Source organism: Desemzia incerta (assembly GCF_900115825.1).
In the GTDB taxonomy this organism is placed as follows: domain Bacteria; phylum Bacillota; class Bacilli; order Lactobacillales; family Carnobacteriaceae; genus Desemzia; species Desemzia incerta.
Map to the genome: position 1 here is coordinate 230,685 of NZ_FOXW01000003.1, position 57,671 is coordinate 288,355.

Below are 57,671 nucleotides of genomic sequence, written 5' to 3' on the forward strand. Positions count from 1 at the left end.
TTCTCAGCCTATTCGTTAGCGCCCAAAGATACGGCGCTCTTATAAACGTTCGAACGGTTTATTTATAGTTGACTTCCCGCTTCATTGAACTGCTCACTAAAGCGTTCAAAAAACAGATCAGTTTCTTTTTCTTCATTTTCCACTCCAAGTTCAGAAATATCAGGTAAATCGCCTAATTCTTTTAAGCCGAAATAATCCATGAAATATTCTGTCGTTCCATAAAGAATTGGTCTTCCAGGTGTTTCCACGCGGCCTTTTTCTTGCACCAATCCTCTTAACACCAATTTTTGGAGGGAGCCGCTGGATTGTACTCCGCGGATCTCATCGATTTCCATTCGAGTGATGGGTTGTTTATAAGCTACGATAGCCAGAGTCTCCAAAGCTGCTTGGGATAAATTAGTTGCATAAGGAGAGGCAGCATATTTTTTGATGACTGCTGAATAGTCCTTTTTGGTCGCCAATTCAAATCGATTCCCTACTTCAAGTAAGGTCAACCCACTGTCTCTAGATTTATACTTTTGCTGCAATTTCATCAATGCAGCATAAACTTCTTGAGTTGTGCTTTCTAACAAAGAAGCTGCTTCTTCTAAAGATAATCCCTCATCACCAGCGACAAAAAGTAACGCTTCAATAGTTGCTTCATCCATGTATACTCTCTCCTACTTTTTCTTCCATTACAGAAAAAAGAACAATTTCATCAAAGGCTTTTTCTTGCTTGATATCGATTTCTTTCTGCTTCATCAATTCTAACAAAGCTAAGAACGTTACGACAACTTCATTTCTATTGACTGTCTCAAATAATTCAGAAAATAATACCGGTGTCTGACGTGATGCAGACTGAATTTTGGTCATAATAGTCTGCATCTTGTCTTCCATCGTGATATCGTCTGACACGATCTTAGTCTGTACCGGTTCTTTCAATTTTTTCTTAGACAACATCTCTTGAAAGGCGAGGACCAAATCGATCACACTGACTTTTTCGGGTTCTAATTCAATGTCTTCTTGGTACTCTTCTAAATTACTAGGATCTTTCGTGAAATATTGACTTCTTTCTTCTTCTTTATTTTTCAATACACTAGCAGCTTGCTTGTATTGTTTGTATTCCAGTAATTGATCTATTAAAGCATCTCTAGGATCGATTCCCTCTTCATAAAACTCTTCTACTTCAGTGAGTTCTGGTTTAGGCAGCAGCATGTCGCTCTTAATAGCCATCAACGTGGCTGCCATGACTAAATAGTCTCCAGCAACGTCCAATTCAAGAATTTTCATGGTCTGAATATAGGCAAGGTATTGAGAAGTGATTTCTGCAATAGGAATATTGTAAACATCCACTTCCAAATGCTGAATCAAATGCAATAATAGATCCAGAGGTCCCTCAAAAACATCAATTTTTATATTGATTTCTGACATTGACGGCGTCCTCCTTACAACTGTTCTTTGTTGTTCTTTTCAATTTCCCATTTGGAGACGATTTGTCCAGTCTCCAATGTGCTGATGATTTTTTTATCAGGATATGTTTCTTCTAAAGCATTTAATATATCAAAACTGATTCCTTCATTACGATAGGAAGGATTAATAGCAATATGACGAAGCAACACCATTTCGCCACCAACTTCTACTCCAATTACCCCAATAAAATCATTTGTTTCTTCACTTGTCCATAAATAAAGATGGCGGTTTTCCTCTCGTTCATACCATTCCATTTCGTCATTCAATCGTTGAATGTCTTTTAGATCTGGCACAAATGAAAGAAGACCCATTGTGATTTTTTCGTAACTTTTTTTATAAACGACTAGCATAATTATCCTCCTGTAGACTTAAAATCGTTCGTTAAGCAAGATTTTGAGTCTAACATTCTTATGATCTTACTCAGCATTGATCGATTGATCTAAACGCAGCATATCTGCATAAGTCTCACGCTTAATAGCCAAGAAATCTTTTCCGTTTTCTACAAAAACAACAGGCGGACGCGGAATACGATTGTAATTGCTGGCCATAGCGTATCCATAAGCCCCTGTGCTGAAAATCGCTAGAATATCTTTTGATTCGGCTTTAGGTAATGGAAGATCCCAAATCAGCATATCTCCGGATTCGCAAGCTTTTCCAGCAATCGAATAAGTTTCTTCAGTTGCATCATTCGCTCTGTTAGCTAAAATACCTGTATATTTTGCATCGTATAGAGCCGGGCGAATGTTATCCGCCATTCCACCGTCTACCGCCAAATACTGTCTGACATCCGGTATTTTTTTCTGCGAACCAATTTGATACAACGTGACTCCAGCATCCCCAACTAAACTTCTGCCCGGCTCGATCCAAATCTCCGGCATTGATAGCTGCAGCTCTTTTATGCTGGATTCTACACTTTCAATAATGGCTGTTGTATGCTCTTCAATCGCCAACGGTTCATCTTCGGGGATGTAGCGAATACCAAATCCCCCACCCAAATTCAATACTTTCAATTCAAACCCAAAATCCTCTTGCCATTGTTTAGCTTGTTTTAACAGCGTTTCGATAGCCATTGTAAAACCTTCAGTTTCAAAGATTTGCGAACCGATATGACTATGCAACCCAAGCAACTCAATGTAAGGCATGCCGGCAATCGACTGCAAAGCTTTCTGGGCTTGACCACTGTTCAAATCAAAACCAAATTTTGAATCCACTTGTCCAGTTGAAATGTACTCATGAGTGTGTGCTTCTACACCTGGAGTTACACGAATCAACACGTTGATCATTTGTTCGCGCTCGCGAGATAAACGATCCAGCATCTCCAACTCGTAAAAATTATCCACTACAAAACAGCCGATTTGGTAATCTAAAGCAGCTTCTATTTCACTTTCCGATTTGTTGTTTCCATGAAAATGGATCCGTTGACTTGGAAAGCCTGCTTGAATGGCTGTATATAATTCTCCACCTGACACGACATCCAACGAAACATCTTCTTTAGCTAAGATCTGGTACAAAGCTAAACTAGAAAAAGCTTTGCTTGCATAGGCCACTTGAGCTTTTACATTTTTTTGTTTAAAGGTTTTCTTGAATTTATCTGCTTGTTCTTTTACTCGAGCTATATCATAAACGTAAACAGGAGTACCATACTTTTGAACTAAATCTACAGTATCCACTCCGCCGATTTCCAAATGATTTTTAGCATTGATCTTCATTGTTCCTGTCAACATACGTTCATTCATCGTCATTATACTCCCCACTCCATAATATACTTTAGATACTGTATCATAATAAATCATTTTTCACAACGGCATCCTCTATGTAACGCTTATCCTTCCATAATCCAGCAGAAAAATCAGCAAGGTGCCAGACCAGTTGGAGTTTGGTCTAACACCTTGCCCTTTGGGTTATTTTAATGAAGAATTACATTTGAGCTAAGATCATTTTGACAAATGATTTGAATGTTTCTTTTACTCTTGTAGTTGTTTCTACTACTTCTTCGTGGTTCAAGTTCGCTTGCATTCCTGCAGCTAAGTTGGTAATACAAGAAACACCAACAACTTTCATCCCCGCATGGTTCGCTACGATAACTTCCGGAACGGTAGACATTCCTACTGCATCAGCACCAAGAGTCCGCGCCATTCTCACTTCAGCTGGAGTTTCATATGTAGGACCAGAGAATCCCATATAAACGCCTTCTTTTAAGTCAAGACCGCTTTCTTTTGCCACTTTACGAACGATTTCTTGATAACTTTCATCGTATGCATGACTCATATCTGCAAAACGCGGACCCATATTTTCATCGTTCGGTCCATGTAATGGGTTAACGCCCGTAAAGTTGATTTGATCAGTGATCATCATCAAATCTCCTGGTGTGAATTCCGTATTTACACCGCCTGCAGCATTCGTTACCACTACTGAATGGATACCCAATTCTTTCATTACGCGTACTGGGAAAGTTACTTCTTCTAAAGAATAGCCTTCATAATAATGGAATCTGCCTTGCATAGCCAACACTTTTTGTCCACCTAGTGTACCGTACACCAATTGACCAGCATGTCCTACAACAGTAGACACAGGAAAATGAGGAATCGTTCCGTAAGGGATAGCGATCGGATTTTCTACTTCTTCTCCTAATTCTCCTAATCCTGAACCTAAGATCAACCCAATATCCACTTGTTGAACTCCTTGTTCTTTAATGAAAGCTGCTGCTTGAGTAATGCGTTCTTGTAATAGTTGTGTCATGTTGTCCTCCTGAAATAAGTTTTATTTTAATTGATCTAAAAAACTTTCTCCGAAACCGGTACTTGGAACATCAAAAATGTCTGCGATCGTTGTTCCGATATCTGCAAAGTGACCTTGTTTCAATTCGCCATTCTGTTTCATGGAAGGAGAATAAGCTAACAGCGGCACATATTCACGTGTATGATCTGTACCAGGAGCTGTAGGGTCATTCCCATGGTCTGCAGTAATCAACAGCAGATCGTCTTCTTTTAACTTGCCTAGAATTTCTTCAATTCGTTGGTCAAAATCTTCTATCGCTTCAGCGTATCCTTTTACATCACGACGATGGCCGTATAATGCATCAAAATCTACTAAGTTTAAGAAACTCAATCCATTGAAGTCTTTATCCATGACTTTCAATAGTTGGTCTACGCCATCCATATTGCTTTTTGTACGGACAGATTCAGTCAATCCTTGTCCATTATAGATGTCGTTGATTTTACCAATAGCAATAACGTCTTTTCCAGCCTCTTTCAAAGAGTCTAAAACTGTTTTTCCGAATGGATCAAGAGCGTAATCGTGACGATTAGCTGTTCGAGTAAAGTTGCCTGGTTCTCCTAAGTATGGACGAGCAATGATTCTTCCAATCATATAAGGGTCATCTAAAGTGATTTCTCTTACGTACTCGCAAATGCTGTATAATTCTTCTAATGGAATAATTTCTTCGTGAGCAGCAATCTGTAGTACGGGATCTGCTGATGTATAAACGATCAAATCTCCTGTTTTCATTTGATGTTCTCCATACTCATCGATAATACCTGTACCGCTGGCAGGTTTATTCCCTACGATCTTACGTCCAGTGTGTTGTTCGATTTTTTGGATCAAATCATCTGGAAATCCATCTGGAAAAACTCTAAACGGAGATTGGATATTCAACCCCATAATTTCCCAGTGACCTGTCATTGTATCTTTTCCTACCGAAACTTCTTCCAATTTCGTGTAGTATCCTAAATGATCAGATACGTTGTTTACACCTTTCAAAGAACGGATATTCCCTAATCCTAATTTTTCTAAGTGAGGAATAGTCAATCCTGCCTCTTCAGCAATATGACCTAGCGTATCGCTACCAACGTCGTTAAATTTTTCCGCATCTGGAGCCTCGCCAATACCCACTGAATCCATTACTATCAAATGTACTCGTTTATAGCCCAAAATTATTCCTCCTTATCATTTTTACTAACACTTTAATTATAGTAGAAAACAGCTAAAATATCGAGGGATTTATTTCCCCTAAGCTCTTGGATGGTAAGTTTTGTAAACCTTTGCCATTCGCTGTTTAGTAATATGCGTGTATATCTGAGTAGTCGAAATATCCGAGTGTCCCAACAACTCTTGCACCACCCTCAGATCAGCTCCATTTTCTAATAAATGAGTAGCAAATGAATGCCGCAAAGTATGCGGAGTTACTTCTTTTTCAATACCAGCTTTTTTGACTAAAGCCCCCAAGTTTTTCCATATCCCTTGGCGTGTCAGCTTTCTGCCATGGTGATTCAAAAATAGATATGGGCTTCTTTTACTTGGCTTTTCCAGTTTATTTCGGCTGTATTTCAAATAATTCTCAATCCATTTGATAGCTAAATCCCCAATTGGAATGATGCGCTCTTTATCACCTTTTCCAATCGTTTGAATCAAACCTAATGACAAATGCAAATCATCCATCTTCAATTCTGTCAACTCAGTGACCCGCAACCCAGTAGCGTACATGACTTCTAGTATTGCTCTGTCCCTTAATCCGAGTATTTCATTAGTATTCGGTGTTTCAATCAATTTCTCGACTTCCGTCATCGATAATACTTTAGGCAAGTGATGTGCTTTTTTAGGCGTATCGATATGCAGCATAGGATCTACGCTTGAACGTTGTTCTTGTTTTAAATATTGATGAAACTTCCTAAGACTTGAGACCATTCGAATAACTGTTGCAGATGATTTCTTCGTTTCTTTCAACTCTTGCATGAATGATAAAATGGTGTAACGATCGATTTTTTCCCAATCCCTCAGCTCATTTTTTTCCAAATAAACTAGGTACTGATTTAAATCTCTTTTGTAACTTTCAATGGTATTATCCGCCAGTCCGCGTTCAATTTGCAAGTAGCGAATATACTCTTCTAAATCTTCTTTCATTCAAAACCCGCTCCAATCTATGTCAAACGGCTCTTTAATGGTTCTTTTTCAATAGAGAAATTTACTTATTTTCTTGATTTGGTGATTCTACTAAACGTGTTTCTCCATCCACTTGAACCACTTTACGCTGTTTTAGCAAGTTTCCTAAAGCGCGTTTGAATTGACCTTTACTGATTCCAAAATATGTTTTAATTTCCTCAGGCGAACTTTTATCTGTATAAGGGAAGCTGCCGTTTTTAGAACGTTCTAAAATAGCCAGTAACATCGCTGCATCGTCTGGGATAGCTTCATGTGCTCTAGGTCTTAACGAAATATTTACTGTTCCTTCTTGTCCAATACCAATGACACGACCAGATATCTCTTCCCCTAATCTAGGTTCTATATCTCGTTGCGATGGATGGATAAACCCTAAATGCTGACCATCTGTTAATACATATGTTCCAACAATTTTCAAACGGTAAGCAATACCCTTGATGTCTTTGTTAACAAGATCTTCAGGTGCTTTTTTAGCAATATCTTCAAAGAATTCTTCACTTGCTAATTGTCCCCACATTCTATCCTTTTCGTCCACTCGAATAGTTACCATCAATTGGTCACCTTTTTTAGGCCACAATGATTTCTCAGTTGGCAATTCATCTAAAGAAACAACTATCTCTTTATCTGGCAATCCAATATCAACAAATACTCCTAAATCTCTGCGGACATCTATTACTTTGCTTAAAGCGTAATCACCTACTTGGATTCTTGGAATGTCTTGAGTCATTTTCAGAGATTTGTCTTGACCTATATAAGCGAACCCTTCTACTGCATCGCCAAGTTTATAATCGGTTGTGTCGCTCTTAGGCAATTCATAAGTTACCCCATTTTTTTGAATGAAATACGCTTTTTCATTGATATCTGTCACGATACCTGTAATAACAGTTCCTAGTGATTGATTCATTTTTCTGCACTCCTTTAAATACTTTTTAGTCATTACTTAGTTTACCATAATTTTATTATGTGAAATAGTCTTTTATACGAAGAAAACTCTCAGAAAATAATCTCTGAGAGTTTTCTTTCGATTGAATATACCATTAGATAGCAGCAGTTGCTCCGCGGTAAACAATGCCACGACGAGAGTCTACTGTGATCAATTCGTCATCTGCAATAGCGCTAGTAGCATTTTCTGCTCCAACGATTACAGGAATTCCCATAGCAATTCCGATAACTGCAGCATGACTAGTCATACCACCATCTTCAACAATGATAGCCGCAGCTTTTTCGATTGCAGGCAAGTAGTCTTTGTCAGTAGTTTTTGTTACTAAAACGCAACCTTCTACACTTTTCACGTTAGCTTCTTGAGCGTTTGTCGCTACTACAGCTTTTCCAATAACTGACTCGCTGCCGATACCTTGGCCGCTGATCAATTTTGAACCAATCATTTGAATTTTCATCAAGTTTGTTGTTCCGCGTTCTCCAACTGGAACACCAGCAGTAATGATGATCAAGTCGCCTTCTTTAGCATAGCCTTTTTCTTGAGCAATACCAGTAGCTAAATTGAACATGTCATCTGTTGATTCTGGTTTTTCTGCAACTGTAGGGTATACTCCCCACGATAAAGCTAGACCGCGCATAGTTCTTTCAGAGAAAGTAACAGCTACGATAGTTGATTTAGGACGGTATTTAGAGATCATTCTCGCTGTATGTCCAGATTCAGTTGCAGCCACAATTGTATCAATGTTCAAGTTACGAGCAGTGTGTCCAACAGATTGTCCAATAGCTTCTGTCATATCGCCTTGATCGTAAGCTCTTAATGTGAATGAATCTTGGTTTACTAAAGCTTCTTCAGTACGTGTAGCAATACGAGCCATTGTTTGAACAGCTTCTACTGGGTAATCACCAGCAGCTGTTTCACCTGATAACATGATTGCGTCTGTTCCGTCAAAGATAGCATTGGCAACGTCACTTGCTTCTGCACGTGTCGGACGAGGATTGCTTTGCATTGAATCCAACATTTGAGTAGCAGTGATAACCGGTTTACCTAATTTATTACATTTTTTGATTAAGTCTTTTTGAGCGATAGGAACTTCCTCTGTAGGAATTTCTACTCCAAGGTCTCCACGAGCAACCATTAAACCGTCTGAAACTTTTAAGATTTCGTCAATGTTGTCTACGCCTTCTTGGTTTTCGATTTTAGGAATGATTTGAACATGAGTCATGTTTTCTTCTTCTAAGATTTGAGTGATCTCTAAAACGTCAGAAGCACGACGAACAAAACTTGCAGCAATATAGTCAACATCATTTTGTAAACCAAAACGGATGTCAGCAGCATCTTTATCAGTGATTCCTGGAAGGTTAACAGATACTCCCGGAACGTTTACACCTTTTTTGTTTTTCAATGTTCCTGGGTTTTGAACAGTTGTTACGATTTCTTGGTTTTCCATGTCTAGATCAGTTACCAATAAATCAATCAAACCATCATCTAATAAAATGTGAGATCCAGGATGTACGTCATTGATCAATTCTGAGTAAGAAACAGAGAATTTCTCTTTTGTTCCTTCAACTTCATTCATCGCTACACGTACTACATCGCCTGAAGTAAATTGAATTTTACCATCTTTCATGTTATGAGTACGGATTTCTGGGCCTTTAGTATCTAATAAGATCGCAACCATTTTCCCAGTAATTTTTGAAGCTTCACGGATGTTTTGGATACGAGCACCATGCTCTTCGAAATCACCATGCGAGAAATTTAAACGAGCAACGTTCATTCCTGCGTCGATCATTTTTACTAAAGTTTCCACCGACTCACTTGCCGGTCCAATGGTACATACAATTTTTGTCTTTTTCATTCTTCAAAACTCCTAACATTTTGGTTTAACTTTTATATTTTATGCACACAATAATATAATCTCCTTCATCATCTTACCGTAGAAAATGAAGGAAATCCAATTTTTTGAAAAATCTTTAGTTAGAAATTTCTTGATTTAATTTGTATAAAGCTACATTTGGTCTATGTGATCCTTTTTCTAATGTATCAATGATATCAGAAGCAATGATTTCATTGTTCACTATTCCTAGGCACAATCCACCTTTACCTTCTTTCAAGTAATCAACTGCTCTTGCTCCAAATTGACTAGCTAAAACACGGTCTCTAGCAGTTGGTGATCCACCACGTTGTACGTGTCCTAAAACAGTAACGCGTGCGTGATAATCTCCGAATTTGTACAATTCTTCTGCAAATTTATTCCCGTTCATTACACCTTCAGCAAGAACGATAATCGTGTGTTTTTTACCTTTTTCACGGCCTTCAGTAATTTTAGTTGCTACTTCTGCCATATCGAATTCTTTTTCAGGAATGATGATTTGTTCTGCTCCACCAGAAACACCCGCCCATAAAGCGATGTCCCCTGCATTACGTCCCATAACTTCCACAATAAATGTACGGACGTGACTTGTAGCTGTGTCACGAATTTTATCTAATGAGTCTAATACAGTATTGATGGCTGTATCAAAACCGATACAAAAATCAGTTCCAGGAATATCATTATCGATTGTTCCAGGAAGTCCGATAGTTGGATAGCCGTGTTTTGTTAACGCTAAAGCTCCTCTGTAAGAGCCGTCTCCTCCGATAACTACTAATCCTTCGATTCCAAATTTCTTCAATTGTTCGATACCTTTCAATTGCCCCTCTTCAGTTGCAAATTCAGGATAACGTGCTGAATAAAGGAAAGTACCCCCTCTTGAAATCATATCTCCTACATCGTTATGGTGTAATTGACGTATATCTCCAGCTACCAATCCAGCATAACCGTAGTTGATACCAAAAACTTCCATTCCTTCGTAAAGAGCTTTTCGAACAACAGCTCTAATAGCCGCGTTCATTCCAGGAGCATCTCCCCCGCTTGTTAAAACAGCGATACGTTTCATATTCCACTTTCACCTCATAAAAAGTTATAGTTGTAAAAATATATACATAAAGATGATTATGAACAAACAATGTGATAATAAGTTATCCATAAATTAGTTCAACAATGACATTCTACCATTTTTAATATAAATTGTCTTATGAATTCTGCTTTTCTTTCAAGATATTTTTTAAATTTTAGAGAACTTTAATTTCAATCTATGATTATGTTCCCTTTTCCTAACAATTCTTCAACTGATTTCACCAAATCAGATGATTCATTGACCCAGAATGCTTCTTGGAGCCCTAGTTTTTTATTCGTTCTCATGTAGTACAAAATTACAGGAATAGAGCCTGAGTGTTCTGTAAAGAGTTCTTTCAGTCTATTTAACGTTTCACCGTCCTCATACTGTTGTTCAATTCGGACAAAACATTTTTTGACTTTCTTCTCTTCTTCTATCTCTGCTGCTTCTTTAAGGTGAGAGACTAAAATTTGCAAACCTTGACCTTGTCTGACTTCCGTCTTCCCCTCTACATAAAGAACTTTGTTTTGGACAACACATTGAATGTATTTGCGGTATACTGTCGGGAACAAAGTCAATGAAATATCTCCCGTAGTATCACTAACCGTCATAAAAGCCATTGGTTCGCCTTTTTTAGTAGTGATTTTTTTGACATCTTTTACCTGTCCGACCAATCGGATTTTTTGATTTTCAACAGCATCTTTAACATAAATGCCTTGCTTACTTTTTAAAATGTCTTCGTACTTTTCAGTAGGATGCCCTGATAAGTAGACCCCTAAGTAAGTATTTTCCGCCTCTAATTTTTCTTGAGGAGTCAAATCTGGTGCTTCTTCATATTTTGGCTGCAGTACATCAAATAAGCCGATGTTATTTCCGCTGAATTTCACACTTGTCAAAATACTCTCTAAGGAGTTCAACAACGTTCCTCTACTGTAACGGAATCCATCAAAAGCGCCAACGTAGATCAATGGCAGAATATAATCTTCTTTTACCCATTTGGTATCCATTCTTCTTAAAAAATCAATGAAGTCTTTATAGACGCCATTTGCTTTTCGATTTTGGATAATTTCAGCTACATAGTCTCTTCTCAATCCTTTTATAGAACTAAGACCAAATAAAATACCTGCATCTTTTTTCGTAAAACGTCCGTAACTGGCATTAATATCTGGATGATAGACATCGATTTTCTTTTTCTTAGCTTCTAGTAGATATTCTTTTACCTTATTTGAGTTATGCAAAGCTGAATTCAACAAGGCAATATAAAAGGCTTGCGGATAATGGACCTTGATGTAAGCCATTTGGTAGCCGATAAAAGAATAAGCAATGGAATGAGATCGGTTGAACCCGTAATTGGCAAAACGTTCGATATAGTCATAAACTTGTCTTGCATCCTGCTCTGGGTATCCTTTGTCTGCAGCACCAGCTGTAAAATGAACTCTTTCCGCATCAATCAATTCTTTTTTCTTTTTCCCAATGGCTCTTCTAAGAATATCTGCTTGTCCTAAAGAGTACCCCGCCATTTTAGACGCCACTTGCATGACTTGTTCTTGATACACCATGACACCATATGTGACGTTTAGGATATCTTTTAAGCTTTCATGTGGATATTCCATGGCCAATTCGCCTTTTTTCCGTTTGATGAACACATCGATCTGTTCCATGGGACCCGGTCGATATAAAGCATTGACGGCCGCAATGTCTTCTAAGGATTCTGGATGCAGCTTGCGCAAAACGTTCTTTATACCGTTGGATTCAAACTGAAAGATTCCTACTGTGTCTGCTTTTTGGAACAGTTCTAAGGTTTCTTTATCATCCATTGGAATGTCTTGCAATCGAATCTGCTTTCCGGTGTCGTACTCAACTGTTTTTAACGCATCTCCCAAAATCGTTAAATTCTTCAATCCCAAAAAGTCCATTTTCAACAGTCCGATTTCTTCAACATTTCCCATAGCATATTGGGTCAATGCAATAGAACTGCTCCCGGATTGAAGAGGAATGATGCTGCTCAGTTTTTGGTCACTGATCACGACTCCTGCTGCGTGGGTGGAAGCATGTCTTGGCAAACCTTCAATATTTTTGGCTGTTTTGAAAATCAACTGGTTTCGTTCCGACTGTTTGACCAATTGTTGCAATGCCGAAGATTTTTTGTACGCCTCTTCTAAAGTAATTCCTAATTGATTCGGAATCGCTTTTGACCACTCATTGGATTCGTCTTGTTTCAGCCCAAAAACGCGAGCTGTATCTCGTAAAGCCATTTTGGCAGCAAGCGTTCCAAAGGTAATAATCTGGGCAACGTGGTCTTTACCGTATTTCTCTTTTACGTATTGCAATACTTCTTCTCTTCGATTATCTGGGAAATCTAAATCGATATCCGGCATATTATATCTCTCTTCATTTAAGAAGCGTTCAAACAGCAAATTGTATTCAATAGGGTCCACGTCTGTTATTTCTAGAACGTAAGACACTAAAGAACCTGCTGCAGATCCTCGCCCAGCACCTGTAACGATTTTTGCGCGATGAGCATAAGCCATAACATCCCATACGATTAAAAAGTAATCTTCAAATCCCATTTTCTGGATTACAGTCAATTCATGCTCCAATCTCTTGAAGTATCTTGCATCCGCTTCTGGAACTCTTTTCTTTAGTCCGTCTAAACACAATTGTTTTAAAAAAGCTGAAGTTGTATCCGTTGTTTGGATAGGGTATTTAGGCAACAACCTTTGTTGTAAAGGAATTTCTATCTTGATACGATCCGCAATGTTTCTTGTCTGTTGAACAGCTTCCGCAAGTCCAGCAGTCACGAATTGCTGTTCTACTTGATCGGGTTCACCAAGATGACGGGTGCCAGTCAAGACCTTTTGGTGTTCCTCTAATTGTTCTCCTTTATCAATGGCTTTCAATACTTTTAAGCTGAAGGCATCTTCTTCGTTTAAATACTGTACATCAGTCAAAGCTGCTGTCTTTAGGTCATTTTCTTTGGCTGTCTGTAAAAGCGCATCTTTTATCGGCATCAACTCTTCGTGCAGCTGAATTCCAAGATAAAAGTGTTCTGGAGAGAATAACCTTTTGTAAGCAGCGATTATTTTTTCAGCTTCTTCTATTTTATCCGCTAATAAGTACTGCTCGATTTCACCCGTTATCCCAGGTGTCAAAGCAATCAAACCTTCTGAGTAAGGTGCTAGATCATTAGGAGAAAATAAAGTTTCAGGCTCTATCATCTTTTTAGTAGACAAAGCCACTAAGTGTTTGTATCCTTGGTTCGTTTCAGCCAGCAAAACTAAAGGAAATGAGTGTTCTGTCTCTATGATGCCTTGCATATCCAAGGTTAATCCTATGATTGGTTTCAATTGATGTTTCAAACATAGTTTGTAGAAGTCGACAGCACCATAAAGGACATTATGGTCAGTCAAAGCTAAGGATTGATACCCTCTTTTTTTAGCGGCTCCTACTAATCCTTCTACCGATAAAGTACTTTGAAGCAAGGAATAGGCACTTTTAACTTGTAATGGTACAAAAGACACTTTCCAGTCCTCCTTTTCATCAATTTGATGAAGGTATTTATTTTTTACTCTATCCTATTTCTTACCGTGTTCCAACTAAGAAAAGGATTCTCAGCACAATTTCATACTCTCTTATTATACTCTGAATAGGAGACAAACAGCAAATTCTGTCTCATTTATCGGCTTTTTCTTTCATTCTGAAAAAAAAGTGGTAAAATGAGTGTGATAGAAAGAAGGTGTTGGTACCATGAAGTATATTGCAACCTTATTTTGGGGATTCTGTTTAGGACAAGTCGTTAACTATATCGGTGGTTCGTTGACCGGCGGAAGTTTTTCTTTTACGACGGCTACAGTAATTGGTCTGCTAAGTGGCGTTCTAGTCATCTTGCTCTCTAATGCCGTTCCTAAACCAAGTCAAGACGGACATCAATCATAAACAACCGTATAAAGACAAAAAAGCCGGAATATCATCCGGCTTTTTTTTATTCTTCTTTAGTTGCTACTTCAATAGTCAACTGATCTGCAATCACCGTTAAAACGGCTTTTAGACCTGGGTAAATTTTCCCTTCAATAATTAGTCTTGCAATCGGGGTTTCGACTTCTTTTGTAAGATAACGTTGCAGCGGCCGAGCCCCATAAGCTGGATCATAGGCCTTATCCGCAATCCACGACTGAGCCTCTTCAGTGATCTCCAATCCAATTTCTTGTTGCTCTAATCGTTTTTCCAAGTCTTTGGTCATCTTCAAAACGATTTTCTTCACCACGTTAAAGTTTAAAGGAGCGAATAAAATTGTATCATCAATCCGGTTTAAGAATTCCGGTTTGAAATTGGCTCTCAATAAACCAAAAACTTGATCTTTTGTTTGTTGCGAAATCTCTCCATCTTCACTGGTTCCGTCAAGCAATAGATTTGATCCAATATTGCTGGTCATAATCAACACAGTATTCTTGAAATCTACGACGCGTCCCTTAGAATCAGTCAATCGACCATCATCTAACACTTGCAATAAAATATTGAACACATCGGGATGAGCTTTTTCTATTTCATCCAGTAAAATAATCGTATAAGGGCTTCTTCTGACCGCTTCTGTCAATTGACCGCCCTCATCATAACCTACATAACCAGGAGGTGCTCCTACTAATCTGGAGACAGTATGTTTTTCCATGTATTCACTCATATCAATCCGAACCATATGATCTTGGGAATCAAATAGATTTTCAGCCAACGTTTTGGCTAATTCTGTTTTCCCTACACCAGTTGGTCCTAAAAACATAAAAGAGCCTAAAGGTTTATTCGGATTTTGAATACCTGCACGCGCTCGGATCACTGCGTCTGTCACGCTATCGACTGCCTCGTCTTGTCCGATTACTCTAGCTTTCATGTTGTCAGCCAATTGCAGCAGTTTTTCTCTTTCTCCTTTGACCAATCGGTTCACTGGAATCCCAGTTTGTCTTCCAACGACCAAAGCAATTTCTTCTTCCGTAACGGACTCTTGCACTAATCGAACGACATCGGCATTAGCTTTTGTTTGACTCACTTCTAATTCAGCCAACTCTTTTTCTAAAGCTGGTATTTCTCCATGGCGCAAAACAGCCGCTCTTTCTAAATCATATTGATTCTCAGCTTCGTCTAATTCATGACGCAATCGATCAAGCTGTTCTCTTTTATCTCTCAACTGAGACACTTGATTTTTTTCGGAATCCCATTTCAATTGCAGTTGATGCGCTTCTTCTTTCAAATCTGCCAACTCTTCTTGAATCAGTTCCAAACGACGGCGGCTTCCTTCATCTTCTTCTTTTTTCAATGCGGCTTCTTCTATTTCCAGCTGCATCAAACGTCTTCTGACTTGGTCCAATTCTGTAGGCATGGAATTCATTTCTACACGGATGGTGGCACAAGCCTCATCCACCAAATCAATGGCTTTATCCGGTAAAAAACGATCCGTGATGTAGCGATTAGACAATGTAGCAGCAGCTACTAAGGCATTGTCATGGATATTTACACTATGGTAAATTTCAAAACGCTCTTTCAATCCTCTTAAAATACTGATCGTATCTTCAACGGTCGGCTCATTGACCAACACTTTTTGGAAACGACGTTCTAAAGCTTTGTCTGTTTCCATATATTTGCGGTATTCATCTAGAGTAGTAGCGCCGATACAGTGCAATTCTCCACGTGCCAACATCGGTTTCAAAAGGTTACCTGCATCCATGCTTCCTTCTGTTTTACCTGCTCCAACGATCGTATGGATTTCATCAATGAACAAAATGATTTGTCCATCGCTTTTCTTCACTTCTTTTAGCACTGCTTTTAATCGTTCTTCAAATTCTCCTCTATATTTCGCCCCAGCGATCAACGCTCCCATATCTAATGAAAAAATCGTCTTATCTTTCAGATTTTCAGGAACGTCTTTTCGCACGATTCGTTGAGCTAAACCTTCTACAATAGCTGTTTTACCTACTCCCGGCTCTCCGATCAATACTGGGTTATTCTTTGTTTTACGAGACAATATTCGAATGACATTTCGTATTTCTTCGTCTCTGCCGATAATAGGGTCTTGTTTCCCGCTCTTAACAGCTTCAACCAGATCTATTCCATATTTGCTTAACGCTTCATAATTCTCTTCTTGATTTTGTGATGTCACTCGCTCTCCTCCTCTTAATTCCATGATTTTCTCGCGCAATCTTTTTTCTGTTAGTCCTTGCGCCAGCAAGTACTTTGTCAAAACATGATTTTTCAGTTTCATCAATGCTAATAGAATGACTTCAGTTGAAACATACTCATCCTGAAAAGATTCACTGATTTTTCCTGCTTCTGTCAACAAACGATAAAGATTTTGGCTCATCGTTTGACCATAATGCACATTATTTCCTTCTACAATCGGCAATTTATCCAACTCTTGATCAATATTGAATTCAAATTGAGCTGTGTCTACGTCTACTTGTTCATAAACATTCTTAGCAAAATGGCTAGGCGTTAAAAATATTTTCCATAGGTGCACAATATCGATTTCTTGGTGTTGTCTCGTGACTGCAATTTGTTGAGCTTCACCTAAAGCTTGTTGCATCGTGCTGGTTAATTTATCCATTTCCATAAGCTCACCACTTTCTTTCCATCGAATTTACTGATTTTATTTTACTCTATTGGTCAAAAATGGTCAAATATTTTTCGACAAACAAATTGTTTTTCAGTTTTATCTTATCTCTATATACTGAAGATAGGATTCAATTTTCAGCTTAATCATATAGAAAGGGTGTTTACATGAAAGCAATCGTTATTAATCAATATGGAGGATCAGATCAACTTGTAGAAAAAGAACTGCCTACTCCAGAACTAGCAGACGATCAAGTCTTAGTCGAATTGAAAGCTACCTCAATCAATCCAATCGATTGGAAAATGAGAGCCGGTTATTTAAAAGAAATGCTGCCTTATGATTTTCCCATTATCTTAGGTTGGGATGCAGCAGGCATCATCAAGAAAGTAGGAACAAGTGTGACCTCTTTTTCTGTAGGAGACAAAGTATTGGCTCGCCCTGCTACCACACCTAGAGGAACTTATGCGGAATATACGGCTATCGAAGAAAACCTAGTTAGTAAAATGCCCGACAATATTTCTTTCGATGAAGCAGCGGCTATTCCTCTAACTGGCCAAACTGCCTGGGTGGCGCTGGTGGAAATCGGAAAAATCAAAGAAGGCGATCGCGTATTGATCCATGGAGGTTCTGGCGGTGTAGGTCATTTAGCGATCCAAATCGCTAAATACTTCGGAGCTTACGTAGCAGCAACTGCCAGCGGAAAAAATGAAGAACTTGCCAAATCTCTTGGTGCAGATCAGTTCATCAACTACCAAGAAGAAGATTTCGAACAAATTCTATCTGATTTTGATTTCGTGTTGGATACCCAAGGTGGAGAAATCCAAGAAAAAAGTTACAACATTCTCAAAAAAGGCGGCACATTAGTTTCCATCGTTGCTCCTCCAGATGAAGAAAAAGCAGCTGAAAAAGGCGTTTTAACTGGCTACTTCTTCTTGGAGCCGACCGGCGAACGTATGAAGGCGCTAGCAAAATTGATTGAAGAAGATCACTTAAAACCGATTGTTGGGAAAACTTTCCCTTTTACTCAAGAAGGCTTACGTGAGGCGCATGATGTAAGTGAAAACGAGTCTATACCAGGTAAAGTTGTCATTCATATAGATTAAATTTTCATCAAAAAAGAGGCCATAAGGTGGCGACCCCCAAAAGTTTAGATTTTACTCTAACTTTTGGGGGTCAGTGCCTAATCGGGCCTCTTTTTTGATCTAACCATTATTAACAGGATTTTATTTTTTTCTACTTAGTTTTTCTTTTATCTGATGCCTAATGCAATTCTAGCGTATCGAGACATTTTAGAGGTATCCCACGCTGGATACCAAACTAACTTCACTTCACTCGTTTGGACTTCTGGCACACTTTTGAGAGCTTTCATGATCTCTTCTGTAATAACATCTGCTAATGGACATCCCATTGTTGTCAGCGTCATTTTAACCACACAATGCCCCTCTTCCAGCAATTCTACACCGTAAACCAACCCTAAATTAACAATGTCGATCCCCAATTCTGGATCGATCACTTGCTCTAATGCAGCCATAATACGTTGACTGATTTCTGCTTGTTCTTGTTCCGTCCAAGAAGATACATTTTCAGACATAAGGCATGATCCTTTCCATTAACTATTTGTTTTATTTGATGTGCATCTTACAGATTTTTCTTAAAAAATTCAGCCATTTCTACAGATATTGCATAAGGGACTTTATGAATCCCGCCGATAGTCGTTTCAAATTGGATGTTTTGGGCGTAAGACTTATCCTGAACCGCTTGAATAAATTTTTTCGTTAATGAATAAGGGACTAACTCATCATTTGTTCCATGCCAGACATAGATAGGACGTCCGTTGATTTTTTCCGGATGCAGGTCTAACGAAATATTTTTCAACGGTTCCATCGCATCATTGACTTCCTGCTCTGTCAATTGAATATCTAACCCCTCTGCCCATGGAGCATTTAAAAGCCATTTCGAAAAAGCAATTGGTGAAGGAGTTCCCATTAATACACTTGCTGCTTTGATCCAAGGAAATTGTGTCAACATCGCATTTGTCGTAATGCCTCCCATAGAAAGTCCAGCTACCCCTATTTTTTCTGGGTCTGTTAGTCCTTTTTCAACATAATAGTCTTTCAAAATGGTGATCTCGCTCAAATTATGTAATACGACATCCCAAAATTCCATATTTCCAGGAGATGAGGCGCTGATTTTTCGTTCTCCATGTAAATAAGATTCCGGCAACAACGCGCGAAATCCTTGTTTAGCCAACTCGTAGCCATTGACCATGGAACTTTCTTTCGAACTTGTCCATCCGTGATAAAAAAATACGGTCGGCAACTTCTTGGAAAAATGTTCCTCTGAAACTATTTCTAATAAAGGCAAACCCTTAACGGTTACATTTTTAATGGAAATCAACTTGACACCTCTTAATAATTATTTTTTTCTCAGTGATTTTATGGTAGTGTATGTTTAACTACTTTTTTTATAGTTTAGCATAAAAACGTTGGAGGATACAGATACAGATGAATAGAAAGCTAATCGCTCTTGACTTAGATGGAACTACCTTAAATAACCAGTCTCAAATCTCTCAAAAAACGAGTGAAGTCTTGACTCGTTTGAAAAAAGAAGGACACATCGTCTCGATCGCTACCGGGAGACCTTACCGGAGCAGTCGCCAATATTACGCAGAATTACAATTGGATACTCCGATCGTAAACTTTAATGGTGCATTGTGCCATAAGCCTACCGAATTAGCATGGGAGTCTCAGTACCATAAGACCCTCAACAGAGAAATTGCTATCGATATGCTGTCTTTGCGTAAAGATATGGATATTCAACTTATAGCAGCTGAGCTTCGCGACTCTGTTTATGTTGATGATGATTTTGTTCCTTACGAAGATTTCTTCGCTACTGGTAAAAGCATGTCTTTCAAACTATCAGAAGATACATTGAAAGAAGAACCAACAGCTATCAGTGTATTCACAGGGAAAGAAAACCAACAAGCCATCACTGACAAAATCATCCACCGCTACGGGGATGCTGTGGAAGTGAGAACTTGGGGCGGACTGACACCTTGTTTAGAAGTTGTTGCTGCCGGAGTACAAAAAGCTATGGGTGTAGAACGTATTGCACAAGTCTACGGAGTGCAACAAAAAGATATTTTAGCTTTTGGGGACGAAAATAACGACTATGAAATGATTCAATACGCTGGTCATGGTGTAGTGATGAATAATGGGATCGATGAATTAAAGGCGATTGCTGATGATGTGACAGATTTTTCTAATCATGAAGATGGTCTGGCACTTTACTTGGAGAAATATTTCCGCTTAAACTAAAAAAGAATTGGATCTGATCAGATCCAATTCTTTTTTTTGATTTTATCTAAAATACACTACTTGCTCTTCGTTCTTTTTGCTGTTCGCTGTTTAAGAACTCGCCCATTACTTTATTCGTTTGCATAAAGTTGACGAATGCCGCTGCGTCCGCTTCTTTAACGGCTTGTTCTAAGCTATAGATCTCATAGCGCGAAACAACGATCATTAACACAGCACGGTTTGTTTTACTGTATCCGCCTGTAGCCGGCAAGACTGTAACGCCTCGGACTAGTTCTTTATGTATAGCTTCTACTAAGGTATCCGGATCTGTTGTTACGATCATTGCTGTTACTTTTTGATGGCTCGTATGAATAGTGTCTACAACTTTGGTAAAAGCATAAATGGATAGAATCGTATAGAAAGAATATTCCCACCCAAAAGTAGCTCCTGCTGTTATTGCAATGATTGCATTCATAACCATCATCAAGTTTCCAATAGTTCTGCCGGTCGTTTTAGCTAGAACCATTGCAATGATGTCCATCCCGCCAGTCGAAAAACCATATTTTAATGCGAAACCTACTCCAGCTCCACCAATTACCCCACCAAATAATGCACTCATGATTGGATCAGGAGTCAATTGAATTACTGGTAAGACAACCATTAAAATAGAGACTAAGAAAGAAGAAAGAAAACTTAATAAAGTAAATGTCTTTCCTATTTTAAACCAACCTAAAATAGCGATTGGGATATTTAATAGTAAAATAATCAATCCAGTTTCTAGCTGGATGTTCAAATATTCTGATGTGATACCCGCAAACAATTGCGCGAAACCATTCAAGCCAGATGCATAAACATTCGTCGGGATAAAGAAGAAGTTAAAAGATATCGCCCCTGTTATCGCTGAAAAAACTAATACGATCATAATTTTTAATGATTCCCACCATGCAACGGGAGATTTAAAATTTTTCACCACAACACCTCCGTAAGATAATTCTAAACTAGAATAGCAACAATCTAATGGGAAAGAAAGAAAAACATAATAACATTAAGAAAAGTCTCATTGTATCCGCTTTACAATAAGAGTCTATTAAGTAACGTTACTTTAGGCAACAAAAAAGCGAAGCAGACAATTGCCTACTTCGCTCAGCTGATTTATTGTACTGTTTTAACGGTTACCGTTTTACTACCTTCCAGGAGTTTGGCTACCGGACAACGCTTTTCTGCTGCTTGAACGATTCGATCCGCTTTTTCAAACGGTAAGCTCTCAATTTTAGCCAATGCCAATACTTCGAAAAAGAATCCGCCTTTTTCTTCCGGCACTAAATCAATGTGTACTTCTACTTGGCTTTTGTTCTTTAAGCCTCTGCCTTTTAATAACGCTTGAATCGTAGCATTTAAACAAGTGCTTAAAGATAATCCCAATAGTTCTTCAGGATTAGTGCCAAGATCTGGACTCAAAGGATCAGAAATAACCACTCTCAGTCCATCATTCTTTACAAAAGCTTCTCCTTGCAAGGCTTGATCATTCACTACTTCTGCGTGAAACAAACTTTTCGGATGAGCCATATAATCCCTGCCTTTTATCGTATTTTTACTCCGCTGAAGCTGGTTCCAATACTTTTTCGATTTCTTTGATGATCACTTTAGCAATCGTAGAACCAAATACCATCATTTCGTAAGCTGCTAAAACATCGCTTGTCGTGCGACTAAGCTGTTTTAGATAAACCTCACCATCGCCCGCTAAAATAACGCTGTAATAACCCGCTTTTACTTGATTCAACTCATTCAGCAATTCGAGAATCTCAGCTTTTTTAGTAAAATCTTTTACATAAGCTAACTTATGGTATGTAATCTGAAAATCAATTGATTTAGCATCTTTGCTATCGAACACTATCCCAAACGGCAATACTCTTGTTTTCGATAACCGAAAATTTCCATTAAATAAAATTTGACCATTTTTCAATTGGCTTTTCTTCAATGGAATATTTTTTTCTTTTAAGTAAACCTCAAAGTTTTCAATCGTTTCTGACAATTTTATTTCCCCCTACCTAACTTAAATGCCTTGCTCCATTTTATTATAACGTAAATAATCCAGAATATATAGAATAAATAAAAAAAGCCTGGCCATCTTAGTAGACGGATCAGACTTTTTTCTTTTCGAATTAACGGCGAGCTTCTTTGATACGAGCAGCTTTACCATGTAATTTACGAATGTAGTACAATTTAGCACGACGTACTTTACCTTGACGAATAACTTCAAGTTTAGCAACACGTGGAGAATGTACTGGGAACGTACGCTCAACACCCACACCGTAAGAAATTTTACGAACAGTATATGTTTCGCTGATTCCTGCACCGCGACGTTTGATAACTACGCCTTCGAATAACTGGATACGTTCTCTTTCCCCTTCAACAATACGTGCATGTACACGAACTGTATCTCCAGGACGGAAACTAGGAATATCACTACGTAATTGTTCGCTAGTAATTGCTTCAATTAATTGACTCATGAATTTTTTCTCCTTCCAACAAACATTCGTATATCTCCATTCGGATACAGCGGAATATCGTTAATAGCGGTGGTTTGCCCACTCACCAAATAACTTTATCATATTATAGAATGCCTGTAAAGTATTTTTTCTTTATTTGGTTATTTTATCGGGACTCAGCTGCGTTTGAATTCCTCAATCCAGTTTTTTTGTTGATCGGTCAATTCAACATGATCCAGCAAATCGGGTCTGCGTTCCAAGGTCCGTCTCAAAGATTCTTTCTCTCGCCACTCTTCAATAAGCTTGTGGTTCCCGCTCAATAGAACTTCGGGTACATCCATGTCTCTGTAAGAAGCAGGTCTTGTGTAATGTGGGTGTTCTAACAGACCTGTTGAGAAAGAATCTGTTACAGCTGATTCTTCATTCCCCAGCACTTCAGGCAACAACCTTACTGTAGCGTCAATTACCACCATAGCGCCCAGTTCTCCGCCTGTCAGCACATAATCACCTAGAGAGATCTCATCTGTCACAATCGATCGGATACGCTCATCATACCCTTCATAATGACCGCAAATAAAGACTAAGTGCTCCGCTTCAGCTAGTTCTTCGGCTTTCTTTTGATTGAAGGGTTCGCCAGCTGGATCGAGCAAGATCACTCTTTTTTTAGTGTCAGGATGTTTCTCTTGAAGATGATCAAATGCATCGAAGATTGGTTGAGCTTTTAACAACATTCCAGCTCCGCCGCCATAAGGATAATCGTCTACATGCTGATGTTTATTTCCCGAAAAATCGCGAAAGTTTAAAACGTCTATCGACAACAGATTTTTTTCGACAGCTTTGCCGATAATGGATTCTGACATTGGACCTTCAAACATACGAGGGAATAACGTAAGAACATCTATTTTCATAAATCTTCTAGCCCTTCCATAAGATGGACCGTCACTATTTTTTCTTCTAAGTCGACATTCAATACACAATCCGCAATATACGGAATCAACAGATCTTTTTGTTTCTGTCTTTGAATGACCCATACATCGTTTGCTCCAGGCTGTAAAACTTCTTTGATTTTACCGATTTCGCGGCCAGTATCGTCTATTACAGTCAATCCAATGATTTGGTGCAGATAAAATTCATCTTCCGGCAAATCTGTTAGTTGTTCTTCAGTTACTTTTAAGATACCATCTCTGTACCCTTCAACAGATTCGATCGTAGGATGGTTTTCAAACGTCAACAAATCAAAATTTTTGTGTTTTCGATGACTAGCGACTACCAGCTCAACGGCTTTTGTTTTTTCTTGTTCTAAAATCAATACTGAACCTTTTTTGTATCTTTGTTCTGGAAAATCAGTTACTGATATAACCCGGACTTCACCTTTAATGCCGTGTGTATTCACTATTTTTCCAACATTGTATAATTTTTCCATTCGATTCCCTCATTTAATTCGTTTTATCGTTCCCTCAGACTTATTTTACTAGGAATTATCTAGATGTCTACAGTAGATTTCTTTTTATCGTTAAAAAAAAGAAAAAACCATTTCTCTAAAGAAACGGCTTCGTCTTATGATGGATATTAATTGTCGACAATGGTCAATCTTACACGCTTAGGTCCTTGAACCTTTGCGCTGTATACAATCGTTCGAATAGCTTTCGCTACACGACCTTTTTTACCGATCACTCGCCCAATATCATCTTCATGAACGCTTAAATGGTATTCAATAAATTCATCGGTTTCATCAGTCTCCAACGTAACTTCTTCTGGATGGCTGACAAGCGGATGAACGATTGCAAGAATCAATTCACTAATGTCACTCATATTAAACATCCCTTTTATTTACTGTATTTAGAATCGTGGAATTTTTTCATAATACCTTCACGAGAAAGGATATTACGAACAGTATCAGAAGGTTGAGCACCATTGCTTAACCATTTAAGAACTGATTCTTCGTCGATTTTTACTTGAACAGGTTCAACAATTGGGTTGTAGTAACCAATTTCTTCGATGAAGCGACCATCACGTGGAGAACGTGAATCAGCAACTACTATACGATAAAAAGGTTTTCTTTTAGAACCCATACGTTTCAAACGGATTTTTACTGCCATACTTTAACACCTCCATTAACAATCTCACAAAAGATAGTTTATCAGTTATTTCCATGCTTGTAAAGTGTTTTTTCTTTACACTTCATTTTTTCTGCATTTTTTTCTATTTTTTCTTTTTGCGAACGTTTTTTTTCTTTTTCTTTTTGTTTTTTCTTGCCATTTGATTCATTGCCAGCTTGCCTAATTTCCCCTTTACGCCGTTTCCGAATAAATTATCCATCCCTTGGAAGTTGCCGTTAGACATTTTGTTCATCATTTTTTTCGACTCATTGAATTGTTTGATTAAACGATTCACTTCAACCAATGGACGGCCTGATCCTTTAGCAATTCTTTTTCGTCTGCTTTGAGAAATAATATCCGGATTTTCTCTTTCTTTAGGAGTCATAGAGAGAACAATGGCTTTCATTCGAGCCGTATCTTTTGGATCAATCTGTAGTTGATCTAATCCTGGCATATTGTTCATCCCTGGAATCATTTTAATGATGTCTTCTAGAGGCCCCATGTTGCTGACTTGATCCATTTGATCTATGAAATCATTAAAATCAAACGAATTGTCGCGTAGTTTTTCAGCCATTTCTTCGGCTTTTTTCTCGTCGATATCTTGCTGCGCTTTTTCAATCAGCGTCAACATATCCCCCATACCCAAAATACGGTTTGCCATACGATCTGGATGGAATGGTTCTAAAGCGTCAAGCTTTTCACCTTGACCAACAAATTTGATTGGTTTACCTGTAACGGAACGGATAGACAATGCAGCCCCACCACGTGTATCCCCATCTAATTTCGTTAGTACAACCCCTGTTACATCTAATTGCTCATTAAAGGACTTGGCAACATTGACTGCATCTTGTCCAGTCATCGCATCAACAACTAAGAAAATCTCAGAAGGTTCAGCAATTTTTTTGATATCAGACAATTCCGTCATCAAGTTTTCATCTACGTGCAAACGCCCAGCCGTATCGATCAATACTAGATCGCGACCCGTTCTTACGGCTTCTTCAATTCCTTTTTGAGCAATTTCTACCGGACTTACTTGGTCGCCTAATGTAAAAACAGGCATGTCCAATTGGTTTCCGATCGTTTGCAGCTGTTGGATAGCAGCAGGACGATAAATATCAGCTGCAACCAGCAATGGGCGCTTATTGTCGTTTTTACGGACATAGTTGGCGATCTTACCAGCAGTTGTTGTTTTACCTGCCCCTTGCAAACCAACCATCATGACTACTGTCGGCGGTTTGACAGAGTAATTGATCGTAGCAGTTTCGCCACCCATCAATTCTGTCAATTCATCGTTTACGATTTTGATGATTTGTTGTCCTGGAGACAAACTGTCTAATACTTCTGTTCCAATCGCACGTTCACTTACTTTATTTACAAACTCTTTAACAACTTTAAAGTTGACATCGGCCTCTAGTAGAGCTAAGCGGACTTCCCGCATCATTTCTCTAACATCAGCTTCAGAAACTTTACCTTTACGACGCAATTTCGTCATTGCATTTTGGAGTCTTTCTGTTAATCCTTCAAATGCCATATTTTTCCACCTATCCTACTCTTCATCATTTGTTTGTCTTAATTTTTCAAGTTCAGCTTTAAATGCAGTATCTTTTGGATAATGAGCAGTTACATATTCTTCCAACTGATCAATTATGGCATTGGTTTCGCTGAATTTTTTAAACAAGTTCAACTTTTCTTCGTACTCAATAAGAATTTTTTCTGTTCGCTTGATATTGTCATAGATAGCTTGGCGGCTCACGTTAAATTCATCCGCTATTTCACCGAGAGAAAAATCATCTCCGTAATACAATTGCATGTACTCTTGTTGTTTATCTGTCAGTAAAGCACCATAAAAATCAAATAATGCATTCATTTGATTTGTTTTTTCTAATTCCATTATCGGCTCTCTCCTAGTACTTACTGTAAAGTAATTTACTTTTACACACTACTTTAGATTACCTATTTTTGAGCTTTTAGTCAATAGAAGCCGGACTTTTTCTCCAAATCTAAAGTCCTTTTCACTCGTTTGGACAAAAATAAGGAAAAGACTTGAGGTCTTTTCCTTATCGTAGTGAATTATTTTTTCAAATATTCATCAATATTAGATTTGATGTTAGAAACTTTTGGCCCATAAATTACTTGAGCGCTGGTTCCTTTAATAACAACGCCAGCAGCTCCCGTTGATTTCAACAAGCTTTCATTAACTAACTCGCCGTCTTTTACTTTCACTCGCAAACGAGTTGCACAGTTGTCAACATCAACTAAGTTATCGGCTCCACCTAATCCTTCAACAATGTCTTTCGACAAACTGTCTTCATTAGATGATGCTTCTTCTTTTCCGCCTTGCTTTTTAGCTTGGTAATCTGCTTTTGTATATAACTTCGTTTCTACTACGTCATCTTCACGTCCTGGAGTTTTCAAATCAAACTTCAAGATGAAGAAACGGAACACAAAGTAATACACTAAAGCGTATACTACTCCGACAAGAACGACTGGTATCCAATTCGTGACAGATTGCCCAGGCAAGATTCCGTATAATACGAAGTCGATCAATCCACCAGAGAATGTCAATCCTACTCCAACATTTAAGAAATGCATGAATGCAAATGAAAATGCAGCTAAGACACAGTGTACTCCAAAGTATAATAATGGTGAAGCAAATAAGAATGAGAATTCAAGAGGTTCTGTAATCCCTGTGAACACTGAAGTCAAAGATGAAGACGTCATTAAACCTTTAACATCTTTTTTGCGTTCAGGTTTAGCTGTATGGTACATTGCCAAAGCAGCTGCTGGGAAACCAAAGATCATGAACGGGAACATTCCAGAGAAGAATTTAGCGGCTTCCGCGCCAACTGGCAGACCATTCGCTAATTGAGCAAATAGAATATTTTGTGCTCCCTCTACAGTTTGTCCTGCAATCTCTGCAGTACCGCCTAAAGCTGTTTGCCAGAATGGCAAGTAGAAGACATGGTGCAATCCTAGTGGAATCAATGCACGGTAGATGTATCCATATAAGAATGTCCCTACATATCCTAAATCAGCTACCAATGAACCCAACCATGCGATAAATTGAGCGGCAAATGGCCATAGGAATGCTAAAGCAACCCCTGCAACAATACCACCTAAAGCTGAAACGATCGGTACAAAACGCGTGCCTGCAAAGAATGACAAAGCATCTGGCAAGTCGATCTTATAGTAGCGATTATGTAAGAAAGCTACTATCGAACCAATAATAATCCCGCCAAAAACTCCTGTATTCATTGTGTTTTCAAACCCAAGGAAACTGCTCATCAATCCTGGGATAGATGATAATTCTTCCATATTGCCAAAGTTTGCTACTGTACTAGTCAGAGCAGCATACATCATAAAGTAAGCTACAACTCCAGAAATAGCAGCAACTTCTTTAGCTGCTTTAGCAAATCCAAGAGCAACGGCTACTGCAAATAATAGCGGCAAGTTGTCAAAAATGATTTGTCCACAATCTTTTAAGATCGTCAATACGCTATTTAGGACAGTTCCTTCTCCTAACAACCACTCTAAATCATATAAATTAATAAATGCGTCTCCGGTAAAAGAAGCTCCAATACCGAGAAGTAACCCAGCAATCGGTAACAATGCAATCGGCAGCATAAATGTTTTACCCATTTTTTGCAAGGTTTCGAAAATCTTGTCTTTCACAATCATTCCTCCTATAAATTTTTAACTGCAGCTTTACTGAAATCATCCGCACTACAGCGCATAGGATTTCAGGCCACGTTTCGAATCATAGCACATTTTGAAGTTAGGAACAATATTCAAGATTATTGGTTAAAAATAAAAAAGCTCAACAAAAATGACGCCTCCAACATTGGAAGCGTCTGCACTCTCTAAATAAAAAGATTTTTATAATGTATCTTTAATCAATTCGCTGAATAAGCCGAAAACAAACTCATTTGGGTTGAACTCTTCTAAATCGTCCATGTTTTCCCCGAGTCCAACATATTTTACTGGTATGCCTAATTCTTTACGAATTGCCAAAACGATTCCACCTTTGGCCGTTCCGTCTAATTTGGTCAATACAATTCCCGTAACATCTGTTGTTTCTTTAAATTGACGAGCTTGGATCATAGCGTTTTGACCTGTCGTTGCATCCAGAACCAAAAGCACTTCATGCGGTCCATCTGGAACTTCTCTGGAAATGATTCGTTTCATTTTTTCCAGTTCTTTCATCAAATTCACCTTATTTTGCAAACGGCCAGCAGTATCTACAATAAGGATATCGGCATTTTCATCTTTTGCACGTTTAACAGCGTCGAAAACAACTGATGCAGGATCTCCACCAGCTTTTCCAGAGACAACAGTCGCTCCTACACGCTCTCCCCAAACTTCCAATTGTTCGATAGCTCCAGCACGGAATGTATCTCCAGCTGCTAAAACAACTTTTTTGCCTTCATCAATGTATTGGTGAGCCATTTTAGCGATTGTAGTAGTTTTTCCGACTCCGTTTACTCCAACGAATAAAATAATCGTTAGTCCATCTTTGTTTAACTGGATTGAGCGGTCTCCACTTTCGCTTTCCTCGTAAATATCTACCATTTTTTCAATGATTACTTGCTGAACATCATTTTTGTTTTTAGCGTTTTTCAGTTTTACTTCTTGACGCAAGGCTTCCGTGATTTCCATTGTGACTTCGAAACCAACATCTGACTCAATCAAAACTTCTTCCAGATCTTCAAAAAAGTCTTCATCGACCGTCCGGAAATTCGCGAACAATTCGTTCATTCGACTAGAAAAAGTCTTTCGCGTTTTCTCTAGCCCTTTTTCATATTTTTCAGTTGTTTCAGTTTGCTCAACGGGTGTTTCTTTCTTTTCACCGGTAAAGGCTTGTTTAATGCGGTCAAATAACCCCATGTCTCCATCCCCTTTTTAACTTTGTTTAATGTACTTCATTTAAAATGAATCTCTCAACTGCTCGAGCAATACCGTGGTCGTCATTCGTATCCGTCACATACTGAGCGATTTCTTTCAACGCAGGCGTTGCATTACCCATAGCAATACCCATACCAGCGTATTCGATCATCGCATGGTCATTCGCTTCATCGCCAAAAGACATCACTTCATCGGCCGTAAATCCAAGCAAATCACACAACACTTCTATTCCACGTCCTTTATCGACTTCCTTATTCATCATTTCAATCAAGATAGGACGTGATTTTACGATCGTAAACTTTTCATAAAATTCTGTTGGAATGCGTTTGATCTCTTGCTCCAAAACATTCTCTTCATAACAAAATAAAATTTTGTTGAATCGAATATCATCTGGAAGTTCATCCAATGTTGTATGCACAAAAGGCAAAGCTGGTTTTGTTTTCTTATACCAAGACTCTCTTCCATTTGGAGCCGGCATTTCGTAAATATTGTCTAAGTCCAATAGGTTGCATGGCAAATTGATTGACTTGCTCAGCTCATACAACTCAATAGCTTGTTCTTTTGACAAAGACTTTTGAGACAAAATTTCTCCTGTATCAGCTTTTTGCACTAGACCGCCGTTGTAAGTGATGACATAGTCGCCAGCTTCTCTAAGATTCATTTCGTCTAAGATGGCCGCTACACTAAGCAGCGGACGTCCAGTACAAATCACTACTTTAACGCCTAGTTCCTTAGCTCTTTTTAATGCTTGTTTATTTTCCACTGAAATACTACCATCACTTTTCAGCAATGTACCATCTAAATCAATTGCAATTAATTTGATCATGTCTAGAATACTCTCCTTGTCTTCTTACTTACTTGTTAACAGGTACAGCTTCTAATTCTTCCAAACGAACAGAAACGATTTTTGACACTCCTGATTCTTGCATTGTTACCCCATACAAACCATCCGCTTCTTGCATCGTTCCCTTACGGTGAGTGATCACAATGAACTGTGTATCTTTTTCAAATCTGCGGAGATAACGGCCAAATCGAACCACATTTGCCTCATCTAAAGCCGCTTCTACTTCGTCTAAAATGCAAAACGGAACAGGTCTCACCAATAAAATAGAGAACAACAAAGCTATTGCTGTTAAAGACCGTTCTCCGCCAGAAAGCAAGCTGAGCTGCTGCAATTTTTTACCTGGTGGTTGAGCAATGATCTCAATACCTGTCGTCAGCATGTTAGACGGATCCGTCAATTTCAGTTCAGCTGTTCCTCCGCCAAATAATTGTTGGAAGACTAGTGTGAATTTGCTTTGGATCGCTTCAAACAACTCAGAGAAACGTTTGATTACTTCAGCATCCATTTCATCCATTGTTTCAAACAAACTGTTTTTAGCTTCCTCTAAGTCGGCTTTTTGTTCTGCTAAAAACGTATAGCGTTCGTTTACTCGTTCATATTCTTCAATAGCCGCTAGATTGACCGTTCCTAACTCTTCAATCCCTTTTTTCAGTAACTTCACTTTTCGTTTGGCCTCTTCGAGAGAAATTTCAATCACGTAGTTCGCCGCTGCTGCTTCATAAGTCAACCCATAGTCTTCACTCAAGATCATTAAACGCGTTTCGATAGCGACGTCTAAGCGATTCATAGCTACTTCAACGATTGATTTTTGTTCTCTTACAGCTTGCTGCTGATTGTGCTTGGTAGAGACTTGCTGGTCTAACGAATCAATGTCTTCTTCGGTTTTTCGCAATTTTTGTCTATTGACTTTCAAGGCTTCTTCGATAGTCTTTTTGTCTTCTTTTAATTGCACTAAAGATTCTTCCAACTCTTTTTGAGTGAGTTGGTGGTCTCCATCATATAACGTTGTTGCTTCAAGCTGATTCTCTAAAGCAGCCAATTCTCTGCTTAGTTCGTCCACCGTGTTTGATAAACGTTGTTCTTCTTTTGCCAAACCATTCAAGTATTCCTGAAGAGTAGCAGATTGAGTGATCAATAACTGATATTGTTCGGTTAGTTGATTTTTTCTCAGCTCTTTTTCTTCGTTTTGTGAAGAGACCATTGCCATTTGCTGGGTCAATACAGCCATCTTTTCCTTGACTGCAGCTAATTCAACTTCGATTTCTTTCAATCTCTTAGTAGTTTCATCGGCTTCTTGTTGAGCAGCTGATTCTTCGTATTCTTGAGCTTTTAATTCACGTGTTAATCGGTGGATCTCTTCAGTGATGTAATTCGCTTTGCTTTTCAGCTCTTGCTCTTCAAGTCGTTTTTGTTCACCAACCGTACGCAATTCATACATTGCTTGCTCTTCTTTTTTCTCAGACTGTTTTAAGGCGCGAATGTCTACTTCTTTTTGATGCATCAACTCATCCATTTTTTGAATCTGCTCTTTTAAGGATTGCAATTCATTTTTTCTAGACAACAAACTGCCTCTATTACTTTGTTTGTTCGACCCACCAGTCATCGATCCGCCAGCATTCATTACATCGCCTTCTAAAGAAACGACTCGGTATTTATATTGAAAATGTTTGGCTAAACGGTTCGCAGATTCAAGGTTCTCTGCTATTAGAGTTGTCCCTAATAGATTTTGCAGTACATTTTTGACAGCATCTGAATATTGAATGACTTCACTACCTACACCAACATATCCAGCAATCGACTGAGCTTGAGTTTGAATAGCGGTTGGTAAAAAACGCGCTTTAATAGCTGTTAAAGGTAAAAATGTAGCTCTTCCAGAATGTTTTTGCTTTAAGTACTGAATAGCCCGACGTCCGCTGGTATCATCTTCTACAACAATATGCTGTCCGGCAGCTCCCAACGCAATATCAATCGCCAGCTCCAAGTTCTTAGGCACTTCGATCAATTCTGTAACAGCCCCTACGATACCGCCTAGTCGTTCTTTTTGTTTCAGAACTTCTCGTACACCTTGGTAAAAGCCTGTATAATCATCGCTTAATTCTTTTAGGCTGTCTCTTTTAGCTTTAGCTTGTTGGACAATACGCATAGCATCATAGAGTTGACTTTCTTTTGATTCGCGATCTTTTTTGATTGTTTGAAGCAAGGCTTGTTTTTCTTGGAATTGAAGCAACTTTTCAGCGATTTCTTGCTGCACTTGTTTCAATTGAGTTGTTTGAACAGCCGAAGTTTCCGTCAATTCTTTCACTTCATCTGCCAGACTTTGTTTAGAAGTCATGGATTTAGCATTTCTCAACTCAAATTGAGAAGCACTTTTCTTTAAAAAAGTTTGCTCATTTTTTAAAGACGTTTCTTGTTGCATCCATTCGATGTATTCGTCACGCAAATGATCTTCCATTTGCTTTTGATTTCCGGACAACAACTCACGTTCTTTTTTAATGTTTTTTAGTGCTTTGTCCAGCTCTTTTTTTTCTTTTTCTTTCGCCGTTTTATTTTTGATGGTTTCTTCTAACTGATTTGTTGTATGTTCTATTTGGTGTTGCAATTGTTGTTTGCTTTGAAGAGCTTTTTCTTTATTTTCTTGAGTATGTTTGTCGCGCTCTTTTAAAACATTTTTTTTCCCTTCCAATTGCTCCATTTTCTGAACAGCTTCCATCAGTTGTTCTTGATAGCTGTCTGATTTCTCGGAGAAAGTGCGTTTCGCTTTGCGCAAATTCAATAAATCAGCTTCCAGTTTGTCCGATTGTTGCTTCATTTCAGCTAACTGCATATCATAAGCTGCTTTTTGATTGCTTTTTTCAGCTAATTCTTGTTGATACTGTTGGATTTCTACTGCAGTTAGAGAGATTTCTACATCTTTTAACTGCTCTTTCTGCTGCAGATAATCTTTTGCCATAGTGCTTTGGATTTTTAAGGGTTCTACTTGTGATTCTAGTTCATACAAAATATCTTGAACGCGATTCAAATTGTCTTTTGTTTCCAACAATTTTTGTTCAGCTTTTTTCTTTTTCGTTTTGTATTTCAGTACTCCAGCAGCCTCTTCAAAAATGGCACGACGATCCTCTGGTTTACTATTGAATACCGATTCGACCTTTCCTTGAGAAATGATTGAAAAAGACTCTTTTCCTAATCCAGAATCCATAAATAAGTCTACAATGTCTTTTAAACGACATGGCTTTTTATTGATGTAATATTCGCTATCTCCAGAACGGTGCAACCGTCTTGTAATACTTACTTCTGAAAAATCAAGAGGCAAGAAATGGTCTTCATTTTCTAATACTAAGGTTACTTCAGCGATATTAACCGGTTTACGTGAATCTGATCCGGCAAATATAATATCGTTCATTTTCCCACCGCGTAAACTTTTTGCAGATTGTTCTCCCATAACCCAACGAATCGCTTCAATAATATTGCTTTTTCCGCTTCCGTTTGGTCCAACAACGGCCGTTACGCCTTCGTTAAATTCGATAGTCGTTTTAGTGGCAAATGACTTAAAACCACTAATATCTATTTTTTTTAATTGCACGAAGACTGGCTCCTTCCTATATTTTCAAATTTGATGAACTCGCACTATCTTATTCATCTGGTGTTTATCTTTATCGGATGATGATAAAACCTTCTTTATCATTACACAAACAACGAAGGTTAGCCACAACTCCTAACTTTCGTTGTCTGTGTAATGTATAGAAAGCTATCTCTATCTCCCTGTTACGCCTGAATTTCTTCTATCTCATTCGCTTCTCGCAAGTTTTCTAGGGCATTAGCTGCAGCAATTTGTTCAGCTGCCTTTTTTGATTTCCCTTTTCCTTGTCCTAAAATATTTCCTTCTGCTAGGACTTCTACTAAAAACTCTTTTTCATGAGCAGGTCCTACTTCTTCAATCAACACATAATCAATGGAAACTTCACCATTCCGTTGCAAGAACTCTTGCAAGTTAGTCTTGTGATCCATCACATGTGAAAAAGCGCCGGACTTGATTCGAGGAAAAACGGTTTGATTTAAAAAATTGATTACTCCGTCTAACCCTTGATCTAGATACAATGCTCCAATGAACGATTCAAATAAGTCACACAATAAAGACGGTCTTTTTCTGCCGTTCATTCGCTCTTCGCCTTTGCCTAAGAGAATGTAACGGTCGAACCCGTACTCTTTCGCAAATTGACTTAAGCTTGCCTCACAAACGATAGCAGCTCTCAGCCTTGTCAATTTACCTTCTGGGAGATTTGGGTATTCATTAAACAAATACTTTGTGACAGTCAATTCTAAAACTGCGTCTCCTAGAAACTCAATGCGCTCATTGTCTTTCAAGTTCAATTCCCGGTGCTCATTCACATATGATGAATGGGTAAATGCTTCTTTCAAAAAATCAGTGTTTGCAAATTCGATTTGAAATAATGATTTTAACTTTGTTAGTAATTCCTCATTCATTTCTGATTCCCCTTTTTCATCAAAATACTCTTACTGCCTTATTATACTGGTTTTCATAAGAAAAATAAACTTTAATCAGAGATTCTTCCGTTATCTGATGCTTAAGATAGTAAAAAAAAGAAGTCGGAGTATCAACTCCGACTTCTTCAAACAAATTTTAGATTTACTCTGTGATTGCTTCGTCTTGAGTAACTCCAACTGCGTGCCATCCAAAGCTTGGATCAGCATCGTAACCCCAGTCGTAGTTTGCAACACGGTCGTTAACTGGCAATACTTCATTACGGAACAATGTAGGAATGATAGGTGCTTCTTCAGAGAAGTATGCTTGCCATTCACGGTATTGTTCTGTCAACCATTCTTTATCCCATGCATCTCCTTCATCATCACTTGTTCTTCCAGAGATGTTGTCTAAGAATGCGTCGTTTTCATCAGTAGCCCAACGAGTGTAGTTGAACGCTGAGTTACGTCCATATAGACCTTCAGGGTTAGGATCAGTACCAGTTCCCCAAGCTGCTTGGTAGATATCGATTGCTTCATCATCCGCTTCTACACGGTCATAGAAACTGTTGAACTCAAGCAAACGGCCATCTGTTAATTTTACATTCAATCCAACTTGTTTCCAAGATTGCATGTAGTATTCAGCGATTGGCTCAGCAGTATCTCCACCAGCCATTGAAGCAAAGTTGATTACTAACTCTTCGCCATTTTGATCTTCACGGAAACCGTCTCCGTCAACATCTTCAAATCCTGCGTCATCCAATAATTGAGCTGCTTTATCTGGATCGTAAGAGTATCCTTCAACGTCTTCTGCCCAGAAATCTTCAAACACTGGTGCAATAGCACTGTTCGCATTAGAACGTAAACCATTGTAGAATTGAGTCGCTACAGCGTTATTGTCGATAGCATAACCCATTGCTTGACGCAACTCTTTGCTGCTCATTTTAGCATCAGGATTCGGAACAACTTCACTGTTTTCAGCATCCCACTCACCTAGTTTGAAACCAATGTAAGTGTAAGCCAACTCTTGTCTACCTAAAATTGTGTATCCAGGAAGATCCGCGAATGTTGGGTACTCGTTTGTCGGCATAGATAAAGCTATGTCGTACTCGCCATTTTGAAGAGCAGCCACGATACTTTCAGGTGGTACAACTTCCACAACTACTTTATCCAATTTAGGAACACCTTTGTAATAGTGCTCATTAGCTACGAATTCAACTGATTCTCCAGGTACAACGTTTGAAACAGCAAATGGTCCAAACCCAATTGGATTTTTACGGATTTCATCTGAACTTTCTAAGTCTTTGATAGCAATATTTTCTAATTGATGTTTAGGCATCGCTCCAGCCCAGATACCACCACCAGATTGTAACATACCTGGGTGAACTTCTAAGTATTGGATTGTAATGCTCTTATCGTCATTTACAGTGATTCCTGAAATTGTATCTGCTTCTCCACTATTGTATTCTTCCATCCCCACAATATTTGTCATTGTTGAGTCGTAACGGATACCTGTGTAGTCTGGGCTTCCGATTACTTCGTATGAGTACAATAGGTCTTCTGAAGTCATAGGTTCTCCATCTGACCATGTAACGCCTTCGTTAACTGTTAATGTAGCTGTTTTAGCTTCTTGATTAAAATCTAAGCTAACTGCTCCATCATTCGTGATTTGGAAGTTTTCGTCTGTAGAAAAAATTTCTTCAATAGCGAATTGCATCAAATCAGCATCATAACCATCTTCATATAGTTCTAAACTGAAAAGTCCTTGGAAAGGTGAGCTTGTTACCAAAGCAACGTTAAGCGTTCCTCCATCCATTGCTTCTCCTTCATTTGTTACAGCCGTTTCGAACTCAACAACTCCGCTCTCTTCAGTACCTTCTGAAGCAGCTCCGTCGTTTCCGTTTGCAGAAGATTCAGTCCCCTCGTCTGAACCCCCTCCACATGCAGCTAAGATTAATGCTAGTGCAGCTGAACCTGTAAGTAAACCTAATTTTCTCTTATTCATGTTACTTCTCCCCTTTTCTTATCCTAATCGTTGTTTAGAGTCTGCCGCACGTTTTAATGCTTGGCCGACATAGTTTATACACAACATCAATACTAAAATTAATAATGATGCAGGCAACCAAACCCAAGTTTTATTCTCCAAAATATCTGGAGAAGTTGCGTAACTAACCAATGTTCCTAAACTTGGTGTATTGGACGGAAGTCCAAAACCAAGATAAGACAGGCCAGTTTCAATTCCGATGTTCGCCGCGAAGTTCAATGTCAAGTCAACAATGATCAATGAACTTAAGTTAGGCATGATTTCTCGGAACATAATTTTAAAAGAACTGGTCCCCATTGTTTTAGAGGCACTAATATAGTCACGTCTGCCTTCGGATAAAGCTTTACTCCGAACGAGACGAGCTTGTCCAGTCCAGTAGAAAGCACTCATAATGAAAATGAATGTCCAAACATCATACGTTGGAATGATCGTGATAAAAACAATGATCAACATCGTTGTTGGCAGTACCATGATAAAGTCAATGATACGCATTAAAATATTGTCCACCAAACCACCATAATAACCTGCAATCAGGCCTACGGTAATCCCCACAACACTGGTAATAAAAGTAACAGCGATTCCGATTAAGATGGAGTTTCTCCCACCAATCAGCAACTGTCCGAAAATATCTCGCCCTCCTGAGTCTGCACCTAATAAGAAATTATCACCAGGTGGGGCGTATTGATCTAATAAGCTGACCCACATGACTTTGTCTTGATCGATCACATACGAACCAATCATAATGCTTAAAATTAAACCGATCATAAGGACTAGAGCAATCAAAGCACCTTTGTCTTTAGCAAACTCTCTAGCAATAACTTTGAATCCCATTGGCGGTACACTTGTGTTCATATCTTGTGTTTGTGCTTCTATATTTGTATTAGCAGCCATTTAGTTTCATTCCTTTCCTGTAATTTCTGCTATTAATCGATACGGATACGAGGATCTACGATAGTCATAATGATATCTGACAATAACGTCCCAACTAAAGTAGCCACCCCGAACAGCAGAGTCAATGCCACAATGACACTGTAATCACGGGAATTTAAGGAACTGATAAACAATTGTCCCATTCCTGGGAAAGCAAAGATTTGTTCGATAAATACTGAACCACCGATCAAACCGGTAATTTGATATCCCATTGTCGAGGCAATCGGTAAAGCTGAGTTTCTAAAAATATGACGGCTGTACACTACTTTTTCCGGTACACCTTTTGAACGAGCCGTTTTTACATAATCTTGTGTCTTAGCGTCTACTACTTCACTTCTTAAATATTGAATGATCATTGTTGTTCCTAATAATGCATACGTAATAGCCGGCAAAATCAAGTGATAAGCTTTATCCAAATAGTACTCCATCGTTCCAGCAGGAATTGTAACATCCACAGATCCACTAGTTGGGAACCAGTTCATCGTGTAACCGAACAACCATAGCATCAATAATGCCAATACGAAGGTAGGAATAGCATAACTTACGTAGTTGTACACAACAACCATCTTATCTAAAATAGAATTGTTGTAACGACCAGCCAGCATACCTAACGGAATGGCTATCGCATACGTTAAAATAAACGACAATAACGAAAGCAACACAGTGTTGGAAGCTCGTTGACCGATAATAGAACCTACAGAAATTTTATATGTGTAACTTTGTCCAAAGTCACCTTGCAAAGCATTTCCCAACCAACGTACATACTGTACAGGTATAGGATCATTCAATCCTGCTTGTTCTCTTAAGTTTTCGATAACGGCTGGATCTGTTTCTGGAGTGATCAACCCAGTAAATGGATCACCTGGCATTGCTTGTGCTAAAGCAAAAACAATGATACTTAAAATAAAGACTTGAGGAAGCATCACTAAGAATCGTCTTAATATTGTTTTCCACATTAGAAATCTCCTCCTTCTTCATCTGGTTTTAAGGCAACAAGATGAGTATCGGTTAGAGGTTTCAAGTCAAATACACGTTTATTTTTATCGTAGTACTGACTCTCAGATTGAATATATTCATTCTCCACTGCTTTTCTAAGTGCCTTATGTTGTTCGCGATCTCTAGGATTGATATCTGGAATAGCAGACAGCAATCGTTTGGTATAAATGTGCTGAGGATTGTTAAAAATTTCATTTTTACTTCCCACTTCAACAAATCTACCTCTATGCATAATAGCAATATCATCAGACATGTGTTTTACCACACCTAAGTCATGCGAAATAAATAAATAGCTTAATTGGTACTGATCTTGAATGTTGCGCATAAAGTTCAATACTTGAGCTTGTACAGAAAGATCTAGTGCTGATGTTGGTTCATCCGCAATAATCAATTTTGGTTTACAAGCTACCGCACGTGCGACCCCTATACGTTGTCGCTGCCCACCAGAAAACTCATGCGGATATTTGTATAGTGCATCTTCCGGCATTCCAACGATGTCCAGTAATTCAAGAACTCGTTTTTTCTCTTCGCCGGGAGAAACTTTTGAAAAGTTTCGGATTGGTTCAGCGATTACGTCAATGATTCGTTTCTTTGGATTTAAAGAAGAAGCTGAATCTTGGAAAATCATTTGTACTTCGCGGTTGTATTCTTCGTATTTCCCAGAACGTTTTCGTGCTTTATTGGTCACGTCTACGCCATCGTAAAAGATTTTTCCACTTGTAATTTTTTCCAATCCAATAATGGATTTTCCAATAGTGGTTTTTCCTGATCCTGATTCCCCAACTAATCCGTAAGTCTTACCGGCTTCTATTTCAAAAGTCACGCCGTCAACTGCACGCACATGATCTTGAATAGTATTGAAAAAACCGCCTCGGATCGGATAATGTACATTTAAGTCTTTGATTTCAATAAATCCCATGCTACTCATCCTCCCCTTCAAAATGGAAATGTTTGTAGCAGGTACATCTTACGAAATGATTAGGTGCTACTTCATGTAATATTGGATCTTCCTCATGTGCTTCTGCTGGTATCCAAGGAATACGAGGAGCAAATCTGCAGCCTTTTCTTGGAAGTTTAGGAAGCGATGGTACTGTTCCTTGAATAACATGCAATTCTTTGTTTTCGTCTTCTAATTCATCACTACTTTGCGGAATAGAGTTCAGCAATGAACGCGTGTAAGGATGCATCGGATTCTCAAACAATTCTAAAGCCGTTGCTTGTTCAACGATCTCTCCTGCGTACATAACAGCCACTCGGTCAGCCATTTCAGCAACGACTCCTAAATCGTGGGTAATCAAGATGATTCCTGTTCCCATCTCTTCTTGCAAATCTTTTAGTAAATCCAAAATTTGAGCTTGGATCGTTACGTCAAGAGCAGTAGTAGGCTCATCTGCAATAATGATTGGCGGTTTACAAGATAACGCTATTGCAATCACTACACGTTGTCTCATACCACCAGATAATTCATGAGGGTATAATTTCATCACTCGTTTTGGATTGGGAATTCCAACTTGCTCCAACAATTCCAACACTCGATTTGTTCGAGCTTCACTATCTAATTTTGTATGGTAAATCAATGCTTCTGCGATTTGATCATGAATTGTCATTAAGGGATTCAAAGAACCTAATGGATCTTGAAAAATCATCCCAATGTCGTTTCCTCGAATACGGTTATACAGTTGCTCATTCAAGTTTAACAAATTTAAATCTTTGTATAATGCCTCACCTGTGATTCGGGTATTCAATGGGTCATGCAGACCAACGATAGAAGTAGCTAATGTACTTTTACCACTGCCCGATTCTCCAACAATCGCTAAGATTTCGTTTTTTTCTAATGTTAACGAAACATTGTCGACTGCATTGTAATATTGATCATTGATTCTAAAAGCTGTTTCTAAATGATTGATTTCTAATAAAGAACGTTCTACGGCCAAAATTATACCTCCTAAAGACTTTCGCATCTCATCAAAATGAGAAATGTATTAAATTTATGTAACATTTGATTTAATAACTTAACTGAATTATACACACCGAATTCTAGCATTGCAATAGTTTTTTTAATCATTCTATAATAAAAAGAGCTATGATACTTGACTTCGATGTTTTGAAAGGAGTGACAAGTTATTTGAATGAGAAATAAATAAGTCTTGAAATAAAATGAAAAAACGAAGAGAACCCTTGTGATTACTGCAACTTTATTCATGAAAAGAATACTTTAATTTTTTCAGAACCAACTTTATTTTGATAAATACATCTGTGAATAATATTTGTCTAAAGGATTGGTTGACGACTTAATTTTAGGTAAAAAAATAGACCAGAAAGTTTCCTTTCCAGTCTATTGGTTTCAGTTATGTTTTTATCTTTGATTATTGACGATTATTGTCGATATAAGTAACTGCATTTCCTACTGTAGTGATTTGTTCTGCATCTTCATCAGATATTTCAGTTCCGAAAACGTCTTCCATTTCCATTACCAATTCTACAATATCTAACGAGTCAGCACCTAAATCCTCTTTAAAAGTCATTTCTGCTGTTACACGATCTTCATCGATTCCAAAACGTTCTACGATGATTTTTTTTACTGTTTCAAAGGTTTCGTTATTCAACACACCATACACCTCCAACTCTTATGTTATAGTCAGTTGACTATATTTTAAATCTTATGTCTATTCTATTTTAACTTTATTCCCAATTTCTGTCTATCTCTTTTTTTGAAACCGTTATTATGTCCAATGGGCATTACTTAGTTTCTTCTTCTTTAGAATCCGCTTTTGTTTCAAAATAGTTCACTAGATCCCGCATGACATTAGAAGCCAGCATTTCACGGATTTGTTTAATGGTAAAGTATACCGCTTCTTTTTCGGTTGACCCATGTGTTTTTACAACGGGCGCTTTCAACCCAAATAAGACGCCGCCGCCGTGTTTTGAGTAATCCAACACATCTTTTAGTCCAGTTAGACTGTCTTTCAATAATAAACCGCCTAATTTAGCTTTTGTACCATTTTCCATCGTAGCTTTTTTGACGAGTTTCATCATACTCAAAGCCGTTCCTTCTACTGTTTTCAAGACCGCGTTACCAGTGAAACCATCTGTCACAACAACATCAGCCACACCGTTCAATAATTCGCGGGCTTCTACATTTCCAATAAAGTTGATCTCGTGGTTTTCTTTCAATAAGGCATAGGCTTGTTTTGTCAGTTCGTTACCTTTATTTTCTTCAGTTCCGTTGTTCAATAAACCAACTCTCGGTTTTTGAATTCCGCGGACAAATTGAGCATAATAACTGCCCAAAGTAGCAAATTGATTCAAATTCTCAGGTTTGCTGTCAGCATTGGCTCCAACATCCATCATATTAAACGCGTTTACGCCTCCCCCAAGGGCTGGTAAGGTAACTAATAACCCTGGTCGGTCGATGCCTTTCATTCTTCCTACAATCAGCAATCCTGCTGCGAGTAAAGCTCCTGTGTTCCCAGCAGAGAATAAAGCATCTGCTTTACCTTCTTTAACAGCTTTAGCTGCAAGAATCATAGAAGCATCTTTTTTTCTCCGTACAGCACGTACAGGGTCATCTTCACTCATGATTTTTTCGTCGGTATGAATAATAGTGATGTTTGTCTCATCAATCAAGTGCTCACGAATAGCACTTTCTTTTCCATATAATTGAAACTCGATATCTTTAAATTCTTGAGCAGCTAACACTACTCCTTCTACTATAGCTTTTGGAGCATTATCTCCACCCATTGCATCTACAGCAATTTTCATGTATCTTCCTCCTTTTAATTCCATACTCTATTTGTTTCAGCTTAATGGAACACATCAGACTCGCTAGTCATCGGGTCAAATGCTATTGCCGTTCTTAAAGCAGCAAAATCCGGATGAGACTCAAAGTCTGGTCGTTGGACCAGCTCTGCAGCATCTAAACGAGCCGTTTCAAGAGCATTGAAATCCGTCACAATATCCCCTACTTTAAAATCAGGAATCCCAGATTGTTTGTTTCCAAAAACGTCCCCTGGACCTCTTAATTCTAAATCTTTTTCGCTCAATATAAAACCATTATTTGTTTCTGTCATGATTTTCATCCGCTCGATCCCCATGTCGCCTTTAGGATCTGCTACTAAAATACAATACGACTCTTTCGATCCACGACCAACTCGTCCTCTTAACTGGTGCAACTGCGCTAAACCAAAACGGTCTGCATCATATATGACCATCGTTGTAGCATTAGGGACATCGACACCCACTTCGATAACCGTTGTGGAAACAAGCACTTGCAGTTCGTTCTGTTTAAAAGCTTGCATCACGGCATCTTTTTCGGCTGGTTTCATTTGACCATGGAGCAAACCGACTCGATATTTTCCTTGGTAAAATTGAGACAATTTTTGATACACTTCTGTAGCGTTTTTTACATCTAAACTTTCTGATTCTTCAATCAGTGGACAAATCACATAAGCTTGAGATCCTATACTCAATTGTTTTTCAATAAATTCCAATGTATGTTCGAATTGTTTCGGCTTTACCCAAGTCGTTTGGATCGGTTTTCTGCCCGCAGGCATTTCATCGATAATGGAAACGTCCATTTCTCCAAACGCTGTGATGGCTAATGTTCTAGGAATAGGCGTTGCCGTCATAAACAACACATCCGGTTCGATTCCTTTACTGCGCAGTTTTTTACGCTGATTCACACCAAATCGATGCTGCTCATCCGTAATGACCAATCCTAACTTAGAAAACTCAACGGTGTCTTGAATCAAAGCATGGGTCCCGACTACTACATCGATTTCACCTGAACGCAATTGTTCTTCGATCAGCCGCTTCTCTTTGGCCGTAGTGGATCCTGTCAACAGTGCTGTGCGGATTTCTAAAGGGTCAAATAAGTCGTTTAAACTTTTGCTGTGCTGTTCAGCCAATATCGTTGTCGGTACCATCAATGCAGATTGATACCCGGCAGTAGCGGCAGCATAAATAGCCAAAACCGCCACTAACGTTTTCCCACTCCCTACATCTCCTTGCAGAAGCCGATGCATATTGATCGGTTGTTTCATATCTCTGCAGATTTCATTGACGACTCTTTTTTGAGCATTCGTCAATTCAAATGGCAGTGTAGCAATAAAGTTTTTTAAGCGTTGGATGTCATAGTGGATAGCTGTACCAAATCCAACTTTTTTTTGCTTCTTTCTCAACAGTTGCATTTTAGTTTGATACAACAAAAACTCTTCAAAAATGACTTCTCTGCGCGCTTGCTTGGTCTGCTCAGGAGAGACGGGGAAATGCATAGCATAGACCGCTTCTTTATGCGAGATCAAGCGATACTTCACACGCAATTCATTCGGTATAGTCTCAGGTATCACGTCTTTATAACTGTCATAAGCTTGTTTGATCAAAGCCACTATAGTCTTTTGGCGTATTTTTTTGTTCGTATGGTAAACAGACTCAAAATCCGCATCTTGTTCCACTGATGTAGATCCGATAATCTTAATCCCTGTTAAGTTTTTTCTTCTATCGTCCCATTTGCCATAGACAGTGATTTCACTGCCGCCGACGATTTGTTTGGCAAGGTACGGCTGGTTGAAAAAAGTAACTACGATAATAGCCTGGTCGATTTTCATACGAAAAGAAAGCCGGCTTTTCTTATACCCAAAACGAGAAACTACTGCATCTGCTAATACTTCTCCTCTTAGACTGGTTTTCTCTTGATCTTCTAACTCGAATAAATTCTTTACTTGAATATCTTCGTAACGAAAAGGGAAATGGTTCAATAAATCAGCAATCGTGTAAATGCCCAATTCATTTAAAGCTTCTACCCTTTTCTCACCTACATTTTGAAGTACTGAGACAGGGTCATAGATTGTTTTTTCCATTAGTATACGGACAATCTATCCATTAAAGGAATTCCGTTCCTTTAAGATTGTCTCCAGCCCTCCTTGTGTCTTAATTGGTATTCGTCAAAGGAGCCGGGATACTATCCGAGCTCCTTTAGTCCTGCATATTCTGTTCCTCAAAATAGAAACAGTAAAAAGTAGACAGAAAAATAATCAAGAAAACTTCTTTATTATTTTTGTCTACTTTTTTATTCTATTCTACAGATAAGAAATAAGGATAAACAGGCTGTTTACCTTCGTGGATTTCAACTTCGACATCTGAGTAGTCTGCTTCAATGACTGAAGCAATTTCTTCAGCTTCCTCTTGAGGCACGCCATCTCCTAAAATGATCGTTACGATTTCGCTATCGTCATTCAACATTTGTTTAAGCGTTTCAATAGTCGCTTCTTTACGGTCGTCTTTTGATAAAACGATATCTCCATCAATAATTCCCATGAAGTCGTCTTTAGTGATTTTAACGCCGTTTATTTCAGTATCGCGTACAGCATTGGTAATTTGTCCACTAATAACGTTTTCCAATTCGCTGCTCATTTCAGCTTTGTTGGTTTCCAAATCATTTTGTTCATTGAAAGCCAGCATAGAAGTCATACCTTGTGAAATCGTGCGGCTAGGTACTACAACTACAGGTGTGTCGCTTTCTTGTGCAGCTTGTTCAGCAGCCATGAAAATGTTTTTGTTGTTTGGCAACACAATAACATTTTCCGCATGAACAGCATCAATAGCCTTCAAGATATCTTCTGTACTAGGGTTCATTGTTTGCCCACCATTAATGATGTAGTTGACACCCAGACTTCTGAACAACTCTTGGATTCCTTCTCCTGCTGCAACAGCAATAATGCCGTATGGAGCTTTTTCAGCAGGTTTAGCAGCTGTATCAGTTTCCACTAATGCATCATGTTGTTCACGCATGTTGTCTACTTTGATTTTGATCAAAGAACCAAATTTTTGGCCGTAGTTCATTACTTCTCCTGGTTTTTCTGTATGGACGTGCACTTTGATGATCTCATCATCGTTTACTACCAATAAAGAATCCCCGATTTCATTCAAATGGTTACGGAATGTATCGTAATCAAATTCACTGTCTACCGTTTCTCCTTGACCGATGTGAACCATGATTTCAGTACAGTAGCCATATTTAATATCTTCTGAAGCAATATGGTTATGAACGCCTCTATGATGTTCAGCATTGATCATATCTGTCATTTCTGGTTCAGTTGGTTGGTATACTTCTTCTTCAATCACTTTACCGGATAAAACTTCTAAGAATCCTTCAAAAATGTAGACTAACCCTTGACCACCGCTATCTACAACTCCTACTTCTTTCAATACCGGCAATAAATCAGGAGTTTTAGCTAAAGATTTTTTAGCTGCTGACAAGACTGTTTCCATTACTTCTACAACATCTGTCGTTTGGGCAGCTTTTTTCTCACCAGCTTTTGCAGATTCGCGAGCCACTGTCAAAATAGTTCCTTCTACAGGTTTCATAACTGCTTTATAGGCAATTTCAACACCTTTTGTAAAAGCTGCAGCTAAATCAGATGCATTGACAGTTTCTTTGTCTGTCATCGATTTGCCGAACCCTCTGAACAATTGAGATAAAATAACTCCAGAGTTTCCTCTAGCTCCCATTAAAAGACCTTTAGCTAAAGCACCTGCCAATTCGCCTACGTGCTCTGCAGAGCTAGTGCTTACTGCTTTTGCTCCACTAGTCATAGATAAATTCATATTCGTTCCAGTATCGCCATCAGGCACAGGGAACACATTTAAAGAATTCACATATTCTGCATTTTTTTCTAAGCGTTTAGCTCCACTTGCTACCATTAATCGGAACTGCTTCGCCTCAATTTTTTCAACTTTCACCGTTAATATCCTCCTCATGTCACTACGCTAAGAAACGGTGACATTAACCTTCTTTATTCTAATCTTGTAATACTCGTACACCTTGCACAAAAACGTTAACTGCATTTGCAGAAACACCTAGCATGGATTCCAAGTTGTATTTCACTTTTTCTTGTACATTTCGACAAACTTCAGAAATCTTTGTACCATAGCTGACAATAATGTAAACATCTACGGCTACTCCGTTTTCTTCTTGGCGAACAATAACACCTTTGGAATAATTTTCTTTTTTCAAAATTTCGTTAAGATTGTCGCGAATTTGATTTTTGCTCGCCATTCCAACGATTCCAAAAATCTCAGTCGCTGCTCCGCCTACTACTGTAGCGATCACGTCATTTGAAATATCTACTAAACCATATTGTGTTTTGATTTTAACTGCCATGTTTAAAATCCTCCTCTTGACTTAAAAAGTCATAAATAACTACCTTACATTGTAGCATAGCAACTTGAAGAATAAAAGATAAAACCGAAAACGGTCGTTTTTAGCCATTTCATTCTAACCTTACTATAACCTAATTTCTTCCTGATCATTTAATTGTGTCAAGTAAAATTACTTGAACGAATTATCTTGCAAATAAACAAAAGATATGCTAAATTGTTTAGGTATGATTATTGAAGCTTTGCTTCATTTACGGCAAAGGAGGAAAGAAAAAATGGCAAAAGTATGTTATGTAACAGGACGTAAAGCACAAAGTGGTAATAACCGTTCTCACGCAGTAAACAAAACAAAGAGAAGTTTCGGCGCAAACTTGCAAAAAGTCCGTATTTTAGTAGACGGTAAACCTAAAAAAGTATGGGTTTCTGCTCGTGCTCTTAAATCTGGAAAAGTTGAACGTGTTTAATTTTTCTATTTATGAACGAAACAAAAAAACAGCCTAAGCAGCTTTTATTGCTCAGGTTGTTTTTTTGTCTTTATTTTCCATCTTTACTTTGGATAAAAGCAACTAATCCCTCTGTAAAAGAAAACGAAGCAGTCGTTTCTTTAAATTCATTGCTGGCTAATGAGATCGGATACGCATAGTCTTTCTCATCTAAAGGATATTTAAACCCTCTCAAAGATAATTTCTGTACTGGAGTCATGCAAACAAACCCAGCATATGATTTATTTTTTTCTCGTGTCAGCTCATACTCGCCTGGAAGATAAAAAGAAACGCTGTTGAAACGATCGTACAACGAAATTAAGGACGCATGAGATTTGAATCTAGGTTGAAAAACAAAGAAAAAGTTGCTCATCAAATGATCTAATCTTCCAGCTGTTGCGCCATAAATCGAAATTTTGTCCGGCTTATACTCTTCAAGCGCTAACTGTAAAGCCAGTTCTGTATCTGTATCATCTTTTTCAGAAGGTGCAGACCGGACATCGGTGATTTTCTCTTCTAGTAAGGTTCGCTCTTCCTCTGTGACAGAGTCGAAATCTCCCACAGCCAAATCAGGCAAGATGCCTTCTTTCAATAAGCGAATAGCTCCATGATCTACTCCGACCCATATCACATCAGCGGCATTCGATTGGTAGACGTCTAAAGGCAGCGAGCTTTCAGGCCCGCCAACCATGATTTTAACTTCTGTCATTATTGGACCGCTTCTTTCAGCTGATCCATCCGTTTCAATGGAGCATCTGCTGAATAAATATAAGATCCTGCGACAAATACAGATGCGCCCGCGTCATGGCAGAGTTGAATCGTTTTTTCATTGATCCCACCATCTACTTCAATCTCATAATGGTAGCCATTATCTTTTTTCAATTGTTCCAACTGGCGGATTTTATCCAATGTTTCAGGAATAAAACTTTGACCGCCGAACCCAGGATTCACTGTCATGACCAATACTAAGTCTACATCATTTAAAATAGGTTCAATTGCTGCTACAGGAGTTCCCGGGTTGATCACTACTCCAGGTTTTACTCCGGCGTTGCGAATCATTTGTAACGTTCTATGAATGTGACGAGTACTTTCAACGTGCACACTGATGATATCCGCTCCTGCCTTAGCAAAATCGTTAATATAATTCTCTGGATTTTCAATCATTAAATGGCAATCTAAGGTCAGTTTAGTAATGGGTCTGATTGCACTTACCACATTTGGTCCAAAAGTAATGTTGGGAACAAAATGTCCGTCCATTACATCAATATGAATGTAATCAGCACCCCCTCTTTCAACAAGTTTGATATCTCTTTCTAAATTGGCAAAGTCTGCGCTTAAAATAGATGGAGCTAATTTCATTGTTCTTTTCCTCATTTCTTTTTAGAATAATCTGGTCTGCGTTGACTGATTTCGTCGTAAAACTGCTTGTAATTTGCATAGCGGAAATCAGCTATTTCACCGGCTTCAACCAACTCTTTTACTTTACACTTAGGTTCTTTAAGGTGAACACAGCCTCTGAAACGACAATCTTCTTGTACCCTTAAAAATTCTGGGAACAACTCTCTCAAATCTTCCAATTCTATTTCAGCCAAATCAATTGCACTGAATCCTGGTGTGTCTGCCACCAATCCTCCATGCAGTGGAATCAATTCTACGTGTCTTGTAGTATGCTTTCCTCGACCTAAAGAGGTTGAGATTTCAGCAGTTTTGAGCACTAATTCTGGAGAGATCGTATTCAGTAAGGTTGATTTCCCTGCTCCCGACTGCCCCATGAACACGGTCAATTGGTCAGCAAAATGTGTGCACAATTGTTGAACGGCAGCTTCTTGCTCCGCTTTTTTGGGCAAATAAACTGTGTATCCCAAAGACTTGTAATACTCTTGATACTCTTTTAACTCTTGGTAAGTCTTTTCATCGATCAAGTCTGTTTTTGTGATATAAATAATGGCTTTGATTCCTTTATTTTCTAATGTCACTAAAAACCGATCTAACAGTTGCGGAGAAAAATCAGGCTCAACAGCAGATGTCACTACAACTCCTAAATCAATATTGGCGATCGGCGGACGTACCAGTTCATTTCTTCGTTCCAGCAATTCTTTTAAGATGCCTTCATCTTTATTTCCACTCTCAAACTCTACAAAATCTCCTACTAAAGGGGTCAAGTTACGGTTTCTGAAATTCCCTCTTCCTCTAGTTTGATATGTTTCGCCTTGATAATATACATAATAAAAACCACTTAAAGCTTTTCTAATTTGTCCTTCTGGCAAATAGGCGTCCTCCTCAACGTTTTCTTCCCTTTTTACTTTACTGAACTATGAACTAGAATGCAAACTTAAAAAGCATTATTTCTCTTTCTTTCCTTAATATCGGCTTATCTATAAGTTATTTTATCCTTTTACATGAACAGACAATTTTACACAGATGGTTCAGTGAATGACGACAAAAAAACTCTTCATTGAGCAGTATACAACATACATGTATACACTCAACGAAGAGTCTTGATAAATTATTCAGGAGCTTTAACAGAATTGTTTTCTTCTATTGTTTCTCCGTCTCTAACGATTTTGTAACCGCCCGTAGCGCCTTCTTCTAAAATAAACGGTATAGCCATATCTGAATCTTCAGTGATGGTAAATTGTTGGAACAATGTGTCCATCGTGTGTTCTGCATCCGAAATATAAATTTCGATCGTATTAGGCATTGGATCCGGCTCTTCGGAACTCTCTCCGTCTGAATCCTCTTGCGAAGAGGATTCTTCACTTGGGTTTTTATAAGGGATAGACACCGGAACTGTAAATTGACGTTCTGGAATGTCTTCTTGTCCTAGTGAAACAACGATATTCAGCGTGTCTCCGCTGTAAACAGTTGTTCCCGGTTCGATATCCTGTGAAATAATGTAACCAACAGGAGTATCTTCAGAATATTCTTCTGTGATTTGTAGATTCAGCCCATTTTCTGCTGCGTAATCTTCGACTCCTTTTTGAGAGTAACCATCTAAATCTCTCATACTAAAGCCGGCTCTCCCGCTGCTTACAGTGAAAGTAACTGTCGTTTCAGAAGGAACAACTTCTTCATCTTCGTCAACATCTTGCTCGATGATCATACCGGCGGGTACAGTTTCACTGCTTTCTTCAACGGCTTCTACTGTAAAACCTAATTCGGTCAATTCGGCTTTTACTTCTTGGTAATCTTCGTCCGTATAATCTTTGAATTCCACAGTTGCTTTCCCCGAACTCACATACAAGTCCACACTCGTATCTTCTTTTACACTATTTCCAACATCGGGGTTTGTCCGAATGACCAATCCTTCTTCGATGTCCTCATTAGGCTCTTCTATGACTTCATCGACAGTAATACTGACTGTCAATAGTTCTTCTTCAGCTTCTTCTGGCGTCATTTCAACAACATTGGGGATCACAACGTCTTTGGGTGTCATCATATATACAGCCGAGACACTGATCGCTGCAATCAAGAAAATACCCAAAAGAACGATCCACAACCATTTCTTGCTTTTCTTTTTCTCAGGTTCTTCAGGATCCGATTTTTTTTGACTTTCCTTGACCGGCTCAATGACCATTGTATCTTCCAGTTCATTGTCTGTAGGAACAGATATTGGCGTAATTACTTTTGTTTCTTGCAGCATACTAACTGGTGTAAACGGCGGCTCATCTACTCTGCTTGAAGACAATGATGTCTCTAAATCTTTTGCCATTTCTTCAACTGTCTTGTAACGATCTGCTATTTCTTTCGTAGTAGCTTTCAAAACAACATTCTCTAATGCTTGAGGGATTCTTGGATCAAATTTTTTAACAGAAGGAATGGTTTCTTGGAAATGCTTCAAAGCAATCGAAACCGCAGATTCCCCTTCGAATGGTACGCTGCCAGTCAGCAGTTCATATAAAATGATCCCTAAGGAATAAATATCTGATTGGTTTGTAGCCATAGACCCGCGAGCTTGTTCTGGCGATAAGTAATGTACCGATCCCAACAGGGAGTTCGTTTGAGTGATCGAAGATTGTGAAACAGCTACTGCGATTCCAAAATCAGTGATCTTCGCTACTCCGTTTTCATCCATTAAGATATTTTGCGGTTTTAAATCTCGGTGAATGATTTGGTTTTGATGCGCATAAGAAACAGCGGATAAAATTTGATCCATAATGTTCAATACTTTGTGGTAAGCGATAGGGAAGTGATTGATGATGTATTCTTTCAAATCCATTCCTTTAACATATTCCATTACAATAAATTGTGTTCCATCTTCTTCTCCAACATCATAGATGCTGACAATATTAGGATGAACCAATTCTGTAGAAGATAGGGCTTCTCGTTTGAAGCGGCGAATCGTATCTTCGTCTTTTCTAAAATCATATCTCAGTACCTTGACCGCTACATCACGATTCAAAATCAAATCATGTGCTAGATAAACATTTGCCATACCACCACTGCCGATAGGTTTCAAAATTTTGTATCGTCCACTCAATTTCTTTCCGATTTCCATTGTCTATTCCCCCTTTCCTTCATATAAATCGATCATAATGACCGTAATATTATCGATTCCGCCACGTTCGTTGGCTAAGTCTACCAGCATAGCAGCACGCGTTTCTAATGATTCAGACGCATAAATGATTTTCTCAATTTCCTTATCAGCTACCATATTGGTCAGCCCATCAGAGCATAGTAAAATAAACTCATCCTCTTTATAGGAATAAATATCAATATCGATGCCTAGTTGTTCTGAAACACCCAAAGAGCGAGTCAAAATATTTTTTTTCGGATGATTTGAAGCTTCTTCAGCTGTCAATTCACCGCTTCTAAGCAATTCTCCCACTAAGGAATGATCATCTGTCACTTGAGTCAAGTGGCCATCAATCAAACGATAAGCTCGGCTGTCCCCTATATTGGCAATAACAAATCCATCGTTAGCTTCTGCTACTGCCACTAACGTCGTTCCCATGCCTTTTAGATCAGAATACTGCTGAGATTTTTCAACCAATCGTTCATTTTCCCGATTGATTCTCTCTTCCAGCCACTCTGCCACATCATTTACTGATGCGAAAAAAGATTTTTCCCAATGATTTCCCAAGTGCGATACGACCATTTCACTGGCGATATCGCCTGCTCGGTGTCCTCCCATGCCGTCACACAGTACAGCTAGGGTAAAATCTTGTTGGTTTTTATATGTATTGGCAAAATCTTGATTGGTTTCTCTTTTTTTTCCTTTATCGGTCTTTACAACCATTTTCATACCGACACCCCATTTTTCCACCTTTTCAAGCCCCTTTATATTGACGATTGATTTAAACGACTGCTGATCAAGACAGTAAAAAGGAGAATCTCTCAGATTTTACTTTTCTTCGAGATTTCCTTAGTTTATTTCTTCCTTAAGGCACTGATAAAGAATCCATCAGAATCAAAATGATGCGGATAAATAGTTAATAAGTTGTCTTCTAAACAATCTTTGGCAGGACCTTCAACAAATACGTCTTCTTTTTCAAACTCTGGATGCTGTGACAAAAAAGCCGCTACAGTCTGATGATTTTCTTCTTTGATTATTGTACATGTACTATAGACAAGAAGTCCACCAGATTTTAATTTAGGAGCTACTTCATTTAAAATAGCCATTTGAATATTGTGCAGCTGATCAAAGTCTTCTGGTCGTTTAGTGTATTTGATATCTGGTTTTCTGCGCATCAATCCCAATCCGGAACATGGTGCATCTACTAGTATACGATCAAATGTTTCATCCTCAAAGACGTCTTTCACTTTTCGTGCGTCTTGTTCAAGGCCTTCTACTACATCATCCACTTGCAATCTGCGAGCATTCTTATTGATCAGTTTTACTTTGTGCTTATGCAAGTCCAGTGCAGTTACTTTTCCTCCGGCTTCTTTAGAAAGATAGGCCGCAATATGAGTCGTTTTTCCACCTGGTGCTGCACAAGCATCTAATACTTGGTGATGAGGCTCTACTTGTAAAGCTGGAGCTACCAGCATGGATGTTTCATCTTGAATGGTTATTTTCCCGTTTTTGAACAATTCTGAAGAAGCAAAATGTCCGCTGTCGCTTACGATACCATCCGTAGACAGTTCACTCTGGCGCACATAAAAGCCTTCTTCTTCCATATAATCCAAAGCTTCTTGGACTGTAGTCAGTTTACGATTTACCCGTGCACTTGAATGGCTGGACATCAACAATGATTCTCCCAACGCTTCCGTCTCTTCATAACCAATTTCATAAACAAATTTTTCTACTAACCATTTAGGCAAACTATACGTCACACTCAACCGTTCGATAGGATCTTCGATATCTTCTACAGAAGGAAATCCTTTGCGTTCTGCATTTCGTAAAATACCGTTCACGAATTTGCTGATACCGACATGGCCGCGTTTTTTTGCGATTTCAACGGCTTCAAACAAAATGGCATGACTAGGAATTCTTTCCAGGTAAACCATTTGATATACTGACATTCTCAATAAATTGCTTACCCATGGGTCGACTTTTTGTTTTTTTTTCACAAATCGACTCAAATAGTAGTCTAAGGTAATTTTGTGTTGTAAAACCCCGTACACCAATTCTGTCATCAAACGTGCATCCGCTGGAGTTAAGTTATTTTTTTGAATGGCTTCGTTCAAAAGAAGATTCGAATACGAACCGCTTTTTTCTGTTTTTTCTAAAATTTGCAATGCTTGGAAACGACTTGTTTTCTTTATAGTACGTTTACCTGTTGGTTGTTCTTCACTCATGTTTTCCCAAAACCTCTCCTGGTGTTAATTGACTGCCTAATCCGCTGATATAAGCCGCAACTGGCATTCTTGTTTTCCCAGCTGGCTGAACTTCGTCTAACTGTACAACAGTCCCATTGCCGCAAGCTACTAAAATAGACTCTTTTTGGATATCTACAATGGTTCCTGGTTCCTGGTCAGTTTGGTTAGAAAGAGGTGTAACAGCCCAAATCTTAAATCTTTCCCCATTTAAAAAGGTATAAGCACCTGGGAATGGACGCATTCCTCGAACTTGAAAATCAATTTGCTTGGCTTCTTTGTTCCAGTCCAAAACTTCTTGTTCTCGAGTGATATTTGGAGAAAAAGTCACTTGCGTTTCATCTTGCTTGACCGGATCAATGGTTCCGTCAATGATATGAGGGATAGTCTCCATCAACAAGTCTCTTCCCAATAGACTTAAGCGGTCAAATAAAGTTCCTACATCATCGTTACGCGTGATTGGAAGGGATTTTTGCGAGATCACATCTCCGGCATCCATTTTCTTCTCCATATACATAATAGAGACGCCCGTTTCTGTCTCTCCATTGATCAAAGCATAATGAACAGGAGCGCCTCCTCGATATTTAGGCAACAAAGAAGCGTGGACATTGATCGAACCAAAGCGAGGCACATTCAACAGTTTAGTAGGTAAAAACTGTCCAAAAGCGGCTGTCACGATCAAATCAGGTTCCAAAGCCATGATTCTTTCCATTTCTTGTGAGCCTGAGATTTTTTCTGGTTGCAACACCTCAATATTGTGCTCCAAAGCAGCTTTCTTTACTGGTGATGGAGTCAATATTTTTTTTCGTCCTACTGGGCGATCCGGTTGAGTAACAACTGCGATCACTTCATAAGAAGATTGTACTAAGGCTTCTAAAATTGGTACTGAAAAAGCTGGTGTCCCCATAAAAACTATTTTCATTTGTCTTAACTCCTTCATCTTCTCGTGTGGATAGTGAGAATCTGTCAATTTTTTATCATTTCTTTTTACATGAATTGTTGCGGTTCTTTATCTATCGCGATCATTAATCCCTTAGCCATTTCTTTTTGAGATTCATTGATAATCTGATGCAGCAAAGGAATCAATTGCGGTTCGGTTTTATATTTGATCAAAACTTGATAATAAAAGCGATTGTTCACTCTGGCGATCGATTTTGGCGTAGGGCCTAATACAATGGTCTCTTTTTGCAAATGAGGCGCTAAAAAGTTGACGATCTCATACATCTTTTTGGCCGCTTTTTTTTCGTCTTCATGACTAGCAGTGATAGACACTGTAAAATAATAAGGTGGATAATTTCCACGGTGACGAATAATCATCTCTGTTTTATAGAATTGGTTGTAATCATGCATTTGAGCCAATTGGATAGCGTAATGTTCAGGGTTATACGTTTGCACGATGACTTCACCAGTCAACTCCGCTCTTCCTGCCCTTCCACTCACTTGAGTCAACAACTGAAAGGTTTTTTCGCTGGACCTGAAATCTGGTAAACCTAGTGAAGTATCAGCATTCAACACACCCACCAACGTAATATTCGGAAAATCTAAACCCTTAGCGATCATTTGCGTTCCCAGCAAGATGTCTGCTTCATGGTTGCCGAACGCACTCAGTATTTTCTCGTGAGCACCTTTTTTACGAGTCGTATCCACGTCCATCCGAATCACTCTTGCTTCAGGAATGACTTGTTCCAATTCTTCTTGTATTTTTTGCGTACCTGTACCATAATACCGAATTTTTGAACTTTTGCAAACTGGACATGTATGAGGGATTCTCTCCTCATGACCGCAGTAATGGCATTTCATACTTTTAGTATCCATATGAAGTGTCAATGAAATATCACAATTCGGACAAGGTAAAACAAATCCGCAATCTCGGCACATCACAAATGAAGAATACCCTCTTCGATTCAACATCAATACGATCTGCTCTTTTTTAGCTAACCGGTCACGAATTTTTTCTTGCAGCTGAATTGAGAAACTACTGCGATTGCCGTTTTTGCCTTCATCTCGCATATCGATAATCTCTACTTCAGGCAACACTTTTTTGTTTACCCGTTCTGGTAGTTCCACTAAGGTGTAAACCTTTTTTTGTGCTCTTGCGCGTGATTCTAAAGAAGGTGTCGCACTACCTAAAATCAGCGGACAATTATGGAATTCAGAACGCCACAACGCTACATCACGAGCATGATAACGCGGATTTTCACTTTGTTTGTAGCTTGTTTCATGTTCCTCATCCATAATGATAACTCCTAAGTTTTTCACAGGAGCAAAAATGGAAGAACGTGCCCCTACAACTACCTTGGCTTCTTCTCGTTCGATTTTCCGCCACTCATCGTACTTTTCTCCATCTGATAAGCCGCTGTGCAACACAGCTACTTTCTCTCCAAAACGTCCTTTAAAACTCGTTACCATTTGTGGAGTCAGAGCGATTTCAGGAACCAACATCAATGCGGTTTGTCCTTTTTCTAACACAGAAGCGATGGTTTGAAGGTAGATCTCTGTTTTCCCGCTCCCTGTTACACCTCTTAATAAGAACGTTTCAGCACGTTCTTGTTTCACGGCTTCTTGTATCTTATCAAATGCAGCTTGTTGATGGGAAGTCAGAGTATGAGAGTCTGTTTGTTTGAAATCTTGTGATTCAAATGGATCACGATAAACTTCTTCTTCATAGACTGTCAACCAGTTTTTCTTTTCTCCATCACGAATATGGGATGAGGTCAACTGATAGTTTTTGCTCAATTCTTGACTGCTGATCGATTGGTCAGCGAGAGAGAGAGTCTGCAACACTTCTAACAACTCGAGTTTCTTTTTAGCCGTTTTTCGTAAGCCCATTTTTTCTTCTTCTAGTTGTTCAAATGACAAAGCGGGTTTGATCATTCTTCTTTTCTTTTTGTTTGCGCGATTTTTGACTGAATACACGACTTCTACACGCTCTTGCTTTTTCAGCTGGGCTAATTGAGGCAGCAAATCACGATTGACCGCATCTTCCCATGTCAGTTCGTCTTTCCCTTTAAACAATTCAAAAAACAAGTCTTCATCAATATCATCAATGAGACGAATGGTTTTTTCGTATTTAGCTCTCAGTACAGCTGGAAGCATAGTCTGATAACAAGTAATTCGAAAGCTGAAAGTTTTTTCAGCCATGTCTTTTCCTAATTGGATCAATTCATCGTTCAAAACCGGATGCAGATCCATTACACCTGTGATGCTTTTCAATGCTCCAGTAAATGAAGGTTCTTCAACTATTGATACCACAAATCCCTGAACAACTCTTTTCCCTTGACCAAAAGGAACTTCGACTCGCATCCCTGGTTGGATTTGATCTTTGAATTGATCTGGGATCTG

General features: G+C 38.6%; 51 protein-coding genes (1 of these 51 only partly in view). 4 read left to right on the plus strand and 47 right to left on the minus strand.

The window, feature by feature from the left end; all coding sequences use genetic code 11:
- Positions 1–62: 62 nt before the first annotated feature.
- From scpB to dnaE, 11 genes are all read right to left on the minus strand, one after another.
- Positions 63–647 carry an SMC-Scp complex subunit ScpB gene (gene scpB / locus BM137_RS05290; protein WP_092480120.1) on the minus strand — a complete coding sequence of 195 codons (585 nt, stop codon included), beginning with the start codon at positions 645–647 and terminating at the stop codon, positions 63–65.
- A complete protein-coding gene (locus tag BM137_RS05295; protein ID WP_092480121.1) occupies positions 640–1,410 on the minus strand; it encodes a segregation/condensation protein A in 771 nt (256 codons plus the stop codon). Before BM137_RS05295 ends, scpB begins: the two co-directional genes overlap by 8 nt.
- A gap of 14 nt (positions 1,411–1,424) precedes the next feature.
- Positions 1,425–1,799, minus strand: coding sequence for a GNAT family N-acetyltransferase (locus BM137_RS05300; RefSeq protein ID WP_092480122.1), 375 nt, complete (start codon positions 1,797–1,799; stop codon positions 1,425–1,427).
- A gap of 66 nt (positions 1,800–1,865) precedes the next feature.
- On the minus strand, positions 1,866–3,185 hold the full coding sequence (lysA, locus tag BM137_RS05305) for a diaminopimelate decarboxylase (protein WP_092480207.1): 1,320 nt from the start codon (positions 3,183–3,185) through the stop codon (positions 1,866–1,868).
- Between the two features lie 181 nt (positions 3,186–3,366).
- The gene (locus tag BM137_RS05310; RefSeq protein ID WP_092480123.1) at positions 3,367–4,188 is read right to left on the minus strand and encodes a purine-nucleoside phosphorylase; all 822 of its coding nucleotides are present in this window, start codon (positions 4,186–4,188) and stop codon (positions 3,367–3,369) included.
- A gap of 21 nt (positions 4,189–4,209) precedes the next feature.
- Positions 4,210–5,379, minus strand: coding sequence for a phosphopentomutase (gene deoB, locus BM137_RS05315; protein WP_092480124.1), 1,170 nt, complete (start codon positions 5,377–5,379; stop codon positions 4,210–4,212).
- A gap of 78 nt (positions 5,380–5,457) precedes the next feature.
- The gene (gene xerD / locus BM137_RS05320) at positions 5,458–6,348 is read right to left on the minus strand and encodes a site-specific tyrosine recombinase XerD (protein ID WP_092480125.1); all 891 of its coding nucleotides are present in this window, start codon (positions 6,346–6,348) and stop codon (positions 5,458–5,460) included.
- 61 nt (positions 6,349–6,409) lie between these two features.
- Positions 6,410–7,288, minus strand: coding sequence for a CvfB family protein (locus BM137_RS05325; RefSeq protein WP_092480126.1), 879 nt, complete (start codon positions 7,286–7,288; stop codon positions 6,410–6,412).
- A 133-nt stretch (positions 7,289–7,421) separates the two neighbouring features.
- Positions 7,422–9,179: a pyruvate kinase gene (gene pyk, locus BM137_RS05330; protein ID WP_092480127.1), complete on the minus strand. Its 1,758-nt coding sequence runs from the start codon at positions 9,177–9,179 to the stop codon at positions 7,422–7,424.
- Between the two features lie 115 nt (positions 9,180–9,294).
- A complete protein-coding gene (gene pfkA, locus BM137_RS05335) occupies positions 9,295–10,257 on the minus strand; it encodes a 6-phosphofructokinase (protein ID WP_092480128.1) in 963 nt (320 codons plus the stop codon).
- A gap of 191 nt (positions 10,258–10,448) precedes the next feature.
- Positions 10,449–13,778, minus strand: coding sequence for a DNA polymerase III subunit alpha (dnaE, locus tag BM137_RS05340; RefSeq protein WP_092480129.1), 3,330 nt, complete (start codon positions 13,776–13,778; stop codon positions 10,449–10,451).
- A 226-nt stretch (positions 13,779–14,004) separates the two neighbouring features.
- Between dnaE and BM137_RS05345 the strand changes: the two genes are divergently transcribed.
- Positions 14,005–14,193, plus strand: coding sequence for a YjzD family protein (locus tag BM137_RS05345; RefSeq protein WP_092480130.1), 189 nt, complete (start codon positions 14,005–14,007; stop codon positions 14,191–14,193).
- Between the two features lie 46 nt (positions 14,194–14,239).
- On the opposite strand, the gene clpB is transcribed toward BM137_RS05345, so the two are convergent.
- Positions 14,240–16,852, minus strand: coding sequence for an ATP-dependent chaperone ClpB (gene clpB / locus BM137_RS05350; RefSeq protein WP_092480131.1), 2,613 nt, complete (start codon positions 16,850–16,852; stop codon positions 14,240–14,242).
- A gap of 167 nt (positions 16,853–17,019) precedes the next feature.
- Here clpB and BM137_RS05355 point away from each other — a divergent pair, with 167 nt between their 5' ends.
- A complete protein-coding gene (locus BM137_RS05355) occupies positions 17,020–17,955 on the plus strand; it encodes an NADP-dependent oxidoreductase (protein ID WP_092480132.1) in 936 nt (311 codons plus the stop codon).
- A 146-nt stretch (positions 17,956–18,101) separates the two neighbouring features.
- Here BM137_RS05355 and BM137_RS05360 read toward each other — a convergent pair whose 3' ends face one another.
- Together BM137_RS05360 and BM137_RS05365 are read right to left on the minus strand one after the other, a co-directional pair.
- Positions 18,102–18,443, minus strand: coding sequence for a metal-sulfur cluster assembly factor (locus BM137_RS05360; protein ID WP_092480133.1), 342 nt, complete (start codon positions 18,441–18,443; stop codon positions 18,102–18,104).
- Between the two features lie 47 nt (positions 18,444–18,490).
- Positions 18,491–19,249, minus strand: a complete 759-nt coding sequence (locus tag BM137_RS05365; RefSeq protein ID WP_092480134.1) for a prolyl oligopeptidase family serine peptidase — start codon at positions 19,247–19,249, stop codon at positions 18,491–18,493.
- A 107-nt stretch (positions 19,250–19,356) separates the two neighbouring features.
- On the opposite strand from BM137_RS05365, the gene BM137_RS05370 reads away from it, so the two are divergent.
- Positions 19,357–20,169, plus strand: a complete 813-nt coding sequence (locus BM137_RS05370; protein WP_092480135.1) for a Cof-type HAD-IIB family hydrolase — start codon at positions 19,357–19,359, stop codon at positions 20,167–20,169.
- A 46-nt stretch (positions 20,170–20,215) separates the two neighbouring features.
- Here BM137_RS05370 and BM137_RS05375 read toward each other — a convergent pair whose 3' ends face one another.
- The 25 genes from BM137_RS05375 to BM137_RS05495 form a co-directional block, all read right to left on the minus strand.
- On the minus strand, positions 20,216–21,118 hold the full coding sequence (locus BM137_RS05375; protein WP_244887656.1) for a YitT family protein: 903 nt from the start codon (positions 21,116–21,118) through the stop codon (positions 20,216–20,218).
- Positions 21,119–21,300: 182 nt separating this feature from the next.
- A complete protein-coding gene (locus BM137_RS05380) occupies positions 21,301–21,714 on the minus strand; it encodes an OsmC family protein (RefSeq protein ID WP_092480136.1) in 414 nt (137 codons plus the stop codon).
- 25 nt (positions 21,715–21,739) lie between these two features.
- Complete coding sequence (locus BM137_RS05385; protein ID WP_092480137.1) at positions 21,740–22,180, minus strand: hypothetical protein; 441 nt, start codon at positions 22,178–22,180, stop codon at positions 21,740–21,742.
- Between the two features lie 130 nt (positions 22,181–22,310).
- The gene (gene rplS / locus BM137_RS05390) at positions 22,311–22,658 is read right to left on the minus strand and encodes a 50S ribosomal protein L19 (protein ID WP_092480138.1); all 348 of its coding nucleotides are present in this window, start codon (positions 22,656–22,658) and stop codon (positions 22,311–22,313) included.
- A 155-nt stretch (positions 22,659–22,813) separates the two neighbouring features.
- Entirely contained in the window at positions 22,814–23,545 is a 732-nt protein-coding gene (gene trmD, locus BM137_RS05395; RefSeq protein WP_092480139.1) for a tRNA (guanosine(37)-N1)-methyltransferase TrmD, read from the minus strand.
- Positions 23,542–24,060 (minus strand): ribosome maturation factor RimM, encoded by a 519-nt coding sequence (gene rimM, locus BM137_RS05400; RefSeq protein WP_092480140.1) that lies wholly within the window; start codon positions 24,058–24,060, stop codon positions 23,542–23,544. The genes trmD and rimM overlap by 4 nt, the downstream gene beginning before the upstream one ends.
- 146 nt (positions 24,061–24,206) lie before the next feature.
- Entirely contained in the window at positions 24,207–24,449 is a 243-nt protein-coding gene (locus BM137_RS05405; RefSeq protein ID WP_092480141.1) for a KH domain-containing protein, read from the minus strand.
- A gap of 14 nt (positions 24,450–24,463) precedes the next feature.
- A complete protein-coding gene (gene rpsP / locus BM137_RS05410; protein ID WP_092480142.1) occupies positions 24,464–24,736 on the minus strand; it encodes a 30S ribosomal protein S16 in 273 nt (90 codons plus the stop codon).
- A 103-nt stretch (positions 24,737–24,839) separates the two neighbouring features.
- Positions 24,840–26,267, minus strand: coding sequence for a signal recognition particle protein (gene ffh, locus BM137_RS05415; protein ID WP_092480143.1), 1,428 nt, complete (start codon positions 26,265–26,267; stop codon positions 24,840–24,842).
- Between the two features lie 15 nt (positions 26,268–26,282).
- Positions 26,283–26,627 carry a putative DNA-binding protein gene (locus BM137_RS05420; protein WP_092480144.1) on the minus strand — a complete coding sequence of 115 codons (345 nt, stop codon included), beginning with the start codon at positions 26,625–26,627 and terminating at the stop codon, positions 26,283–26,285.
- 179 nt (positions 26,628–26,806) lie between these two features.
- Positions 26,807–28,408: a PTS transporter subunit EIIC gene (locus BM137_RS05425; protein WP_092480145.1), complete on the minus strand. Its 1,602-nt coding sequence runs from the start codon at positions 28,406–28,408 to the stop codon at positions 26,807–26,809.
- Between the two features lie 204 nt (positions 28,409–28,612).
- A complete protein-coding gene (gene ftsY, locus BM137_RS05430; protein WP_092480146.1) occupies positions 28,613–29,620 on the minus strand; it encodes a signal recognition particle-docking protein FtsY in 1,008 nt (335 codons plus the stop codon).
- A gap of 25 nt (positions 29,621–29,645) precedes the next feature.
- Positions 29,646–30,464 (minus strand): Cof-type HAD-IIB family hydrolase, encoded by an 819-nt coding sequence (locus BM137_RS05435; RefSeq protein WP_092480147.1) that lies wholly within the window; start codon positions 30,462–30,464, stop codon positions 29,646–29,648.
- A gap of 28 nt (positions 30,465–30,492) precedes the next feature.
- On the minus strand, positions 30,493–34,062 hold the full coding sequence (gene smc / locus BM137_RS05440; RefSeq protein WP_092480148.1) for a chromosome segregation protein SMC: 3,570 nt from the start codon (positions 34,060–34,062) through the stop codon (positions 30,493–30,495).
- Between the two features lie 182 nt (positions 34,063–34,244).
- Positions 34,245–34,964 (minus strand): ribonuclease III, encoded by a 720-nt coding sequence (rnc, locus tag BM137_RS05445; RefSeq protein ID WP_092480149.1) that lies wholly within the window; start codon positions 34,962–34,964, stop codon positions 34,245–34,247.
- Between the two features lie 163 nt (positions 34,965–35,127).
- The gene (locus BM137_RS05450) at positions 35,128–36,966 is read right to left on the minus strand and encodes an oligopeptide ABC transporter substrate-binding protein (protein ID WP_092480150.1); all 1,839 of its coding nucleotides are present in this window, start codon (positions 36,964–36,966) and stop codon (positions 35,128–35,130) included.
- An 18-nt stretch (positions 36,967–36,984) separates the two neighbouring features.
- Positions 36,985–37,896 (minus strand): ABC transporter permease, encoded by a 912-nt coding sequence (locus tag BM137_RS05455; protein WP_092480151.1) that lies wholly within the window; start codon positions 37,894–37,896, stop codon positions 36,985–36,987.
- A 32-nt stretch (positions 37,897–37,928) separates the two neighbouring features.
- Positions 37,929–38,891 (minus strand): oligopeptide ABC transporter permease, encoded by a 963-nt coding sequence (opp4B, locus tag BM137_RS05460; RefSeq protein WP_092480152.1) that lies wholly within the window; start codon positions 38,889–38,891, stop codon positions 37,929–37,931.
- Positions 38,891–39,850 (minus strand): ATP-binding cassette domain-containing protein, encoded by a 960-nt coding sequence (locus BM137_RS05465; RefSeq protein WP_092480153.1) that lies wholly within the window; start codon positions 39,848–39,850, stop codon positions 38,891–38,893. Before BM137_RS05465 ends, opp4B begins: the two co-directional genes overlap by 1 nt.
- A gap of 1 nt (position 39,851) precedes the next feature.
- Positions 39,852–40,892, minus strand: a complete 1,041-nt coding sequence (locus BM137_RS05470) for an ABC transporter ATP-binding protein (protein ID WP_092480154.1) — start codon at positions 40,890–40,892, stop codon at positions 39,852–39,854.
- A 405-nt stretch (positions 40,893–41,297) separates the two neighbouring features.
- Positions 41,298–41,540: an acyl carrier protein gene (gene acpP / locus BM137_RS05475; protein ID WP_092480155.1), complete on the minus strand. Its 243-nt coding sequence runs from the start codon at positions 41,538–41,540 to the stop codon at positions 41,298–41,300.
- Positions 41,541–41,670: 130 nt separating this feature from the next.
- Complete coding sequence (gene plsX / locus BM137_RS05480) at positions 41,671–42,693, minus strand: phosphate acyltransferase PlsX (RefSeq protein WP_092480156.1); 1,023 nt, start codon at positions 42,691–42,693, stop codon at positions 41,671–41,673.
- Between the two features lie 41 nt (positions 42,694–42,734).
- Complete coding sequence (gene recG / locus BM137_RS05485; protein WP_092480157.1) at positions 42,735–44,789, minus strand: ATP-dependent DNA helicase RecG; 2,055 nt, start codon at positions 44,787–44,789, stop codon at positions 42,735–42,737.
- A 214-nt stretch (positions 44,790–45,003) separates the two neighbouring features.
- Entirely contained in the window at positions 45,004–46,671 is a 1,668-nt protein-coding gene (locus BM137_RS05490; protein ID WP_092480158.1) for a DAK2 domain-containing protein, read from the minus strand.
- 58 nt (positions 46,672–46,729) lie between these two features.
- On the minus strand, positions 46,730–47,092 hold the full coding sequence (locus BM137_RS05495; protein WP_092480159.1) for an Asp23/Gls24 family envelope stress response protein: 363 nt from the start codon (positions 47,090–47,092) through the stop codon (positions 46,730–46,732).
- Positions 47,093–47,363: 271 nt separating this feature from the next.
- Between BM137_RS05495 and rpmB the strand changes: the two genes are divergently transcribed.
- Complete coding sequence (rpmB, locus tag BM137_RS05500; RefSeq protein WP_092480160.1) at positions 47,364–47,552, plus strand: 50S ribosomal protein L28; 189 nt, start codon at positions 47,364–47,366, stop codon at positions 47,550–47,552.
- Positions 47,553–47,622: 70 nt separating this feature from the next.
- Here rpmB and BM137_RS05505 read toward each other — a convergent pair whose 3' ends face one another.
- The 8 genes from BM137_RS05505 to priA all read right to left on the minus strand — a co-directional run.
- Positions 47,623–48,279, minus strand: coding sequence for a thiamine diphosphokinase (locus BM137_RS05505; protein WP_223155917.1), 657 nt, complete (start codon positions 48,277–48,279; stop codon positions 47,623–47,625).
- Positions 48,279–48,929, minus strand: a complete 651-nt coding sequence (rpe, locus tag BM137_RS05510) for a ribulose-phosphate 3-epimerase (protein WP_092480162.1) — start codon at positions 48,927–48,929, stop codon at positions 48,279–48,281. The genes BM137_RS05505 and rpe overlap by 1 nt, the downstream gene beginning before the upstream one ends.
- An 11-nt stretch (positions 48,930–48,940) precedes the next feature.
- The gene (gene rsgA / locus BM137_RS05515) at positions 48,941–49,837 is read right to left on the minus strand and encodes a ribosome small subunit-dependent GTPase A (RefSeq protein WP_092480163.1); all 897 of its coding nucleotides are present in this window, start codon (positions 49,835–49,837) and stop codon (positions 48,941–48,943) included.
- A 239-nt stretch (positions 49,838–50,076) separates the two neighbouring features.
- Positions 50,077–52,068 carry a Stk1 family PASTA domain-containing Ser/Thr kinase gene (pknB, locus tag BM137_RS05520; protein WP_092480164.1) on the minus strand — a complete coding sequence of 664 codons (1,992 nt, stop codon included), beginning with the start codon at positions 52,066–52,068 and terminating at the stop codon, positions 50,077–50,079.
- 3 nt (positions 52,069–52,071) lie between these two features.
- The gene (locus BM137_RS05525; RefSeq protein WP_425248175.1) at positions 52,072–52,836 is read right to left on the minus strand and encodes a Stp1/IreP family PP2C-type Ser/Thr phosphatase; all 765 of its coding nucleotides are present in this window, start codon (positions 52,834–52,836) and stop codon (positions 52,072–52,074) included.
- A gap of 104 nt (positions 52,837–52,940) precedes the next feature.
- Positions 52,941–54,311, minus strand: a complete 1,371-nt coding sequence (gene rsmB / locus BM137_RS05530; protein WP_092480165.1) for a 16S rRNA (cytosine(967)-C(5))-methyltransferase RsmB — start codon at positions 54,309–54,311, stop codon at positions 52,941–52,943.
- Positions 54,304–55,251, minus strand: coding sequence for a methionyl-tRNA formyltransferase (fmt, locus tag BM137_RS05535; protein ID WP_092480166.1), 948 nt, complete (start codon positions 55,249–55,251; stop codon positions 54,304–54,306). Before fmt ends, rsmB begins: the two co-directional genes overlap by 8 nt.
- A 65-nt stretch (positions 55,252–55,316) precedes the next feature.
- Positions 55,317–57,671, minus strand: partial view of a primosomal protein N' gene (priA, locus tag BM137_RS05540; protein WP_092480167.1) — the 3' portion only. Its footprint extends 66 nt past the window's final position; 2,355 of the gene's 2,421 nt are visible here — the last part of the coding sequence; the start codon falls outside the window, past its right edge — the gene reads right to left on this strand; its stop codon occupies positions 55,317–55,319.

Excerpts from the sequence above, each read along its gene's own strand:
- BM137_RS05450 (WP_092480150.1), bottom strand. The coding sequence starts at position 36,966 with ATGAATAAGAGAAAATTAGGTTTACTTACAGGTTCAGCTGCACTAGCA.
- xerD (WP_092480125.1), bottom strand. The coding sequence starts at position 6,348 with ATGAAAGAAGATTTAGAAGAGTATATTCGCTACTTGCAAATTGAACGC.
- BM137_RS05405 (WP_092480141.1), bottom strand. The coding sequence starts at position 24,449 with ATGAGTGACATTAGTGAATTGATTCTTGCAATCGTTCATCCGCTTGTC.
- BM137_RS05355 (WP_092480132.1), top strand. The coding sequence starts at position 17,020 with ATGAAAGCAATCGTTATTAATCAATATGGAGGATCAGATCAACTTGTA.
- BM137_RS05435 (WP_092480147.1), bottom strand. The coding sequence starts at position 30,464 with ATGATCAAATTAATTGCAATTGATTTAGATGGTACATTGCTGAAAAGT.
- lysA (WP_092480207.1), bottom strand. The coding sequence starts at position 3,185 with ATGAATGAACGTATGTTGACAGGAACAATGAAGATCAATGCTAAAAAT.
- BM137_RS05345 (WP_092480130.1), top strand. The coding sequence starts at position 14,005 with ATGAAGTATATTGCAACCTTATTTTGGGGATTCTGTTTAGGACAAGTC.
- recG (WP_092480157.1), bottom strand. The coding sequence starts at position 44,789 with ATGGAAAAAACAATCTATGACCCTGTCTCAGTACTTCAAAATGTAGGT.
- rpmB (WP_092480160.1), top strand. The coding sequence starts at position 47,364 with ATGGCAAAAGTATGTTATGTAACAGGACGTAAAGCACAAAGTGGTAAT.
- BM137_RS05295 (WP_092480121.1), bottom strand. The coding sequence starts at position 1,410 with ATGTCAGAAATCAATATAAAAATTGATGTTTTTGAGGGACCTCTGGAT.
- ffh (WP_092480143.1), bottom strand. The coding sequence starts at position 26,267 with ATGGCATTTGAAGGATTAACAGAAAGACTCCAAAATGCAATGACGAAA.
- pfkA (WP_092480128.1), bottom strand. The coding sequence starts at position 10,257 with ATGAAACGTATCGCTGTTTTAACAAGCGGGGGAGATGCTCCTGGAATG.
- scpB (WP_092480120.1), bottom strand. The coding sequence starts at position 647 with ATGGATGAAGCAACTATTGAAGCGTTACTTTTTGTCGCTGGTGATGAG.
- opp4B (WP_092480152.1), bottom strand. The coding sequence starts at position 38,891 with ATGTGGAAAACAATATTAAGACGATTCTTAGTGATGCTTCCTCAAGTC.
- ftsY (WP_092480146.1), bottom strand. The coding sequence starts at position 29,620 with ATGGGGTTATTTGACCGCATTAAACAAGCCTTTACCGGTGAAAAGAAA.
- BM137_RS05495 (WP_092480159.1), bottom strand. The coding sequence starts at position 47,092 with ATGGCAGTTAAAATCAAAACACAATATGGTTTAGTAGATATTTCAAAT.
- BM137_RS05465 (WP_092480153.1), bottom strand. The coding sequence starts at position 39,850 with ATGGGATTTATTGAAATCAAAGACTTAAATGTACATTATCCGATCCGA.
- fmt (WP_092480166.1), bottom strand. The coding sequence starts at position 55,251 with ATGAAAATAGTTTTTATGGGGACACCAGCTTTTTCAGTACCAATTTTA.
- BM137_RS05360 (WP_092480133.1), bottom strand. The coding sequence starts at position 18,443 with ATGTCTGAAAATGTATCTTCTTGGACGGAACAAGAACAAGCAGAAATC.
- rpsP (WP_092480142.1), bottom strand. The coding sequence starts at position 24,736 with ATGGCAGTAAAAATCCGTTTGAAACGTATGGGTTCTAAAAGAAAACCT.
- rsmB (WP_092480165.1), bottom strand. The coding sequence starts at position 54,311 with ATGAGTGAAGAACAACCAACAGGTAAACGTACTATAAAGAAAACAAGT.
- pyk (WP_092480127.1), bottom strand. The coding sequence starts at position 9,179 with ATGAAAAAGACAAAAATTGTATGTACCATTGGACCGGCAAGTGAGTCG.
- BM137_RS05470 (WP_092480154.1), bottom strand. The coding sequence starts at position 40,892 with ATGCGAAAGTCTTTAGGAGGTATAATTTTGGCCGTAGAACGTTCTTTA.
- plsX (WP_092480156.1), bottom strand. The coding sequence starts at position 42,693 with ATGAAAATTGCTGTAGATGCAATGGGTGGAGATAATGCTCCAAAAGCT.
- pknB (WP_092480164.1), bottom strand. The coding sequence starts at position 52,068 with ATGGAAATCGGAAAGAAATTGAGTGGACGATACAAAATTTTGAAACCT.
- BM137_RS05325 (WP_092480126.1), bottom strand. The coding sequence starts at position 7,288 with ATGAATCAATCACTAGGAACTGTTATTACAGGTATCGTGACAGATATC.
- rpe (WP_092480162.1), bottom strand. The coding sequence starts at position 48,929 with ATGAAATTAGCTCCATCTATTTTAAGCGCAGACTTTGCCAATTTAGAA.
- BM137_RS05310 (WP_092480123.1), bottom strand. The coding sequence starts at position 4,188 with ATGACACAACTATTACAAGAACGCATTACTCAAGCAGCAGCTTTCATT.
- BM137_RS05505 (WP_223155917.1), bottom strand. The coding sequence starts at position 48,279 with ATGACAGAAGTTAAAATCATGGTTGGCGGGCCTGAAAGCTCGCTGCCT.
- rimM (WP_092480140.1), bottom strand. The coding sequence starts at position 24,060 with ATGGAAAAATTATACAATGTTGGAAAAATAGTGAATACACACGGCATT.
- trmD (WP_092480139.1), bottom strand. The coding sequence starts at position 23,545 with ATGAAAATAGATGTTCTTACGTTATTCCCTCGTATGTTTGAAGGTCCA.
- BM137_RS05455 (WP_092480151.1), bottom strand. The coding sequence starts at position 37,896 with ATGGCTGCTAATACAAATATAGAAGCACAAACACAAGATATGAACACA.
- BM137_RS05420 (WP_092480144.1), bottom strand. The coding sequence starts at position 26,627 with ATGGAATTAGAAAAAACAAATCAAATGAATGCATTATTTGATTTTTAT.
- BM137_RS05300 (WP_092480122.1), bottom strand. The coding sequence starts at position 1,799 with ATGCTAGTCGTTTATAAAAAAAGTTACGAAAAAATCACAATGGGTCTT.
- rnc (WP_092480149.1), bottom strand. The coding sequence starts at position 34,964 with ATGAATGAGGAATTACTAACAAAGTTAAAATCATTATTTCAAATCGAA.
- BM137_RS05380 (WP_092480136.1), bottom strand. The coding sequence starts at position 21,714 with ATGGCTCATCCGAAAAGTTTGTTTCACGCAGAAGTAGTGAATGATCAA.
- BM137_RS05370 (WP_092480135.1), top strand. The coding sequence starts at position 19,357 with ATGAATAGAAAGCTAATCGCTCTTGACTTAGATGGAACTACCTTAAAT.
- rplS (WP_092480138.1), bottom strand. The coding sequence starts at position 22,658 with ATGAGTCAATTAATTGAAGCAATTACTAGCGAACAATTACGTAGTGAT.
- clpB (WP_092480131.1), bottom strand. The coding sequence starts at position 16,852 with ATGGAAATGGATAAATTAACCAGCACGATGCAACAAGCTTTAGGTGAA.